General features: G+C 66.7%; 55 protein-coding genes and 1 tRNA gene (1 of these 56 cut by a window edge). 31 read left to right on the top strand and 25 right to left on the bottom strand.

Annotation, left to right across the window (positions count from 1 at the left end; genetic code table 11):
- Positions 1-159: the 5' end (the start) of an MHYT domain-containing protein gene (locus QPK32_RS19635; RefSeq protein ID WP_290414486.1), read on the bottom strand. Its footprint begins 3210 nt before the window's first position; the window shows 159 of its 3369 coding nt (coding positions 1-159); the start codon lies at positions 157-159; the stop codon falls past the left edge of the window.
- 462 nt (positions 160-621) lie between these two features.
- Between QPK32_RS19635 and QPK32_RS19630 the strand changes: the two genes are divergently transcribed.
- Positions 622-1383 carry an ABC transporter substrate-binding protein gene (locus QPK32_RS19630; RefSeq protein WP_290414485.1) on the top strand — a complete coding sequence of 254 codons (762 nt, stop codon included), beginning with the start codon at positions 622-624 and terminating at the stop codon, positions 1381-1383.
- A 52-nt stretch (positions 1384-1435) separates the two neighbouring features.
- Positions 1436-1798 carry a VOC family protein gene (locus tag QPK32_RS19625; RefSeq protein WP_290414484.1) on the top strand — a complete coding sequence of 121 codons (363 nt, stop codon included), beginning with the start codon at positions 1436-1438 and terminating at the stop codon, positions 1796-1798.
- A 49-nt stretch (positions 1799-1847) separates the two neighbouring features.
- On the opposite strand, the gene QPK32_RS19620 is transcribed toward QPK32_RS19625, so the two are convergent.
- Positions 1848-1932, bottom strand: a tRNA-Leu gene (locus QPK32_RS19620).
- A 133-nt stretch (positions 1933-2065) separates the two neighbouring features.
- On the opposite strand from QPK32_RS19620, the gene QPK32_RS19615 reads away from it, so the two are divergent.
- Positions 2066-4033: an APC family permease gene (locus QPK32_RS19615; RefSeq protein WP_290414548.1), complete on the top strand. Its 1968-nt coding sequence runs from the start codon at positions 2066-2068 to the stop codon at positions 4031-4033.
- Positions 4034-4042: 9 nt separating this feature from the next.
- Here the strand turns inward: QPK32_RS19615 and QPK32_RS19610 are convergent, their stop codons facing one another.
- Positions 4043-4507 (bottom strand): hypothetical protein, encoded by a 465-nt coding sequence (locus QPK32_RS19610; protein WP_290414483.1) that lies wholly within the window; start codon positions 4505-4507, stop codon positions 4043-4045.
- Between the two features lie 287 nt (positions 4508-4794).
- Between QPK32_RS19610 and QPK32_RS19605 the strand changes: the two genes are divergently transcribed.
- The gene (locus QPK32_RS19605) at positions 4795-5397 is read left to right on the top strand and encodes an FxDxF family PEP-CTERM protein (protein ID WP_290414482.1); all 603 of its coding nucleotides are present in this window, start codon (positions 4795-4797) and stop codon (positions 5395-5397) included.
- Between the two features lie 56 nt (positions 5398-5453).
- On the opposite strand, the gene QPK32_RS19600 is transcribed toward QPK32_RS19605, so the two are convergent.
- The 6 genes from QPK32_RS19600 to hutC form a co-directional block, all read right to left on the bottom strand.
- The gene (locus QPK32_RS19600; RefSeq protein ID WP_290414481.1) at positions 5454-7208 is read right to left on the bottom strand and encodes a glycosyltransferase family 39 protein; all 1755 of its coding nucleotides are present in this window, start codon (positions 7206-7208) and stop codon (positions 5454-5456) included.
- A 112-nt stretch (positions 7209-7320) separates the two neighbouring features.
- On the bottom strand, positions 7321-7590 hold the full coding sequence (locus QPK32_RS19595) for a type B 50S ribosomal protein L31 (RefSeq protein WP_290414480.1): 270 nt from the start codon (positions 7588-7590) through the stop codon (positions 7321-7323).
- Between the two features lie 207 nt (positions 7591-7797).
- Positions 7798-8070, bottom strand: a complete 273-nt coding sequence (locus QPK32_RS19590) for a hypothetical protein (RefSeq protein ID WP_290414479.1) — start codon at positions 8068-8070, stop codon at positions 7798-7800.
- Positions 8071-8206: 136 nt separating this feature from the next.
- Positions 8207-9469 (bottom strand): transcription termination factor Rho, encoded by a 1263-nt coding sequence (gene rho, locus QPK32_RS19585; RefSeq protein ID WP_290414478.1) that lies wholly within the window; start codon positions 9467-9469, stop codon positions 8207-8209.
- A 144-nt stretch (positions 9470-9613) separates the two neighbouring features.
- Positions 9614-9940 (bottom strand): thioredoxin TrxA, encoded by a 327-nt coding sequence (trxA, locus tag QPK32_RS19580; RefSeq protein ID WP_290414477.1) that lies wholly within the window; start codon positions 9938-9940, stop codon positions 9614-9616.
- Between the two features lie 347 nt (positions 9941-10287).
- On the bottom strand, positions 10288-11034 hold the full coding sequence (gene hutC / locus QPK32_RS19575) for a histidine utilization repressor (RefSeq protein WP_290414476.1): 747 nt from the start codon (positions 11032-11034) through the stop codon (positions 10288-10290).
- Positions 11035-11223: 189 nt separating this feature from the next.
- Here hutC and ada point away from each other — a divergent pair, with 189 nt between their 5' ends.
- Positions 11224-12297, top strand: coding sequence for a bifunctional DNA-binding transcriptional regulator/O6-methylguanine-DNA methyltransferase Ada (gene ada, locus QPK32_RS19570; protein WP_290414475.1), 1074 nt, complete (start codon positions 11224-11226; stop codon positions 12295-12297).
- Positions 12298-12347: 50 nt separating this feature from the next.
- Here the strand turns inward: ada and QPK32_RS19565 are convergent, their stop codons facing one another.
- Positions 12348-13103, bottom strand: coding sequence for a transposase (locus tag QPK32_RS19565; RefSeq protein WP_290414474.1), 756 nt, complete (start codon positions 13101-13103; stop codon positions 12348-12350).
- A 114-nt stretch (positions 13104-13217) separates the two neighbouring features.
- On the opposite strand from QPK32_RS19565, the gene QPK32_RS19560 reads away from it, so the two are divergent.
- The 8 genes from QPK32_RS19560 (at position 13218) to QPK32_RS19525 (ending at position 24352) form a co-directional block, all read left to right on the top strand.
- Positions 13218-14912: an amidohydrolase gene (locus QPK32_RS19560; RefSeq protein ID WP_290414473.1), complete on the top strand. Its 1695-nt coding sequence runs from the start codon at positions 13218-13220 to the stop codon at positions 14910-14912.
- An 86-nt stretch (positions 14913-14998) separates the two neighbouring features.
- A complete protein-coding gene (hutU, locus tag QPK32_RS19555; protein WP_290414472.1) occupies positions 14999-16714 on the top strand; it encodes a urocanate hydratase in 1716 nt (571 codons plus the stop codon).
- A 52-nt stretch (positions 16715-16766) separates the two neighbouring features.
- Positions 16767-18329, top strand: a complete 1563-nt coding sequence (gene hutH / locus QPK32_RS19550; RefSeq protein WP_290414471.1) for a histidine ammonia-lyase — start codon at positions 16767-16769, stop codon at positions 18327-18329.
- Between the two features lie 44 nt (positions 18330-18373).
- Positions 18374-19162, top strand: a complete 789-nt coding sequence (gene hutG / locus QPK32_RS19545) for an N-formylglutamate deformylase (protein WP_290414470.1) — start codon at positions 18374-18376, stop codon at positions 19160-19162.
- Positions 19159-20544 (top strand): formimidoylglutamate deiminase, encoded by a 1386-nt coding sequence (locus QPK32_RS19540; protein WP_290414469.1) that lies wholly within the window; start codon positions 19159-19161, stop codon positions 20542-20544. Before hutG ends, QPK32_RS19540 begins: the two co-directional genes overlap by 4 nt.
- Before the next feature lie 48 nt (positions 20545-20592).
- Entirely contained in the window at positions 20593-21210 is a 618-nt protein-coding gene (locus QPK32_RS19535; RefSeq protein WP_290414468.1) for a HutD family protein, read from the top strand.
- Positions 21203-22426 (top strand): imidazolonepropionase, encoded by a 1224-nt coding sequence (hutI, locus tag QPK32_RS19530; RefSeq protein WP_290414467.1) that lies wholly within the window; start codon positions 21203-21205, stop codon positions 22424-22426. Before QPK32_RS19535 ends, hutI begins: the two co-directional genes overlap by 8 nt.
- A gap of 351 nt (positions 22427-22777) precedes the next feature.
- Complete coding sequence (locus QPK32_RS19525; RefSeq protein ID WP_290414466.1) at positions 22778-24352, top strand: glycine betaine ABC transporter substrate-binding protein; 1575 nt, start codon at positions 22778-22780, stop codon at positions 24350-24352.
- Positions 24353-24421: 69 nt separating this feature from the next.
- Here the strand turns inward: QPK32_RS19525 and QPK32_RS19520 are convergent, their stop codons facing one another.
- The 6 genes from QPK32_RS19520 to QPK32_RS19495 all read right to left on the bottom strand — a co-directional run bounded on the left by QPK32_RS19520 (position 24422) and on the right by QPK32_RS19495 (position 28416).
- The gene (locus QPK32_RS19520; protein WP_290414465.1) at positions 24422-24625 is read right to left on the bottom strand and encodes a hypothetical protein; all 204 of its coding nucleotides are present in this window, start codon (positions 24623-24625) and stop codon (positions 24422-24424) included.
- Between the two features lie 281 nt (positions 24626-24906).
- Entirely contained in the window at positions 24907-25398 is a 492-nt protein-coding gene (locus QPK32_RS19515) for a GNAT family N-acetyltransferase (protein WP_290414464.1), read from the bottom strand.
- Positions 25395-26333: a DMT family transporter gene (locus QPK32_RS19510; protein WP_290414463.1), complete on the bottom strand. Its 939-nt coding sequence runs from the start codon at positions 26331-26333 to the stop codon at positions 25395-25397. The genes QPK32_RS19515 and QPK32_RS19510 overlap by 4 nt, the downstream gene beginning before the upstream one ends.
- Before the next feature lie 76 nt (positions 26334-26409).
- On the bottom strand, positions 26410-26868 hold the full coding sequence (locus QPK32_RS19505; protein WP_290414462.1) for a hypothetical protein: 459 nt from the start codon (positions 26866-26868) through the stop codon (positions 26410-26412).
- A 91-nt stretch (positions 26869-26959) separates the two neighbouring features.
- Positions 26960-27397, bottom strand: coding sequence for a DUF962 domain-containing protein (locus tag QPK32_RS19500; protein ID WP_290414461.1), 438 nt, complete (start codon positions 27395-27397; stop codon positions 26960-26962).
- 68 nt (positions 27398-27465) lie between these two features.
- Complete coding sequence (locus QPK32_RS19495) at positions 27466-28416, bottom strand: LysR family transcriptional regulator (protein WP_290414460.1); 951 nt, start codon at positions 28414-28416, stop codon at positions 27466-27468.
- A 191-nt stretch (positions 28417-28607) separates the two neighbouring features.
- On the opposite strand from QPK32_RS19495, the gene QPK32_RS19490 reads away from it, so the two are divergent.
- The 7 genes from QPK32_RS19490 to QPK32_RS19460 all read left to right on the top strand — a co-directional run bounded on the left by QPK32_RS19490 (position 28608) and on the right by QPK32_RS19460 (position 37382).
- Entirely contained in the window at positions 28608-28844 is a 237-nt protein-coding gene (locus tag QPK32_RS19490; RefSeq protein WP_290414459.1) for a hypothetical protein, read from the top strand.
- Positions 28841-29716: an alpha/beta hydrolase gene (locus QPK32_RS19485; RefSeq protein ID WP_290414458.1), complete on the top strand. Its 876-nt coding sequence runs from the start codon at positions 28841-28843 to the stop codon at positions 29714-29716. The genes QPK32_RS19490 and QPK32_RS19485 overlap by 4 nt, the downstream gene beginning before the upstream one ends.
- Positions 29717-29886: 170 nt before the next feature.
- The gene (locus QPK32_RS19480; protein WP_290414457.1) at positions 29887-31110 is read left to right on the top strand and encodes an efflux RND transporter periplasmic adaptor subunit; all 1224 of its coding nucleotides are present in this window, start codon (positions 29887-29889) and stop codon (positions 31108-31110) included.
- A 48-nt stretch (positions 31111-31158) separates the two neighbouring features.
- Positions 31159-34374, top strand: a complete 3216-nt coding sequence (locus QPK32_RS19475) for an efflux RND transporter permease subunit (RefSeq protein ID WP_290414456.1) — start codon at positions 31159-31161, stop codon at positions 34372-34374.
- A gap of 1 nt (position 34375) precedes the next feature.
- Positions 34376-35872: an efflux transporter outer membrane subunit gene (locus QPK32_RS19470; protein WP_290414455.1), complete on the top strand. Its 1497-nt coding sequence runs from the start codon at positions 34376-34378 to the stop codon at positions 35870-35872.
- A gap of 192 nt (positions 35873-36064) precedes the next feature.
- Entirely contained in the window at positions 36065-36556 is a 492-nt protein-coding gene (locus QPK32_RS19465) for a DNA-deoxyinosine glycosylase (protein WP_290414454.1), read from the top strand.
- A 298-nt stretch (positions 36557-36854) separates the two neighbouring features.
- On the top strand, positions 36855-37382 hold the full coding sequence (locus QPK32_RS19460; protein ID WP_290414453.1) for a hypothetical protein: 528 nt from the start codon (positions 36855-36857) through the stop codon (positions 37380-37382).
- Between the two features lie 30 nt (positions 37383-37412).
- Here QPK32_RS19460 and QPK32_RS19455 read toward each other — a convergent pair whose 3' ends face one another.
- The gene (locus tag QPK32_RS19455; protein ID WP_290414452.1) at positions 37413-37706 is read right to left on the bottom strand and encodes a type II toxin-antitoxin system RelE/ParE family toxin; all 294 of its coding nucleotides are present in this window, start codon (positions 37704-37706) and stop codon (positions 37413-37415) included.
- Complete coding sequence (locus tag QPK32_RS19450) at positions 37694-37981, bottom strand: CopG family ribbon-helix-helix protein (protein ID WP_290414451.1); 288 nt, start codon at positions 37979-37981, stop codon at positions 37694-37696. The genes QPK32_RS19455 and QPK32_RS19450 overlap by 13 nt, the downstream gene beginning before the upstream one ends.
- Positions 37982-38413: 432 nt before the next feature.
- Here QPK32_RS19450 and infA (QPK32_RS19445) point away from each other — a divergent pair, with 432 nt between their 5' ends.
- Complete coding sequence (gene infA, locus QPK32_RS19445; RefSeq protein WP_290414450.1) at positions 38414-38677, top strand: translation initiation factor IF-1; 264 nt, start codon at positions 38414-38416, stop codon at positions 38675-38677.
- Here the strand turns inward: infA (QPK32_RS19445) and QPK32_RS19440 are convergent.
- Positions 38674-39231 carry a cysteine hydrolase family protein gene (locus tag QPK32_RS19440; protein ID WP_290414449.1) on the bottom strand — a complete coding sequence of 186 codons (558 nt, stop codon included), beginning with the start codon at positions 39229-39231 and terminating at the stop codon, positions 38674-38676. The two genes, infA (QPK32_RS19445) and QPK32_RS19440, sit on opposite strands and share 4 nt — an antisense overlap.
- Positions 39232-39517: 286 nt before the next feature.
- On the opposite strand from QPK32_RS19440, the gene infA (QPK32_RS19435) reads away from it, so the two are divergent.
- Positions 39518-39778 carry a translation initiation factor IF-1 gene (gene infA / locus QPK32_RS19435; RefSeq protein WP_290414448.1) on the top strand — a complete coding sequence of 87 codons (261 nt, stop codon included), beginning with the start codon at positions 39518-39520 and terminating at the stop codon, positions 39776-39778.
- 75 nt (positions 39779-39853) lie between these two features.
- Here infA (QPK32_RS19435) and QPK32_RS19430 read toward each other — a convergent pair whose 3' ends face one another.
- Together QPK32_RS19430 and QPK32_RS19425 are read right to left on the bottom strand one after the other, a co-directional pair.
- Positions 39854-41023, bottom strand: a complete 1170-nt coding sequence (locus QPK32_RS19430; RefSeq protein WP_290414447.1) for a tetratricopeptide repeat protein — start codon at positions 41021-41023, stop codon at positions 39854-39856.
- 66 nt (positions 41024-41089) lie between these two features.
- Positions 41090-41953, bottom strand: a complete 864-nt coding sequence (locus tag QPK32_RS19425) for an HDOD domain-containing protein (RefSeq protein ID WP_290414446.1) — start codon at positions 41951-41953, stop codon at positions 41090-41092.
- A gap of 150 nt (positions 41954-42103) precedes the next feature.
- Here QPK32_RS19425 and QPK32_RS19420 point away from each other — a divergent pair, with 150 nt between their 5' ends.
- Positions 42104-42673 carry a DNA-3-methyladenine glycosylase gene (locus QPK32_RS19420; RefSeq protein ID WP_290414445.1) on the top strand — a complete coding sequence of 190 codons (570 nt, stop codon included), beginning with the start codon at positions 42104-42106 and terminating at the stop codon, positions 42671-42673.
- A gap of 147 nt (positions 42674-42820) precedes the next feature.
- Here QPK32_RS19420 and QPK32_RS19415 read toward each other — a convergent pair whose 3' ends face one another.
- Together QPK32_RS19415 and QPK32_RS19410 are read right to left on the bottom strand one after the other, a co-directional pair.
- Positions 42821-44518, bottom strand: a complete 1698-nt coding sequence (locus tag QPK32_RS19415) for a methyl-accepting chemotaxis protein (RefSeq protein WP_290414444.1) — start codon at positions 44516-44518, stop codon at positions 42821-42823.
- Positions 44519-44568: 50 nt separating this feature from the next.
- Positions 44569-45018 carry a cache domain-containing protein gene (locus QPK32_RS19410; RefSeq protein WP_290414443.1) on the bottom strand — a complete coding sequence of 150 codons (450 nt, stop codon included), beginning with the start codon at positions 45016-45018 and terminating at the stop codon, positions 44569-44571.
- A 348-nt stretch (positions 45019-45366) separates the two neighbouring features.
- Between QPK32_RS19410 and QPK32_RS19405 the strand changes: the two genes are divergently transcribed.
- The 3 genes from QPK32_RS19405 to QPK32_RS19395 are packed head-to-tail and all read left to right on the top strand — an operon-like array spanning position 45367 to position 48830.
- Complete coding sequence (locus QPK32_RS19405; protein WP_308632616.1) at positions 45367-46689, top strand: lysine 2,3-aminomutase; 1323 nt, start codon at positions 45367-45369, stop codon at positions 46687-46689.
- A gap of 13 nt (positions 46690-46702) precedes the next feature.
- Complete coding sequence (locus QPK32_RS19400) at positions 46703-48010, top strand: MFS transporter (RefSeq protein WP_290414441.1); 1308 nt, start codon at positions 46703-46705, stop codon at positions 48008-48010.
- The gene (locus QPK32_RS19395; protein WP_290414440.1) at positions 47979-48830 is read left to right on the top strand and encodes a fumarylacetoacetate hydrolase family protein; all 852 of its coding nucleotides are present in this window, start codon (positions 47979-47981) and stop codon (positions 48828-48830) included. The genes QPK32_RS19400 and QPK32_RS19395 overlap by 32 nt, the downstream gene beginning before the upstream one ends.
- A 126-nt stretch (positions 48831-48956) precedes the next feature.
- On the opposite strand, the gene QPK32_RS19390 is transcribed toward QPK32_RS19395, so the two are convergent.
- Complete coding sequence (locus QPK32_RS19390; RefSeq protein ID WP_290414439.1) at positions 48957-50291, bottom strand: aspartate aminotransferase family protein; 1335 nt, start codon at positions 50289-50291, stop codon at positions 48957-48959.
- 138 nt (positions 50292-50429) lie between these two features.
- Here QPK32_RS19390 and QPK32_RS19385 point away from each other — a divergent pair, with 138 nt between their 5' ends.
- The 4 genes from QPK32_RS19385 (at position 50430) to QPK32_RS19370 (ending at position 53468) form a co-directional block, all read left to right on the top strand.
- Positions 50430-50984 carry a carboxymuconolactone decarboxylase family protein gene (locus QPK32_RS19385; protein ID WP_290414438.1) on the top strand — a complete coding sequence of 185 codons (555 nt, stop codon included), beginning with the start codon at positions 50430-50432 and terminating at the stop codon, positions 50982-50984.
- A 116-nt stretch (positions 50985-51100) separates the two neighbouring features.
- A complete protein-coding gene (locus tag QPK32_RS19380) occupies positions 51101-51664 on the top strand; it encodes a transcriptional regulator (RefSeq protein ID WP_290414437.1) in 564 nt (187 codons plus the stop codon).
- Between the two features lie 20 nt (positions 51665-51684).
- Positions 51685-52731 carry a sensor histidine kinase gene (locus QPK32_RS19375; protein WP_290414436.1) on the top strand — a complete coding sequence of 349 codons (1047 nt, stop codon included), beginning with the start codon at positions 51685-51687 and terminating at the stop codon, positions 52729-52731.
- Positions 52728-53468: a LytTR family DNA-binding domain-containing protein gene (locus tag QPK32_RS19370; protein ID WP_290414435.1), complete on the top strand. Its 741-nt coding sequence runs from the start codon at positions 52728-52730 to the stop codon at positions 53466-53468. Before QPK32_RS19375 ends, QPK32_RS19370 begins: the two co-directional genes overlap by 4 nt.
- A gap of 12 nt (positions 53469-53480) precedes the next feature.
- On the opposite strand, the gene QPK32_RS19365 is transcribed toward QPK32_RS19370, so the two are convergent.
- Positions 53481-54599 (bottom strand): NADH:flavin oxidoreductase, encoded by a 1119-nt coding sequence (locus QPK32_RS19365; RefSeq protein ID WP_290414434.1) that lies wholly within the window; start codon positions 54597-54599, stop codon positions 53481-53483.
- A gap of 109 nt (positions 54600-54708) precedes the next feature.
- Between QPK32_RS19365 and QPK32_RS19360 the strand changes: the two genes are divergently transcribed.
- Positions 54709-55089, top strand: coding sequence for a helix-turn-helix domain-containing protein (locus QPK32_RS19360; RefSeq protein WP_290414433.1), 381 nt, complete (start codon positions 54709-54711; stop codon positions 55087-55089).
- The last annotated feature ends 43 nt before the right edge of the window (positions 55090-55132 follow it).

Here is a 55132-nt window from a genome sequence, read left to right as displayed (position 1 = left end):
CCAGCGCTGGCCGCGGTTGGCGACGGCCTGGCCGGCGACCAGCAACCCCATCCAGGAAGCGAAGATGGCCACCAGTACCGACAGCACGACCAGCGCCGGCGTATAGACGCCATAACTGAGCAGCGAAGGGTCGGACGGCAAAGTGAACAGGGACGGCATATTAAATCGGAAAAATCAGTAATTTCTACAGTGAATCGAGAACGCGCAAGTATGTCACTTTCGCTGTGGAAAGTCTTGTTGCACAGCGCGCGCTCGGCTTCAGGAACGTGAAATTGTCGCGCGCATGCCACCAATATCATCAAAAAGTTTCCAGACCGTTATGCCCTCCCAGGGGGAGAAATGTCAAGTGCAGGCAAAATCGGCGCTCAGATTCGGCGTATGGATGCGCATGAAATGTTGAACGGCCGGGTCGATAAAACCGAATCGATGAGGGCATCATAAAACGAAAAAATCAGTAATGCCAAGAGGAAACTTTTTCAGCTAATACGATTGTGTTGCCTTTCGGCATCATCAATGTCGAGGCGCCGCCCGATGCAGGCCATTGTCGCCGGCTCGGCCTTGCTGGTATGCTGCATCCAGGCAAGCCCACCGATAGCTGCCCTCAAGACAAGGACGCCGTACATGCGATCGACGATTCTTGCTGCGTGCCTGGCCGCGGCCTGCATGCAGGTGCAGGCCCAGATGCCGTCGCGCCTCTACCTGACCACGGAGGCGCGGCCGACGTATGGCGGTCAGGCGGCCGCGCCACCGGCCGGCGTCGCCACCGACACCATCCGCGCGGTAATGGCGCGCGCGGGCATCGTCTATTCCCTCGATCCGCTACCGTGGAAGCGCGCCTACAACACGGCGCTGGAGCGCCCCGACGCCTGCGTCTACGCGACCAGCCGCATCCCCGAACGCGAACGGCAGTTCAAATGGGTCGGCCCGATCAGCCAGATCGACTGGGTGCTGATGGCGCGCGCCGACCGCGGCCTGCAGCTGCGCAGCCTGGACGACGCGCGCGCCCTGCGCATCGGCACCTACAACGGCGACGTCCGCGACCAGTACCTGCGCGTGCGCGGCTTCGACGTCGACCCGGTCACGGACGACCCGGCCAATCCGCGCAAGCTGATGCTGAACCGCATCGACCTGTGGGCCACCAGTATCCAGCGCGGCGCGGCGACGGTGAAACGCCTGGGCTATGCCGGCAAGATCGTGCCCGTCCTCACCTTCAACCGCACCAGCCTCTACCTCGCCTGCAACCGCGCCGTGCCCGACGCCCTGGTGGCGCGCATGAACGAGGCGCTGGCGTCGATGGAGCGCGACGGCAGCCGGCGGGCGATCCTGGACAAGCATGCGCAGGCGCGGCTGGAGGAAGGACAGGCCGGCGTTGCCGGTCGTTGATTCTTTTGCAAAACCGGCATATCGTCGAGCTCCTTCCTTCGCAAAGGCTGCCATGACGACCCGATTCCTCGGCGTATCGCCCTTGATCCCCGCACGCGACGTGGAGAAGGCGATCGCCTTCTACCGCGACAGCATCGGCTTCGAGCTGGACTACCGCGACGCCGACCCGGCGCAATTCGCGATCGTCGCGCGCGATGCCGCCCGCCTGCACCTGTTCGCCAGCCAGGACAAGCACCTGGCCGACTGGACCAGCCTGCGCATCACGGTCGACGGCATCGACGCCTTATACGAACGTTGCCGGCAGGCGCGATGCGTGCATCCGAACGGCGAGCTGGGCGAGCGGCCCTGGGGCACGCGGGAGTTTTCGATCGTCGATCCGTCGGGGGTGTGCGTCGCGTTCGTGCAGGGGGCGTGACGGCGGCGAGGATGGGAATACGGCAGGGTGGGGATGAGCGGCTTGCGAATGGTGCCTCCGGCCGGAATCGAACCGGCACGCCTTTCGGCGCTTGATTTTGAGTCAAGTGCGTCTACCAATTCCGCCACAGAGGCGCAAGCGCAGGCGCGCATCTTAGCATACGTCATGCCAAACTGACCAGTGTACGCACGGATGTTCTGCGCCGTGCGGAAGGCGGGCGTATGATCGGGCTACTCCGACAAGGCCGCCTCCGCAGCGGCAGGCATGATGAAGAATAAGAAAATTCGCGAAATCATCCTCGGCAAGCCCCTTGATCCCATGCAGAGCGACACGCGCCATTCGATGGCGCTGGTGGCCTTCCTCGCCTGGGTCGGGCTCGGTGCGGACGGCTTGTCCTCGTCTGCCTACGGTCCGGAAGAGACCTTCCGCGCGCTGGGCACGCATACCCACCTCGGCCTGTACATGGCCATCGCCACCGCGGTGACGGTGTTCGTCATCGCGCTCGCCTACAACCAGGTGATCGAACTGTTCCCGACCGGGGGCGGGGGCTACCGCGTGGCGAGCCGGCTAGTCGGGCCCTATCTCGGGCTGGTGTCCGGCTGCGCGCTGATCCTCGACTACGTGCTGACCATCGCGATCTCGATCGCGTCCGGCGTGGACGCCCTCGCGTCCTTCCTGCCGCTCGGCTTCCAGCCCTATAAATTGTGGGCCGAGGCGTTCTTCATCGGCCTGTTGATCGTGATGAACCTGCGCGGGCTGAAGGAGGCGATCCAGATCCTGCTGCCGATCTTCCTCGGCTTCGTCGCCACCCACCTGGTGCTGATCGTGTACGGCATCGTCGCGCATGCGTCGCACCTGCCGCAGCTGGTGCCGCAGACCGTCGGCGAGACGCGCGAGCTGGCCGGCAGCATCGGCTGGGCCGGCGTGGCGGGCATGCTGATGCTGGCGTATTCGCAGGGCGGGGGCACCTATACGGGCCTCGAGGCGGTGTCGAACAACGTCAACCTGCTGGCCGAGCCGCGCGTCCGCACGGGCAAGATGACGATGTTCTACATGGCGCTGTCGCTGGCGATCACGGCCGGCGGCATCATCCTGCTGTACCTGCTGTGGGAGGTGCAGCCGGTCGACGGCGAAACGCTGAATGCCTCGACCTTCCGCCGCATCATCGCCAGCATGGGACTCGGCGGCGACGTAGTGAACCACGTGCTGCTGGCCACGGTGCTGGCGTTCGAGGCCGGGCTGCTGTTCGTGGCAGCGAACACGGGGTTCCTGGGCGGGCCGTCGGTGCTGTCGAACATGGCGGCCGATTCCTGGGTGCCGCACCAGTTCCGCTACCTGTCGACGCGCCTGGTCACGCAGAACGGCATCCTCGTGATGGGCGTCGCCGCGCTGGCGATCCTGTTCTGGACCGGCGGGCAGGTGACGCTGCTGGTCGTGCTGTATTCGATCTCGGTCTTCCTCACCTTCGCCATCTCGCTGTTCGGCCTGTGCCTGTACTGGTGGCGCCACAGGAAAGAGTCGGACAACGTGCGCTGGGTGCGGCGCTTCCTGCTGTCGCTGGCCGGCTTCGTGATCTGCGCGGCGATCCTGGCCGTGCTGCTGGTCGAGCGCTTCACGCACGGCGGCTGGGCGGCCGCCGCCATCATCGCGGCCATCGCGGCTTTGTGCATCTATATCCGCAACCATTACCGCGAGACCCGGCGCGCCATCGCCGCCGTCGACGCAGTGTTCGCTCACCAACCTTTCGGACCGGTGAAGGAGGCGGCCGAGCCGGATCCGAATGCCCAGACCGCCGTCTTTATCGTCGGTAATTCGCGCGGTGGGGGCCTGCATGCGTTGCTGTGGGTGCTGCGCATGTTCCCTGGTCACTTCAAGAATTTCCTGTTCGTGAATGCGCGCACCGTGGATGCCCATGCCTACGGCGGCGAGGGCACGATGGAGCGCATGCGCGCGGACGCGGCCGAGACGCTGGAGTACTTCGTGGATTTCTGCCAGAGCCACGGCATGGCGTCGGCCTCGTATATCGGCTTCGGGACGGATGCGGTGGAAGAGGTGACGCGGATGTGCGAGCAGATCAGCAGCGAGTACGCGAATGCGATCTTCTTCACCAGCAAGCTCATCTTCGTGTCCGACAACTGGTTCACGAGCCTGCTGCACAACCAGGCGGCGCTGGCGATACAGCGGCGGCTGCACCTGGAAGGACTGCAGATGGTGATCCTGCCGATGAAAGTCTGAGGGCCGCGCTCAGCAGGCCAGGCGCTTGCGCAGTGCCCGCAGGACCGGCACGGGGCCGGTGACTTCCAGCGCATGGTCGAGGACGGTCACGGCGACTTCCCGTTGCGGCAAGCGGGCCCAGCGGCGCGCGCGGCTGCGGTAGCGCACGGAGCCCGGGCTGCGCTCGGCCGGCACGTAGCCCAGCTTCTCCATCGTCTCGTCCAGCGTGACGACCAGGTGGCAGGCATGAAAGCGCGTGCTCACTTCCAGCCGCCCCGGCAGTTCTTCCAGCAGCGGCAGCACGCCGCCGGCCAGCACCGGCAGCACGATATAGCCGAGCGGCGTGGCCGGTTCGACGAGGTGGAACACGATGGCCAGCCCCGACAGGCCCAGCGCCAGCACCAGGGCCAGCGGCGCCAGGCGCTGGGCGCGGACGGAAGGGCGCGCGGGACGTTGACGGACCGGTTCGATGTCGGAAAACGTGACGCTTTTCATGCTGGCTCCTCGGCTGGACGGCCCTGGCACGGACCGCATATGCCATTGTGAAGAGGCGGGCCCGGCAGCATTTGATTTTCCTCAAGCGGCATTTTTCCAAAATGAACTGTTTTTAATTGGAAAAGTTTTAGCAAGAAAATTCTTGTTGCTGAGGAATTGGATGAGATTTGTGCGCAATCTAACAGTTGACTAGATGTGCGGAACTTAAGCTTTCATTAAGAATCGGTAAAAGAGTTCAGACACCGGTTCCCGACAGCGAGTCCCGATCCCTTATCTACGGAACTATCATGAAACTGAAAACTCTCGTCCTGAGCGCCATGCTGGCAGGCGCAGCCTTCGTGACGCAAGCCGCGTCCGCGCAGCAAATCCAACCGACCGGCCCGCTGGCAACCGTCAGCGATGGCGCCGGCGGCTTCAATGCCTTTTTCGGCGACACCTTCACCGCCGCGCAAGCGGGCAGCACCTTTACCGACATCTTCACCTTCAACGTCGCCACGCCGTTCGACGCGGCCGGTTCCGTCACCTCGTCCTACCTGAACACGCCGCTGACCAAGGACCTCCTGATCACGGGCCTGAACCTGTACCGCTACGATCCGGCCACCAACGCGATCATCGGCAGCGCCATTTCCGGCATCAACAACACGGGCTTCGGCGACAACCCGACCGATTCCTGGTCGCTGGAAGCGTTCGGCCTGCAGAGCGGTTCCTATGCGCTGCGCATCGACGGCCAGGTGGTGGGCGCCGGCGGCGGCACGTTCGCGGGCGACTTCAATATCTCCCCGGTGCCGGAACCGGCGACCTGGGGCATGCTGCTGGCCGGCCTGGGCATCGTCGGCGCCACGATGGCACGCCGCGCGCCCGCCATGCGCAAGTCGCAGGCCAAGGCCTGACACGCCGCGCGCAGGCATGAAAAAAGCCGCCAGCAGGCGGCTTCCTGTTCTTGCGTTCAGCGTACGCGGCGGTACAGGCGGAAGCGTTCGTCGCGGTCGGACGGTCGGCGGCCTTCCCACAGCAGCGTCCAGTCGCGCGCCCGGAACGGCACGACCGCCCCGCCACGCACCGGCGCGCCGTTCTGGATCGGCGCGTGCTGCGTCGGGTTCTTGATGCTGTCCTGCAGCAGCATGTAGCTGCAGCTGGCCGTGGCGACCGGCGCGAAGGGCAGGTGGCCGAAGTAGGCGAAGGAGGCGCGCTGGGCCGAGCCGACATTGGTGTCGATGCAGTCGGCATCGGCCGGCAGGCGCGCCGCGATCTGCTGGGCCACGCTGGCATAGCTGCGCGCATAGTTCAGGTCCGGCAGGAACAGCGTCATCAGCAGTACCCATAGCAAAATCAGGCCGCCCGAGGACAGCACGACGGCGCGCCACAGTACCGAGGGCTGGCGCGACAGGCGCCAGTGCACGAGGAAGATCCAGCCGGCGGTGGCGATGGCGGCGACGGTGACGGCCACGATGCCGACTTCCGGCTTGAAGCCCGGCACCAGCTTGAGGGCATTCTTGGCGAGTTGGGCCGGCCAGCCGGTCAGCTTGGCGATCCAGAACAGCCAGATCAGGCCGCCCAGCAGGGTCAGCACCATCACCGAGAACCAGTCGATCGCATTGATCGCGCCGCGTTTCATCGTCGGCAGGCCGAACGCGGCCATCAGCGCCATCGGCGGCAACAGCTTGAGCAGGTCGCCGCTTTCCGGCACCGGGTCGCACAGGATCAAGAGGGCCAGCACGCCGACGAAGCAGGTCGGCAGGATGATGTGCAGCAGGCCGCGCTGGCGGCGCCAGGCCCAGGCGGCCCAGGCGGCGAACGGCCAGGCCGGCCAGAAATACCAGATGCCGACGCGGAAGAAGGCCTTCAGCGACAGCCAGCCCGGGATGCTCAGCTGGCTCGCGTTCCAGGCCAGCCAATCGGCCACCGGGTCCATGCCGTAGGGCCGGACGATGGCCGCGGGCACCACCCAGATCATCGGCACCAGCACGCCCACGCAAGCGGTCTGGCCGAGGTGGCGCAGCGTCGGCGCCGAGGCCATTTTCAACATGCGCGTGCACAGGTACAGCGCCGCGATCAGCACCAGCGGCGGCGCGAAGCCGCGCGTGATTGCCAGCGCGCCGAGCGCCAGGCCGACCAGCAGCGCGTTACGGGTGTTCATTTCCTCGATCAGGCGCACCGAGCGGAACAGGAACCACGACAGCAGCGCGCCCTGCAGGGTCACGGCCAGCGTCTCGTGGCTGTGCAGCAGCAGGCCCAGGCTGCCCAGGTAGATCAGGACGGCCGTATCGGCCAGCGTGCGGCCGTAGTCGGCCGGTTCGGGCTGGCCGCCGAACGCCAGGCGCAGCGGCTGCGCTTCGGCGCGCCGGCCCAGGTGGAAGGCGGTATGCCACAGCGACACGGTGCCGAGCACGAAGATGCCGATGGTCGACATGCGCGCCCCCATCACGTCGCCGACCAGCCAGCCGAACAGCTTGATGCACAGCGCGCCCAGCCAGAACGCCAGCGGGCCTTCGTCCGTAATCGGCAGTCCCGCCACGTTCGGCAGCAGCCAGTCCTGGAAGCCGCCGTGGGCCATGGTCCACATGATCCCGAAACTGGCGGCGTCGTCCTTCCAGGGGTCGCGCCCGATCAGGCCCGGCAAAATATAGAGCAGGCCCAATGCGTACAAGGCCCAGCGGGGCAAGGCGAGGGTGGCGGCGGCAGGAAGGCGGACTGGTTTCATCGATAACTGATCCAGTAGTTAGTGTTGCTGAGTACTCAGGAATGAGTCGCGTAGTATAGCGGCAAAAAAAAAGGAAGCCCGGTGGGCTTCCTTGGCGATCGCGGAGCGCGAATTAGCCGTTGGCGACGGAGGTCTTCGAACCAACCGAGCCGAATTTCTGGCGGAACTTCTCGACGCGACCGGCGGTGTCGACGATCTTGTGCTTGCCGGTGAAGAACGGGTGCGATTCAGCCGAGACTTCGATCTTGACCAGCGGGTATTCTTTACCTTCGTAGTTGATGGTCTCGCGCGTAGCGATGGTCGAGCGGGTGATGAACTTGAAGTCGCACGACAGGTCGTGGAAGACGACTTCGCGGTAATCCGGATGGGTATCAGCTTTCATGATTTGCCTTGAGTTGGTTTGGTAGCCAAACGGCACTTCGTCGGTCGACCTGCTTCTTGACCCGATTGCCGATCACTTGCCAGGGGTGGATACGGAACCGGAGATTATAAGCCAGCCAGGGCCGGGTGGCAACTACAGCAGCCGGCACGGCCCTTCTGGTAGGGCGCATCCCTGGCCTTGACGGCTTTGCCGGCCGTTCCAGGCGATTCAGGCGGGGTGCAGGCGGGCCAGCATGGTCAGGATCATGCCGCCGAAGCCGATGACCATCGTGATGGCCGTGGCTGCCATCCACTTGCTCAGGCGCGCGGATTCGCCGTGGATATCGGTCTTGAGCTCTGCCTTCAGTTCCGCCAGGTCGGCTTTGTCGGGCAACATGGTGAGCAGGGTGTCGAAGCGGGTTTCGAGGACCGTCAGGCGCCGGTCGAGCTGCAGGCTGCCGTTGCGTTGGGCTGGCGTGTCGTGCACGTCGTCGCTGGTCATCGTCGTCTCCTTGGTTGTCTGGCACCCGATTGTCCGGGCCGGTCTTCCCCAAGGCTTGATCTGAACGAATCGTAGCGCATAAAAAAGAAAAGGGCGAGGTCGACTCGCCCTTTCCATTCGATGCCAACGGCTGGGATCAGCCGCCGCGACGCATCAGGTCGAAGAATTCGACGTTGTTCTTGGTCGCGCGCATCTTGTCGAGGATGAACTCCATCGCCTCGATCTCGTCCATCGAGTACAGCAGCTTGCGCAGGATCCAGATCTTCTGCAGCTGGTCCGGCTTGATCAGCAGTTCCTCGCGGCGGGTACCCGACTTGTTCAGGTTGATCGCCGGGTAGACGCGCTTCTCGGCCAGGCGGCGCTCCAGGTGCACTTCCATATTGCCGGTGCCCTTGAATTCCTCGTAGATCACGTCGTCCATGCGCGAGCCGGTCTCGATCAGGGCGGTGGCGACGATAGTCAGCGAGCCGCCTTCCTCGACGTTACGGGCGGCGCCGAAGAAACGCTTCGGACGCTGCAGCGCGTTGGCGTCGACACCGCCGGTCAGCACCTTGCCCGAGGCCGGGATCACGGTGTTGTAGGCGCGTGCCAGGCGGGTGATCGAGTCCAGCAGGATCACGACGTCCTTCTTCATCTCGACCAGGCGCTTGGCCTTTTCCAGCACCATCTCGGCGACCTGCACGTGGCGGGTGGCCGGTTCGTCGAAGGTCGAGGCGACCACTTCGCCGCGTACCGAGCGCTGCATCTCGGTCACTTCCTCGGGACGTTCGTCGATCAGCAGGACGATCAGGGTGACGTCCGGGTGATTCGCGGTGATCGCGTGGGCGATGTGCTGCAGCATGACCGACTTGCCGGACTTCGGCGAGGCCACCAGCAGGCCGCGCTGGCCCTTGCCGATCGGCGAGATCAGGTCGACGATGCGGCCGGTGATGTTTTCCGCGCCGTTCATGTCGCGCTCCAGGCGCAGCGGGACCGAGGGATGCAACGGCGTCAGGTTTTCGAACAGGATGCGGTGCTTCGAGGCTTCCGGCGATTCGCCGTTCACCTTGTCTACCTTGACCAGCGCGAAATAGCGTTCGCCATCCTTGGGCGTACGCACTTCGCCTTCGATCGAGTCACCCGTATGCAGGTTGAAGCGGCGGATCTGGGACGGCGAGATATAGATGTCGTCCGTCGAGGCCATGTAGCTCGCATCCGGCGAACGCAGGAAACCGAACCCGTCCGGCAACACCTCGAGCGCGCCGTCGCCGAAAATCTGTTCGCCTTGTTTCGCGCGCTTCTTGAGGATCGCGAACATCAGTTCTTGTTTGCGCAGGCGGGCTGCGTTGTCGATATCCAGGCTGATCGCCATCTCCAGAAGGGCGGAGACGTGCATTGCCTTCAGTTCAGATAAGTGCATGTGTCGGGTGTCCCGTGACGGGAAAGTAAAGGTAGGGGAGGGAACTGCGTGGGTTAATCAAAGGATGGGATCGGGTCGATCGCCGCTCCGTTCCGTAAACAGGCGGCAGTGCGGGCGCGCTGCCGCCACCTTGGGACTAGTGTATCAGATGTTGCTATCGATGAAAGCCGTCAGCTGGCCTTTTGCCAGGGCGCCGACTTTCTGTGCCGCTGCCTGGCCGTTCTTGAACAGGATCAGGGTCGGGATGCCGCGGATGCCGAACTGGGCCGGAACCGCCTGGTTCGCGTCCACGTCCATCTTGGCGATCTGGATCTTGCCGCCGTATTCCTTTGCAACTTCTTCCAGGATCGGGGCGATCATCTTGCAGGGGCCGCACCACTCGGCCCAGAAGTCGACCAGCACGGGCAAGTCGGACTTCAGAACGTCGGTTTCGAAAGATGCATCGCTGATGTGTTTGATGTTTTCGCTCATGTTTTCCTCAATGTGAGGTAGGTCAATTAACGCCTGAGAGGATATCGGAATCTTGAAAACCTATCAGCCGATCCCGTACTTGTCAGACTGGTCTGCACCACAATGGTGGAGGCACTGTGTGCGACATTCAATAGTGGAAGAGCTGCAAGAGGATGTCAGGCGGGGATTAATCGGAATAATAACCGATTTTTTCGCAACGTGTTCGTGAGCTTTGTACAAAAGCTAAACCTGATTGCAGCCTTTGTAAAAGTGCCGGGCGGCGCATTGACCATGCTCATTATCCGGCAAATCCATGTCGTATGGACGGTCCACGGCGAATTTATTTCGCGCCGTGGTCCGAACGACATTCATACGCTGCCGGTGAACTTGTACAGGTGGCCGGGATGCCACATCGTCACCACCGACGCCACCCGCCCCTGCGACGTGGTGCGGCGCTTGAGCACCAGGCACGAGGTGCCGGCGCCGATGCCCAGCATCTCGGCGACGTCGCGCGGGGCCGGCAGCGCCTCGATGCTGTAGGTGGCGCCCTGCAGCGGCGCGGCGACCATCAGGTGCTCGTTCGGGGTGGTGCGGGAAAAATCCTGCTCCAGGTAGGCCGGGGCGCAGGCCGGGTTGACCCAGCGGTCCTCGACCTGGATCGGCTCGCCGTTCTCGGCATGCACGATCAGCGAATGGAACAGGACCGTGCCGGGATCGAGCGCGAACTGCTGCGCCAGCGCCTCGCTCGCCGGACTGCTTTCAAGCAGCAGCGGCCGGCTCGCATGCACATGGCCGCGGGCGCGCACCTCGTCGGCGATGTTGCGGATCTCCAGCGTGGCCTGGTATTTTTGCGGCGCCACATAGGTGCCCGATCCCTGGCGCCGCGTCAGCACCTGTTCCGCCGTCAGCTCGCGCACGGCGCGGTTGACCGTCATGCGCGACACCCCGAACTGGCGTACCAGGGCCTGCTCGGACGGCACCAGGTCGCCTTCCTTCCAGCGGCCGGCGGCGATCTCGCCGACCAGGTAATCCTTGATGCGCTGGAAAATGGGCGTGCCATCCTGCGCGCTGTACTGTTCCAACCTGCTCTCCAATCCGGTTCGTGCCCGGTCCATGCCCGGTTCGTGCCCGCTTCATACTCGTTTCATGCGCCGCCGCGGCGCCGTATCCGGAACGGATTGTCCGGCAGCGCCAATTCGAAAGCAAGAGCCGGGATGACGCACCCCATGAAGATCGCTACGATGGCGCCACGGATTCGCAACCGATCTATGCATACACATACATATACGCTCGAGAGGGATGCCATGGACCAGCCAGACTACGCCAGCGACGACGCCCGCTGGGACGCCGTGCAGCGGCGCGAACCGGCGGCCGACGGCCGGTTCTATTATTCGGTGCGCAGCACCGGCGTGTACTGCCGTCCCTCGTGCGCCTCGCGCGGCGCACGGCGCGCCAACGTCGCCTTCCACGCCAGCTGCGCGGAAGCGGAGGCGGCCGGCTTCCGTCCCTGCCTGCGCTGCAAGCCGGACCAGCCGCCGCTGGCCCAGCGCCAGGCCGCCGCGGTGGCGCAGGCCTGCCGCCTGATCGAGGCCGCCGCCGACGTCGCCGACAAACTGCCGGACCTCGATACGCTGGCGCGCGCCTGCGGCATGAGCCGCTTCCACTTCCACCGCGTATTCAAGGCCCATACCGGCATCACGCCGAAAGCCTATGCCGCCGCGCGCCGCGCCGAACGCGTGCGCCAGGCGCTGGCGCAGGGCGCGCCCGTCACCGACGCGTTCTATGCGGCAGGCTGGCAGTCCAGCGCGCCGTTCTATGCGGCGGCGGGACAGCAGCTGGGCATGGCGCCGGGGCGCTATCGCAAGGGCGGGGAAGGCGAGACCATCGCCTATGCGCTGGGCGCCTGTTCGCTGGGGACCGTGCTGGTGGCGTCGACCGCGACAGGCATTTGCGCAATCCTGATCGGCGACGATGAAGCGGCGCTGGTCGAGGATGTGCGCGGACGTTTCCCGAACGCCGCGTTGGCGCCCGCCTCGCCCGATTTCGCGCACACGCTGGCCCGGGTCATCGCCTTCGTCGACGCGCCGCGCGCCGTGTTCGACCTGCCGCTGGATGTGCGCGGCACCGTGTTCCAGCAGCGCGTGTGGGACGCGCTGCGCCGCATCCCGCCCGGCGAGACGATCAGCTATACCGAGCTGGCCGCGCGCGTGGGACAGCCGTCCGCCGTCCGCGCCGTCGCCGGCGCCTGCGCCGCCAATCCCGCGGCAATCGCCATCCCCTGCCACCGCGTGCTGCGCAACGACGGCGCGATCTCGGGCTACCGGTGGGGCGTGGAACGCAAGCGGGCATTGCTGGACCGCGAGCTTGAGAAAAGCTAAACCGGGGTCAGAGCCGGGGTCAGAGCCCGATTTTTGGAAATAGCATCTGACTAATTTTTTCTGTCTGCAGGCAGTGCAGTTGCAAGTTGCACTTTGTCCGACTCAGTATTTTCTGCAGCTGCTACGCCCAGTGGCCGACTACTGTTGCTGGCGTAGCGAATTTCTTCCAGCATATCCTGGGAAAGATCAATTCCGAAAAAACTTCGGTAGGCAGCTTGGCGGGTGGATTGATCGCTTCCCAAATTGGTGTAAAGCGTATGCGGCTTAAGGAGCAGGCTGTCGGTACCCAGTGCATTTGTTCGATAGCTCGACCAGTTATAGTCCGCAGGACAGTTAGTCATTCCAGCGCGTACGGGATTAAGTTCAATATACCGATGGCACGCCATCAGATAGCGCGTATCCAGTATCAAGCAGGAGCGAAAGCGCCCCTCCCACAATGTTCCGGTGCGACGATGGCGACGATTGAAGTACTGCACGTACCGCTGACCAAGACGCTGCATCAGATTGCTGGGGCCTTCCCCGTCTCCAGGCGTCAGCAGTAGATGGACGTGATTGGTCATCAGCACATATGCATGAATGGCACAGTCGCTGTCATGTGCGCATTCGCGCAATATGTCGAGATAAACCAAATAGTCAGACGTGTGTGCAAAGCACGGTACTCGGTTATTGCCGCGCTGGATGATATGCAAGGGTACATCGGGGATGATAGTGCGAATCGGGCGTGGCATGGCATGTTGATGGCGAATAGGCAGAGTCAGCAACCTATAGCGTTTCGCCATTTCCTCATCGATGAAGCTCAATCTCATGGGCTATTTTCAAAAATCGGGCTCTGACCCCGGCTCTGACCCCGGTTTGATGTGGATTGACCGGCGTGTAAATTTCGCTACACTCGTCGTTTGCCCTCATTAACGGAGACCCCGATGCGCTTGCGCCAGCTTTCCCTGCACTGTTCCCTGTTCGTCCTCGCGTCCTGCGGCGCGATCGCGGCGGCGAATGCCGATACCGTGATCGACAATGCCAACGGCTACACGCTCAATGCGAAGGGCGACGTCGTCCAGTTCGCGTCGCTGGCGTTCGACGACAAGGGCCGCATCGTCGCGGTCGGGACGGCGCGGGCGGTGGCGGCGAAGGCGCCCAAGGCGAAGCACGTCGACATGCAGGGACGCACCGTGCTGCCGGGCCTCATCGATGCGCACGGCCACGTGTTCGGCCTGGGCGAGATGCTGACCCGGCTCGACCTCTCCGCCACCACCTCGCTGCCGCAAGCGCTGAAGGCGATCGGCGACTACGACAAGGCGAATGCGCGCGGCGATGCGAAGGCCTGGCTGCGCGGGCGCGGCTGGAACCAGGAAAACTGGAAGCTGGGCCGCTTCCCGACGGCCAAGGAACTCGACGGTGTCGTGAGCAATCGCCCCGTGTGGCTCGAGCGCGTCGACGGCCACGCCGGCTGGGCCAACAGCCGCGCGCTGGCGCTGGCCGGCATCACGGACAAGACGCCGGATCCGGTCGGCGGCAAGATCGTGCGCGATGCGAACGGCGTCGCCACCGGCGTGCTGGTCGACGCGGCCCAGGACCTCATGAAGAAAGTGCTGCCGCAGCCGACCGAGCAGGATGGCCGCGCCATGCTCGACAAGGCGTTGCAGAAGATGGCCAGCGTGGGCCTCACGAGCGCCCACGACGCCGGCATCACCGTCGCCCAGGACAAGCTGTACCGCGACTACGCCGACCACGGCAAGCTCACCGCCCGCATCTACGCGATGATCGGCGGCACCGGCCCCGATTTCGACCAGCTGTCGAAGAACGGCCCGCTCGAGACCTACGGCCACGACATGTACGCGCTGCGCGCCGTGAAGCTGTATTCGGACGGCGCGCTGGGCAGCCGCGGCGCCGCGCTGCTGGCGCCGTACAGCGACGATCCGCACTCGCACGGCCTGCTGTTCAACACCAACGAGCAGATCGACGCGATGATCGGCAAGGCGATGAAGAAGGGCTACCAGGTCAACGTGCACGCGATCGGCGATGCCGGCAACCGCCAGATCCTGGATACCTTCGCCAAGGAGATCCCGGCCAACCATGGCGCGAATCATGGTGAAGATCTGCGCCACCGCATCGAGCACGCCCAGATCGTGACCTTGGACGACATCCCGCGCTTCAAGACGATCGGCATCGTGCCCTCGATGCAGCCGACCCACGCGACCTCGGACAAGAACATGGCCGAGCAGCGCGTCGGATCCGAGCGCATCAAGGGCGCCTACGCCTGGCGCACCTTCCTGGCCCAGGGCTCGCGCATCGCCTGCGGTTCCGATTTCCCGGTCGAGGCGCCGAACCCGTTCTTCGGCATCCACGCCGCCGTCACGCGCCAGGACGCGGGCGGACAGCCGATCGCGGGCTGGTATCCGGAACAGGAGATGTCGCTGAAGGAAGCGTTCCGCTGCTTCACGCTGGACGCCGCCTGGGCCGGCCACCAGGAAAAGAACCTGGGCACGCTGGAAGCGGGCAAGTACGCCGACTTCATCGTCATCGACCGCGACCTCTTCAAGATGTCGCCCTACGATATCTACAAGACCGGCGTGCTGGAAACCTGGGTCGCCGGCCGCCAGGTGTATAAAAAATAAGCGCAAACAAGACGTCAAAATGGATTGACGTGGTTGTATAGACAACCTAGACTGCTCTTCGACCGTCAACCGTCGAGGAGCAGACCATGGTCCAGTCCACCCCGCATCCGCACGAAGCCGATCCGCGCTTCGATCCCGCCCGCGTCATCACCGCCCCGCGCGGCAGCCAGCTCGCCTGCAAGAGCTGGCTGACCGAGGCGGCCTACCGCATGTTGCAGAACAACCTGGATGCCGAGGTGGCGGAAAACCCGCAGCGCCTCGTCGTCTACGGCGGCATCGGCCGCGCCGCGCGCGACTGGGCCAGCTTCGACCAGATCCTGGCCTCGTTGAAGGAACTGAACGACGACCAGACCCTGCTGATCCAGTCCGGCAAGCCGGTCGGCGTGTTCCAGACGCACCCGGACGCGCCGCGCGTGCTGCTGGCGAACTCGAACCTCGTGCCCAAGTGGGCGAACTGGGAACACTTCAACGAGCTCGATCGCAAGGGCTTGTTCATGTACGGCCAGATGACGGCCGGCAGCTGGATCTATATCGGCACCCAGGGCATCGTGCAGGGCACCTACGAGACCTTCGCCGAGGCGGGGCGCCAGCACTTCGGCGGCGACATGGCGGGACGCTGGATCCTCACGGCGGGCCTGGGCGGCATGGGCGGCGCGCAGCCGCTGGCGGCCAGCTTCGCCGGCGCCGTCTCGCTCACCGTCGAGTGCCGCCAGGCCAGCATCGACTTCCGCCTGCGCACGCGCTACCTCGACAAGCAGGCACGGGACATCGACGAGGCGCTGGCCATGATCGCGCAGCACAAGGAACGCCGGGAAGCCGTCTCCATCGGCCTGCTGGGCAACGCGGCCGACGTGCTGCCGGAACTGGTGCGCCGGGCAAAGCAGGGCGGGCTGGTGCCGGACCTCGTCACCGACCAGACCTCGGCCCACGACCTGATCCACGGCTACCTGCCGCGCGGCTGGGCGCTCGAACGATGGGAAGACGCCCAGCGCGACCCGGCCCTCCACGCGGAACTGAAGGAGGCCGCGGCGGCATCGTGCGCCGCGCACGTGCAGGCGATCCTCGACTTCAAGGCGATGGGCGCGCAGGCGGTCGACTACGGCAACAATATCCGCCAGGTGGCGCTGGACGCGGGCGTGCAGGATGCCTTCGCCTTCCCCGGCTTCGTGCCGGCCTATATCCGCCCGCAGTTCTGCGAGGGCAGGGGGCCGTTCCGCTGGGTGGCGCTGTCCGGCGACCCCGAGGACATCTACAAGACCGACGCCAAGATCAAGGAGCTGTTTCCCCAGCATGCGCGGGTGCACCGCTGGCTCGACATGGCGCGCGAGCGCATCGCCTTCCAGGGCCTGCCGGCGCGCATCTGCTGGCTGGGCCTGGGCGAGCGCCACGTGGCGGGCCTCGCGTTCAACGAGATGGTGCGCAGCGGAGAACTGAAGGCACCCATCGTGATCGGCCGCGACCACCTCGACACGGGCTCCGTCGCCAGCCCCAACCGCGAGACCGAGGCGATGCGCGACGGTACCGACGCCGTGTCCGACTGGCCCCTGCTGAACGCCATGCTGAACACGGCCGGGGGCGCCACCTGGGTGTCGCTGCACCACGGCGGCGGCGTCGGCATGGGATACTCGCAGCATGCGGGCGTCGTCATCGTCGCCGACGGCAGCGAGGCGGCGGATAAACGCCTGGCGCGCGTGCTCGTCAACGACTGCGCATCCGGCGTGATGCGCCATGCCGATGCCGGCTATGAATTGGCGATCGAGACGGCCAAGCGCTTCGGCCTCACCCTCCCCATGATCAAGTAATCCAAGCAATCCAAGTCATCCAAGCAATAGCGCCCAGCCAGACGAGAAGCACATGAACCACCCAGAACACCACCTGACCCTCGACCCCGGCGCACTGGCGCTGGCCGACCTGCGCGCCGCCTGGACGGCGCACGGCAAGCTCGCGCTGGCGTCCCATGCGCGGGCCGCCATCGAGGCGTCCGCCGCGGCCGTGCAGGCCATCGTCGCCAAGGGCGACCCGGCCTACGGCATCAACACGGGCTTCGGCCTGCTGGCCAAGCGCCACATCCCGCCCGAGCAGCTGGAGCAGCTGCAGCAGAACCTGATCCTGTCGCACGCCGTCGGCACGGGCGAGCTGCTGGCGGACGAGGTCGTGCGCCTGGTCCTGCTCACCAAGATCGGCAGCCTGGCGCGCGGCTATTCCGGCGTGCGTCCCGTGATCGTCGATACGCTGGTGGCGCTGTACAACGCGGGCATCATGCCGGCGATCCCGTCCCAGGGTTCGGTCGGCGCCTCGGGCGACCTGGCGCCGCTGGCGCACATGACGCTGGCGATCCTGGGCGTGGGCCAGGTGCGCATGCGCGGCACGCTGATGGATGCGCGCGCGGCGCTGGCGGCGGCCGGCATCGAACCGGTGACGCTGGCGGCCAAGGAGGGCCTGGCGCTGATCAACGGCACGCAAGTGTCGACGGCGCTGGCGTTGCACGGCCTGTTCCTGGCCGAGCGCCTGCTGGAGGCGGCCATGGTGTCGGGCGCCCTGTCGCTGGACGCGGCGCGCGGCAGCGACGCCCCGTTCGATGCGCGCGTGCACGCCGTGCGCGGCCAGCCGGGCCAGATCGCGGCGGCGCGGATCTACCGCGAACTGGTGGCGGGCAGCGCGATCCGCGCCTCGCACCTGGTCGGCGACGAACGCGTGCAGGACCCCTACAGCCTGCGCTGCCAGCCGCAGGTGATGGGCGCCGTGATGGACTTGATCAGCCAGGCCGGACGCACGCTGCTGGTGGAATCGAACGCCGTCACCGACAATCCCCTCATCTTCGTGGGCGACGACGGCCAGGCGCGCGCCGAGGTGGTCTCGGGCGGCAACTTCCACGCCGAGCCGGTGGCGTTCGCCGCGGACACGCTGGCGCTGGCCATCGCCGAGATCGGCGCGCTGGCCGAGCGCCGCATCGCCCTGCTGATCGACGCGACCCTGTCCGGCCTGCCGCCCTTCCTGGTGCGCGAGCCGGGCGTGAATTCCGGCTTCATGATCGCCCACGTGACGGCGGCGGCGCTGGCCTCGGAGAACAAGTCGCTGGCGCATCCGGCCAGCGTCGACAGCCTGCCGACGTCCGCGAACCAGGAAGACCACGTCAGCATGGCGACCTTCGCGGCGCGCCGTCTCGGCCAGATGGCGCACAATACCGGCGTCATCGTCGGCATCGAGCTGCTGGCCGCGGCCCAGGGGATCGAATTCCACCGTCCGCTCACCAGCTCCGCGCACCTGGAGCACGTGCACGCGCGGCTGCGCGCGCGCGTGCCGGCCTTCGATGCCGACCGTTTCTTTGCGCCGGACATCGAGGCGGCGCGCGCGATGGTGATGGACGGCGAATTGTCGGCCGCCTGCAAGGATTTGTTCGCCGTCCTGCATCCCTGACGCCACGAGATCCACCAATAGATCCACCAACAGGAGGACCCGCGATGGATTACAGCTTCAAGGCGGGCAAGGTCCCGCTGCTCGTGTCGATGCCGCACGTGGGCACCGACATCCCGGACGACGTCGCGGCGCGCCTGGCCCCGTGCGCCCTGGCGCGCGCCGACACGGACTGGCACCTGGCCGCGCTGTACGCCTTTGCCGAGGAGATGGGCGCGTCGATGCTGGCGGCGCGCTGGTCGCGCTACCTGATCGACCTGAACCGCCCGCCGGAAAACACCAACCTGTATCCGGGCCAGGACACGACGGGCCTGTGCCCCGTTGACACGTTCGGCAAGGAACGCCTGTACCGCGCGGGGATGGAGCCGGACGACGCGGAGGTGGCGCAGCGCCTGGCGCGCTACTGGCGCCCCTACCACGAACAGCTGCGCGCCGAACTGGACCGCCTGCTGGCGCTGCACGGCAGGGTGATCCTGTGGGATGCGCATTCGATCGCGTCCCGGGTGCCGCGCTTCTTCGAGGGCCGCCTGCCCGACCTGAACTTCGGCACCGCGGACGGCAAGTCCTGCTCGCTGCAGCTGGAAGGCGCGATGATCCAGGCCGCGAACGCCCAGGACCGTTTCTCCTTCGTCTTCAACGGCCGCTTCAAGGGGGGCCACATCACGCGCCGCTACGGCGATCCGGCCGCCGGCGTGCACGCGATCCAGCTCGAGATGTGCCAGTGCCTGTACATGGACGAGGCACCCCCGTTCGACTACCGGCCCGAGGTCGCGGCGCAGGTGCAGCCGCTGCTGCGGCAATTGCTGGGCACGGCGCTGGAGTGGGTGCGGCGATGACGGTGCCCACGAGCGCACTGTTCGCCCGCCATGCGCTGCTGCCCGAGGGCTGGCGGCGCGACGTGCTGCTGGCATGGGATGCCGGCGGCGACCTGGTGCGGGTGGCGCCGGATGCGCAGGCGCCCGCCGGCGTGCCGCAGGCGGCGTATGTCGTGCCGGGCATGGTCAACCTGCATTCGCACGCCTTCCAGCGCGCGCTGGGCGGGCTGACGGAGCGGGCCGCGCAGGGCACGGTGGAGGGGCCGGATAGTTTCTGGACCTGGCGCGAGCTGATGTACCGCTTCGCCGGCCGTATCAGGCCCGAGCAGGCCGAGGCGATCGCCGCGCAGCTGCACGTCGAGTGCCTGCGCCACGGCTATACGGCGATCTGCGAATTCCACTACCTGCACCGCGATGCCGGCGGGGCCCCCTATGCCCAGGCGGCGGAGATGGCGCTGCGCATCGCGCGGGCCGCCCAGGCTTCCGGCATCGGCCTGACGCTGCTGCCCGTGCTGTACGCGCATGCGGGCTTCGGCGACGCGCCCTTGAAGCCGGAACAGCGGCGCTTTCGCAGCGACCCGGAGCACGTGCTGCGCATCGTGGAGGCGCTGGAACCGTTGCGCGGTCCGCAGCTCGAGGTGGGCGCCGCGCCCCATTCGCTGCGCGCCGCGTCCATTGCCCAGATCCGCGCGCTGGTACAGGGACTGCCGCCGGATCGCCCCCTGCACATCCACGTGGCCGAGCAGCAGGCCGAAGTGGCGCAGTGCCTGGATGCGACGGGGCGGCGCCCCGTCGACTACCTGATGGAGCAAGTAGACGTCGATGCGCGCTGGTGCCTCGTGCATGCGACGCACATGACGGCGGATGAAACGGCCGGCCTCGCGGCCAGCGGCGCCGTTGCCGGCGTGTGTCCGACCACGGAAGCCAACCTGGGTGACGGGCTGTTTCCGCTGGAAGCCTACCTGTCCGCCGGCGGACGGTTCGGCATCGGCAGCGACAGCCACGTGTCGCAGAGCCCGGTCGAGGAATTGCGCTGGCTCGAATACGGCCAGCGCCTGCAGCGGCAGCGCCGCAACATCGCCGTCGGCGCCGAGCAGCGCGACGTCGCCGCCTTCCTGTGGCAGGGCGCGCTGGCCGGCGGCGCCCGGGCGGCGGGACGGCCCGTCGGCAGTCTCGTCCCCGGCCGGCGCGCCGACCTGCTGGTGCTGGACGAGGACCACGTCGACCTGGCGGGTGCCGGGGCGGACGACGTGCTGGGCCGCTTCCTGTTCTGCGGCAACGACAACCTCGTGCGCGATGTGCTCGCCGGCGGCCGCTGGGTGGTGCGCGGCGGCCGCCACGCGGACCAGGACGGCATCGCGCGGCGCTATATTGCTGCCGTACGTGAACTGCGCGGCGCCTGAACAGGTTATGCTTACGACAGCTTTGACCTGAGCGGGGAGGAAACGACCATGACGATGCTGATTCCGTTCGCCGGCCTGGCGCCGGTCTCGTGGAAGAACGGCGGCGGCAGCACGACCGAAATCGCCGTGTTCCCGCAGGATGCCGGTTTCGACGCCTTCGACTGGCGCGTGAGCCTGGCCACGGTCGCCGCCGACGGACCGTTCTCCGCCTTTCCCGGCGTCGAGCGCACGCTGGTGCTGGTCGACGGCCACGGCATGACGCTGGACATCGACGGCGAGCCGACCATGCTGTCGAAGGCCGACCCGGTCGCCGCGTTCGACGGCGAGTCGCGCGTCGAGGCCAAGCTCAGCCGCGGCCCCAGCACGGACTTCAACGTGATGACGCGCCTGGACCGCTGCTGGCACCGCTTCGGCCGGCGCGTGCTGGACGGCGATTCCACCTTCGTCGCGCGCGCCGACGTCACCGTGCTGTTCCTGGCCGAGGGGGAGGGCCTGGAGCTGTGCAGCGACGACCAGCGCATCAATCTGGTGCGCTACGACGCCGTGCTACTGGACCAGGACACCACCTGGAAGCTGCAGGCCGACCAGGGCACGATCTTCATCGCGGACATCCATTACTACGACGACGAGGACGATCTCGCCGAGGACGACGGCCTGTATGACTGAGACGGCCGACCTGCTGTTCGCGAACGCCCGCCTGGCCACGATGGCGGACGGCGGCTACGGCATCGTCGAGGACGGCGCGCTGGCCGTGCGCGATGGGCGCATCGCCTGGCTGGGGCCGCGCGCGCAGGCGCCGCGGGCGGAGCGCGTGCACGATTGCGGCGGCATGTGGATCACGCCGGGCCTGGTCGACTGCCATACCCACATCGTCCATGCCGGCAACCGCAGCGGCGAGTGGGAGGCGCGCCTGAACGGCGCCAGCTACGAGGACATCGCGCGCCAGGGCGGCGGCATCATGTCCACCGTGCGCGCCACGCGTGCCGCCTCCGAAGAGGAGCTGCTGCGCCAGAGCGCGCTGCGCATCGCGGCCCTGCTGGCCGAGGGCGTGACGACGCTGGAGATCAAGTCCGGCTATGGCCTGGACCTGGCGTCGGAAGCGGCGATGCTGCGCACGGCGCGGCGCGTGGCCGCCACCATGCCGGTACAGGTGCACACGACCTTCCTCGGCGCCCATGCGCTGCCGCCGGAGCATGCAGGCCGCGCCGACGACTACATCGACGACCTGTGTGCGCACATGCTGCCGGCGCTGGCGGGGGAAGGGCTGGTCGACGCCGTCGACGCCTTCTGCGAACGCATCGGCTTCACGCAGGCCCAGACGGCGCGCGTGTTCGACGCGGCGCGGCGCCTGGGCCTGCCCGTGAAGCTGCATGCGGAGCAGTTGTCGGACCAGGGCGGGGCGGCGCTGGTGGCGCGTTACGGCGGCCTGTCGGCAGACCACCTGGAATGGCTGTCCCCGGACGGCATCGCCGCGATGGCGCAGGCCGGCACCGTAGCCGTGCTGCTGCCCGGCGCCTACTACTTCCTGCGCGAGACGCGCATGCCGCCGCTGGACGCCTTGCGCGCCGCCGGGGTGCCGCTCGCCGTCGCCACCGACTGCAATCCGGGCACCTCGCCCCTGACGTCCTTGCTGCTCGCCATGAACATGGCCTGCACGCTGTGGCGCCTGACGCCGCTGGAGGCGCTGCGCGGGGCGACCGTCAACGGCGCCCGCGCGCTGGGACGGGGCGACGTCGGCACGCTGGACATCGGCAAGCGCGCCGACCTGGCCATCTGGGACATCGCGCGTCCGGCCGACCTGGCGTATGCGCTGGGCGCGAATCCGTGCCGGGCCGTCGTCAACGCGGGCGTGCCGCGGGCACCGCGGGTCGAGCTGCCGTAACAGGAACGCCGGCCCGCGTCCCGATACGTCGTCCCCGCGCAGGCGCACTGGTGTCCGGAATATTATTCGTGACAAAAGCATCGTCATTCCCGCGAAGGCGGGAATCCATGCTGAGCAACCGAATTCCGTATGTTGAAGACGAGGGGGCTTATTAAGTGAACGACTTCGGGACCTCAGCATGGGTTCCCGCCTTCGCGGGAACGACGGGTTTATCTATGGCGCATCTTATTGCAGAGCGTAGCGATTATCCCGGACAGCAGTGCGCGCAGGCGGGGACGCAATTCCGTCGCGCAGCCACGACGCCCAATCGGTTATCCTCCAGCTCATCCGCTTATCGTTCGACGACACCCCATGCCGAGGATCTTCCTGCTGCTGCTCGCCTGCGCCCATCTCCTGTTGCCCGCCCTTGCGCACGCCGAAGAACCCCTGCGCGTCGGCTCCAAGCGCTTCACCGAGTCCTACATCCTCGGCGAGATCCTGACCCAGGCGGCGGCGAAGGCCGGTCCGGCCGAGCACAAGCAGGGCCTGGGCAACACGGCCATCGTGCTGAGCGCGCTGCGCTCCGGCGCCATCGACGTCTATCCGGAATACCTGGGGACCATCGGCCTGGAAATCCTCAAGGATCCGCAAGCGGGCACGCTGGAGCAGATGCGCGCCGGACTGCGTGCGCTGGGCCTGGGCGTGGCGGTGCCGCTCGGTTTCTCCAACGGCTATGCGCTGGCGACGCGCGGCGACGCCGGCATCGAGCGCCTGTCGCAGCTGGCGGCGCGGCCGGACTGGAAGATCGGCCTGTCGCACGAGTTCCTCGGCCGCGGCGACGGCTGGCCCGGCCTCGCGCGGCGCTACGGCCTGCCGCAGCAGCCGCGCGGCCTGGACCACGGCATCGCCTACGAGGCGCTGCTGCGGCATCAGGTCGACGCCATCGACATCTATTCGACCGACGCCAAGATCCATCAATACGGCCTGCGCGTGCTGGCCGACGACAAGGATTACTTCCCGCGCTACGACGCGGTGCTGCTGTACCGCCTCGACCTGCCGCAGCGCCTGCCGAAGGCCTGGCAGGCGTTGACAGCCCTCGAGGGCACGATCGCGGCGGACGACATGATCGCCATGAATGCCGAGGCCGAACTGGACAAGAAGCATTTCGCGGCGATCGCCCGCGCATGGCTAAGTTGTAGGGTGGACGGCTCCGCCGTCCACGCGTCCGGCGCACGCGTGCATTGCGCCACGAACGCCGCCACGGCCATGCCGACGTTGCCCGGACGCGTTGACGGCACGGCCGTCCACCCTGCCGTTGATGGCCTGTGGACCAAAACCTTCGGCAACGGCTTCGGTCCGCTCGCGCGCCAGCACCTGCTGCTGGTGGCGCTGGCCGTGCTGCTCGGCTGCGCCGCCGGCATCCCGCTGGGCATCGTGGCGGCCCTGGTGCCGCGCCTGCGCCAGGCGGTGCTGGCCCTGGCCGGCGTGCTGCAGACCGTTCCCTCGCTGGCCTTGCTGGCGATGCTGATCCCGCTGCTGGGCCGCATCGGCACCGTGCCCGCGCTGGTGGCCCTGTGCGCCTATGCGCTGCTGCCTATCGTGCGCAATACCTGCACGGGCCTGTTGCAGGTGCCGAAAGGGTTGCGCACGGCGGCGCTGGCGCTGGGCATGACGCGCGCCCAGGCGCTGCGGCACGTGGAGCTGCCGCTGGCCGCGCCGGTGATCCTGGCCGGCATCAAGACGGCGGCCGTGATGAGCGTCGGCACGGCCACCATCGCCGCCTTCATCGGCGCCGGCGGCTTCGGCGAACGCATCACCACGGGCCTGGCGCTGAACGACAACGACATGATGCTGGCGGGGGCGATTCCGGCGGCATTGCTGGCATTGCTGACCCAGGCGGGCTTCGAAGCCGTCGAACGCCTGCTGGCGCGCCGCCGCGGCGCCTGAAGCGCCTGCCGCACCCGAAACGCCTTCGGCACCTTCGGCACCTTCAGCACCCGAGGCGCCGCCGGGCGCCTACAGCGACTGCAGCTTGGAACGCGTCGTGGAGATTGCCCGGTGCAGCAGGCGCTCCGCATGGAAGTCGTTTTCGCGCTGGACGGCGATGGCCTGCAGGCCGCGTGTGTAGGTGTCGATGCGCGAGCGCAGCCAGCTGCGGTAAGCCCATAGGTAGGCCCATCGGAAGATCGGTCCGGCGAATGGAATGGCGCTGGGTTTCATGGTTTCCTCCCTTGAGCCAATATTGTCTTTCACGCAAATTCCTTGCATTTGTGTTCACGCAATCGGGCGGGGGCCCCAAGATCGCAGCTTTCTGTTACCGAAGTAAGCATTTGTAAGGAATCCGCACGGCACGGAAACGGAGGCATATATTGAACCCCGTTGGATTCAAGTCTCCCCTCCCCATTCGACAATGGGTTCACCCACGGTGCTATTGCTAGCCCGTGGGTTTTTTCTTTCTGGACAGGTGTATATGCGTGCCTGTTATGCGCTTAGTTACGCGCTTATTGTCCGGCCAGTGCTTCGAGCGGTGCGCCGGTGACGCGGCAGATGCGCCAGTCCGGCAGGATCTCGGCACCCATCGACTTGTAGAACTCGATGGCCGGGGTATTCCAGTCGAGCACCGACCATTCGAAGCGGCCGCACTGGCGCTCCACGGCCAGGCGCGCCAGGTGGCGCAGCATGCGGCTGCCGTAGCCCTTGCCGCGGTGCGCCTGGCGCACGTACAGGTCTTCCAGGTACAGTCCCTTCTTCGTCAGGAAGGTCGAGAAGTTGTGGAAGAACAGGGCGAAGCACACGACCTCGCCGTCGGCCTCGCCGATGATGGCTTCGCAGGCCGGACGCGCGCCGAACAGGCCCTCGTGCAGCAGGGCTTCGGTGGCCACGACCATGTGCTCGAGCTTTTCGAACACGGCCAGCTCGACGATCATCGCATGGATGTGCGCGACGTCGGCAGGGGTGGCGGGGCGGATGGCGAAGGTCGTTTCTACGGTCATGGCGTTTCGATGGGATTGTTCAGTTGGATGGATGGCGCGGGCTTGGCGGCCGGGCCGCGCATGGCCCAGGCGACGCTGCCCAGGCACACGGCCATGCCCAGCCATTCGACGAGGCCGGGACGATAGCCTTCGAGCTTGATCGACAGCAGGACCGACAGCACGGGCGTGATCACGCCGATGTACACGGCCTTGCTCGAACCGATGCGGTTGATCAGCGTGAAATAGCAGATGAAGGCGACGACCGAGCCGAAGATCGACAGGTGCAGCAGGCCGAACACATAGCTGGGCGCGCGCGGGATGATGAATTCCTGGCCTGTCGCCAGGCACCAGATGGCCACCATGCTGGCGCCCCAGAACATCGACCAGCCCGTCGTCAGCAACAGGTTGCTCGACTGCTCGCGCACCTTGGCGACGACGACGGAACCGGCCGAGCTGGCGACCGAGGCGCCGATGCCCAGCATCAGCCCCAGCAGGAAGTGGCCCTGGCCGCCGCCCTTGATATCGTGCAGCGCATTGCCGATCGCATGCCAGAACAGCAGCAGCACGCCGGCCATCGCGGCCACGCCGGCGCCCCAGGTGCGCAGCGGAATCGGGGTGCCGAAGGCGATGCGCGCGCAGATCGGCGTCCAGAACACCATCAGGGCGAACAGCACGGCCACCAGGGCCGAGACCACGTACTGTTCGGCGTTGTAGGTGCAGACGTAGGACAGGCCGAAGGTGAAGAAACCCTGCAGCAGCGTCCAGCGCTGCACGCGCCAGGGCAGCCGCAGCTTGTCGCCGCGCAGCAGGCACCAGGCGAACAGCGTCATCGACGCCAGCGCAAACCGATAGACGACCGATACCGCGGGCGGGACTTCGCCCAGTTGCAAGGTAATGGCCCAGAAGGTGGAGCCCCAGATGAGCGAGGCGATGGTGAACAGGACGTAGGAGGGCATCGCGGAAGTATAGTGCTTTCGCGATATTGCCGGAACATTAGCTATATGAAAGTGTCCATCTTACGACGCGGTCCCGTCAGTGCGTGACCCTGGTCGTGTAGCCATTGCTCAGCAGGCGTACCCGTTCCCCCGGCCGGAACATCTCGTCGGCCAGCTGCGTCACCGAGCGCAATTCGCCGCTGTCGAGCCGCACCGTGATCTCGAAGCCGGGCTTGTTGTTGGCCTGGTTTTCGATCCGGTTGCCGATGAGGCCGCCGGCCACGGCGCCGATGATGCCCATCGCCGCCTCGCCGCGGCCGCTGCCGGCCATCGAGCCGCCCAGCCCGCCCAGCGCAGCGCCGGACATGGTCCCGACGCCCGTCTCCGGGTTGGCGATGGTGACGTTGCGCACCGATTCGACGGTACCCGTGCGTACCGTCTGCTCGTTCATGGTCTGGCCGCTGGTGTACACATTGCCCGACGTGGGCGGGCCGGCGCAGGCGCCCAGCAGGGCGCAGGCGGCGAGCGTGGCGGGAATGGCGAGATTGGGGTTCATGACCGTCTCCAGCGTAGGGCAGTGGCGATGCGCCCAGCATACGCTTCCAGTGCGCGCATGGCGCACATCAGGATGCCTCAATAGGCCAGCCTCAGTAGGCCAGATTGAAGCGGCGGTACAGGAAGCCGAGCACGAACAGCGGCCCGATCAGCAGGAAGCGCAGGTCGTCCAGGAACGACGGTTTCTTGCCCTCGATCTGGTGGCCGATGAACTGGCCGATCCAGGCCACGACGAAGACGGCGATCGACAGGGGCAGCACGGCCAGCGGCGGTAGCAGGGCCAGTACGCCCAGCATGGCCAGCGCCAGCGCCAGCATGCCCAGTGCGAACGGGCGCGACAGCCGCAGGTAATACCACAGCGCCGCCGCGCAGGCGGCGACGGCCGCGAGCGGATGGATGCTCCACAGGATGCCCAGCAGCGTGAACACGATCACGGGCACGCACACGAAGTGGATGCGTTCGTTGGTCGGGTTGCGGTGGCTGTCGGCATAGCGCTCGAGCAGCACGTCGATGGTGCGCGGCGGGGTCATGCTCGTCTCCTGGTTGTGCGGGCTGCGATGCGGGCTCTGGCGGCCCATGCGGTCGATTCTACCGGCCTTCAGGCCACGGCCGCAACGGGCAGCGGCGGCCGCTGCGCGGTGCCGCCGTTCATGTAGGGATTGGCGGCGAACAGCTCGGCGATCCATTCGACGAACACGCGCACCTTGGCCGACAGGTGGCGGTTCTGCGGATACACGACGTGGACCGGCAGCGAGTCGCTCAGCCAGTCCGGCAGCACCTGCACCATGCGTCCGTTTTCCACGTGGCGCTTGACCAGGTAGTCCGTCATCTGGATGACGCCCAGGCCCGCCAGCCCCGCTTCCACGTAGGCATTCGACTCGTTGAGCGCGATCACGCCGCGCATCGGCACCACGATGCGCTCGTCGCCGCGGTTGAAATCCCAGTCGAACGTCTTGCCCGTCTTGGACGAAAAGTAATTCACGCAGCGGTGCCGTTCGAGGTCGCGCGGATGCTGGGGCACGCCGTAGCGCGCCAGGTAGGACGGCGCCGCCGCCGTGAAGAAATTGATGGCGCCGACGCGGCGCGCGATCAGGCTCTCGTCGGCGAGCGTGCCGCCGCGCACGGCACAATCGACGCCTTCCTCGACCAGGTCGATGATGCGGTCGGAGCTGCCCAGTTCCAGCATGATGTCCGGATAGCGTTCGAAGAAGGCGGGCAGGGCCGGCACGATGATCTCGCTCGACAGCCCGGTCGGCACGTCCACGCGCAGGCGGCCGCTGGGCGAGAGCCGGGTGCGCGACAGCGATTCCTCGGCGTCGCGCACGTCGGACAGGATGCGCAGGCAGCGCTCGTAATAGGCGGCGCCGTCGGTGGTCACCGTCACCGAGCGCGTAGTCCGGTGCAGCAGCTTGGCCGACAGCGATGCTTCCAGCGACTGCACGAGCGTCGAGACGGTGGCCTTGGGCATCTGCAGCATTTCGGCGGCGCGGGTAAAACTGCCGGCGTCGACCACCTGCACGAAGACTTCCATGGCTTGTAGCTTGTTCATGAGCAACCTTTCGGCCTCATGCGGGGCGCATAAAGCCTGGAAATACATTGATTGTTCAGAACTCTGAACAATCAATTCGAAATTGAGCTATTTATTAGATTGTAGATGAAGTCTATAGTGTCGGAACTGTAGTGACAAAATTTGATAGCACGACAGCCAACAGCAGATGTGAAGGAACACGGGAGAACGTCATGAAACGTCAATGGAATGCAGTCGCAGCAACGCTCGGGCTCGTGCTCGGTGTCGCGGCCATGGCTGGCATGCTGCTGACCGACGAGTTCGCGCATGCGGCCGGCGCCGAGGCGCGCGGCTATGACGCCCTGTTCCACGTGGTGGCATCGGAACCGCGCGTGGTGGGAGACTTGCCCACCACGGCGGGCCCGGCCAGGCTGCTGGCTGCAAACGACGCATGCGAGGTGAAGCGATGAGCGCCGTCCGCAAGGATGCCGGCCAGGACGCCGGCCATGTGCTGGCCGTACGCGACCTCGACGTCGCCGGTGCCGAAAGCGCGCTGGCTGCGCGCCTGTACAAGGCCAGCAGCGACGGCAAGCGCGACATCCTGATCGTGTTCTTCCACGGCGGCGGCTTCGTCGACGGCGACCTGGAATGTTCCGACGAGTTCCTGCGCCATTTGACAGGGGCGAGCGGCTATCCGGTGGTGTTATCCTCCACCTATACCCTGGCGACGGTGAAACCCTTCCCGGCAGCGGTGGAGGATGCGCATGCCGTGCTGCTGTGGGCGAAGAAGAACAAGACCAAGCTGGGCTGGACCGGCAAGCGCATGCTGGTGGCCGGCATCGAGGCCGGCGCCAACCTCGCCGCCGTGTGCGCGCTGATGGCGCGCGACCGCGGCGCCCCCAAGCTGGCCGGCCAGATCCTCATCATGCCGATGCTCGATCCCGGCCTGTCGACCGGCTCGATGCGCGAGATGCCGACCTGCGTGGACCAGGCCAAGGCGGTCGACGAATGCGCCGCCGCCTACCGCGGCTACCTGCCGCATGCCGCGGACCGCAGCCATCCGTATGCGTCGCCGCTGCAATCGAGCCGTTTGAAGAACCTGCCCCCGGCCCTGATCCTGTCGGCCGAGGACGACCCGCTGCGCGACGAAGCCGAGGCCTACGGCAACAAGTTGATGCAGTCCGGCGTGACCGTCACGATGCGACGCATGGGACCGGCACGCCTGCGCGACCCGGATGGGCGTACCCAATGTGCCTGCAAGGTGCCTGCGCTCGAAGCGATCGCGAGCTTCGTTGCCGGCCTCGAGCAGGAAGAGCAGGCGTTTGCCGCCGGCGGCTGTTGAGCCGGCTGCCAAACCCGTAGTACTTCGCTTCATCGCAATCCTCAACCCCCAGTAGCACGTGCCCACAGAGGCACGGGAGACCCGTCTTTTCCGAACAAAAGCCAGGAAAGGACGGCGCTCGTCTCAATATTAATAAATTATTAACATTCGTCACATCGGAGGGCAACACCATGAAAACCATCCACCAACTGCAGACCGCGGCACGCCCGCTGGTCCTGGCACTTGGCGCCGCCGGCATCGCGGCCCTGATTGCCGGCTGCTCGGACGCGACCGGCAAGGCCGAAGCCGCCGCCGCCGCTCCCGCCGGTCCGCCGGTCTCGGCCGCCGTCGTGCTGGAAAAGCCCGTCGCCGACACCCAGGAATTCTCGGGCCGCCTGGAAGCCATCGACCGCGTCGAGATCCGTCCGCGCGTTTCCGGCTTCATCACGGCCGTCAACTTCAAGCCGGGCGCCGAGGTGAAAAAGGGCGACGTGCTGTTCGTGATCGACCAGCGTCCCTACCAGGCCGAGTACGACCGCGCCGAAGCGGCCGCCAAGTCGGCCCGCGCCAAGGCCGAACTGGCCAAGATCGAACTGAACCGCGCCGAGCGCCTGCTGGGCGACAAGGCGATCGCCCAGCGCGAGTACGACGAGCGCGCCGCCGGCCTGAAGGAACTGGACGCCACCGCCCGCGCCGCCGAGGCGCAGGCCGATGCCGCGCGACTGAACCTGACCTACACCCGCGTGACCTCGCCGATCGACGGCCGCGTGTCGAAGGCCGAGATCACCCTGGGCAACCTGGTCGACGCGTCGGCCGTGCTGACCTCCGTCGTGTCGCTGGACCGCATCTACGCCAGCTTCGACGGCGACGAGGAAACCTATCTGCGCGTGAGCGGCGAAGCGCATGCGGGCAAGCCGGTCGGCGTGCAGGTGGGCCTGGTCAACGAGGAAGGCTTCCCGCACGAGGGCAAGCTGGAATTCGTCGACAACCAGCTCGATTCGCGTACCGGCAGCGTGCGCATGCGCGCCACCTTCGACAACAAGGACCGCAGCATGGCGCCCGGCCTGTTCGCCCGCGTGCAGATCGGCGGCGGCGTCCAGAAGAACACCCTCCTGATCAGCGACCGCGCCGTCGGTACCGACCAGAGCCGCAAGTTCGTGTTCGTCGTCGACAAGGAAGGCAAGGCCGAGTACCGCGCCGTCACCCTCGGTCCCGTCGTCGATGGCCTGCGCGTCGTGCGCACGGGCCTGAAGCCGGGCGAGAAGATCGTCGTCAACGGCCTGCAGCGCGTGCGTCCGGGTGCGCCGATCACCGCCAACGTGGTACCGATGGTGGCCAGCACTTCCGGCAATCCTGCGCCCGCCAAGGACAGCGCCAAGGACGGCGCCAAGCTGGCCATGGCCGAGTCCAAGTAAGTCCGACCAGGACGTGCAGGGAACCAAGCTTCGTAAGGAACAAGAACAATGAATATCTCACGCTTTTTCGTCGACAAGCCGATCTTCGCGGCCGTGCTGTCGGTCATCGTCTTCGTGGCGGGCCTGATCTCGATCTTCGCGCTGCCGATCTCGGAATACCCCGAGGTCGTGCCGCCGTCGGTTGTCGTGCGCGCCCAGTACCCCGGCGCCAACCCGAAGGTCATCGCGGAGACGGTGGCGACGCCGATCGAACAGGAGATCATCGGCGTCGAGGGCATGCTGTACATGACCTCGCAGAACACCTCCGACGGCGCGCTGCAGCTGACCGTGACCTTCAAGATCGGCACCGACGTCGACAAGGCCGAGACGCAGGTGCAGAACCGCGTCCAGCGCGCCTTGCCGCGCCTGCCGGACGAGGTGCGCCAGATCGGCGTCACCACCGTCAAGAGCTCGCCGAACATCACGATGGTGGTGCACTTGAATTCGCCGGACGGCCGCTATGACGACCTCTACCTGCGCAACTACGCGACGCTGAACGTCAAGGACCAGCTGGCGCGCATCGACGGCATGGGCGACGTCCAGGTCTTCGGTTCGGGCGACTACTCCATGCGCGTCTGGCTCGATCCGCAGAAGGTCGCCGCGCGCAACCTGACCGCGAGCGACGTCGTCAACGCCATCCGCGAGCAGAACGTGCAGGTCGCTGCCGGCGTCGTCGGCCAGGGCCCGTCCAAGAACGCGGACTTCCAGCTGACCGTGAACACGCAGGGCCGCCTGGCCAGCGTCGAGGAATTCGGCAACATCGTCGTCAAGACCAATGCCGACGGCGCCACCACGCTGCTGAAGGACGTCGCGCGCCTCGAAATGGGCTCGAACTCCTATGCGCTGCGTTCGCTGCTGGACAACAAGTCCGCCGTCGCGCTGCCGCTGTTCCAGTCGCCGACCGCCAATGCGCTGCAGCTGTCGACCGACGTGCGCGCCAAGATGGAAGAACTGTCGAAGGACTTCCCGCAGGGCATGACCTACAGCATCGTGTATGACCCGACCCAGTTCGTGCGCGAGTCGATCAACTCCGTCATCCACACGCTGTTCGAAGCCATCGTGCTGGTCGCGATCGTCGTGATCGTGTTCCTGCAGACCTGGCGCGCCTCCGTCATCCCGCTGCTGGCCGTGCCGGTTTCCGTGGTGGGTACCTTCGCCGTGATGCTCGCCTTCGGCTTCTCGATCAACACGCTGTCGCTGTTCGGCCTCGTGCTGGCCATCGGCATCGTGGTCGACGACGCCATCGTGGTCGTCGAGAACGTCGAGCGCAACATCGAGAACGGCCTGAACTCGCACGATGCGACCGTGCAGGCGATGAAGGAAGTGTCCGGCCCGATCATCGCGATCGCCCTGGTGCTGTGCGCCGTGTTCGTGCCCATCGCCTTCGTGTCCGGCCTGACGGGCCAGTTCTACCGCCAGTTCGCGCTGACCATCGCCATCTCGACCGTGATCTCGGCATTCAGCTCGCTGACGCTGGCCCCGGCCCTGTCGGCCGTGCTGCTGCAACCGCACGGCGCCAAGAAGGATGCGCTGACCCGTGGCATGGACTTCGTGTTTGGCCGCTTCTTCAAGGCGTTCAACCGCTTCTTCAACCGCTCCGCGCACAAGTACGAAGGCGGCGTGCAGGGCGTCCTGAAGCGCAAGAGCGCATCGCTCGCCGTGTACGTGCTGCTGGGTATCGCCGGCGTGTTCATGTTCAAGGCGGTGCCGCCGGGCTTCGTGCCGGCGCAGGACAAGGCCTACCTGATCGGCTTCGCCCAGCTGCCGGATGCGGCCTCGCTGGACCGTACCGATGAAGTGATCCGCAAGATGTCCGACGTCGCCAAGCAGATCCCTGGCGTGGAATCGTCGGTCGCGTTCCCGGGCCTGTCGATCAACGGCTTCACCAATGCGCCGAACGCCGGCATCGTGTTCACCACCCTGAAGCCATTCGACGAGCGCACCGGCAAGGACCAGAGCGCCGACGCCATCGCCGCCGAGATCAACAAGCGCATGGGCGCCATCGAGGATGCGTTCGTGATGGTGCTGCCGCCCCCGCCAGTCAACGGCCTGGGCACCACCGGCGGCTTCAAGATGATGATCGAGGACCGCGGCAACCTGGGCTACGATGAACTGAACAAGGCGGTGCAGGCCTTCATGGCCAAGGCCTCCACCGACAAGCGCCTGCAGGGCGTGTTCTCGGGCTACCAGATCAACGTGCCGCAGCTGTTCGCCGATGTCGACCGCGTGAAGGCCAAGCAGCTGGGCGTGCCGCTGTCCGAGATCAACCAGACCTTGCAGATCAACCTCGGCTCGCTGTACGTGAACGACTTCAACCAGTTCGGCCGTACCTACCAGGTGCGCGTGCAGGCCGATGCGCCGTTCCGTTCGCAGCGCGAACAGATCGCCCAGCTGAAGGTCCGCAACGACAAGGGCGAGATGATCCCGCTGTCCTCGCTCATGAAGATCAAGGACACCTATGGCCCGGACCGCGTCCAGCGCTACAACAACTACGTCGCCGCCGAGATGAACGGCGGCCCGGCCCCGGGCGTCTCGTCGGGCCAGGCCCAGGCCGCGATGGAAGAGATCGCGCGTGAAGTGCTGCCGAAGGGTATCGCCTACGAGTGGACCGACCTGACGTACCAGGACATCCTGGCCGGCAACACGATGATCTACGTGTTCCCGCTGTGCGTGCTGCTCGTGTTCCTGGTGCTGGCTGCCCAGTACGAAAGCTGGACCCTGCCGCTGGCCGTGATCCTGATCGTGCCGATGTCGATCCTGTGCGCGCTGATCGGCGTGAAGGTGACCGGCGGCGACAACAACGTGTTCACCCAGATCGCGCTGTTCGTGCTGGTGGGCCTGGCGTCGAAGAACGCGATCCTGATCGTCGAATTCGCCGTCGAGCTGGAACACCATGGCCGCACCATCGTGCAGGCCGCGCTGGAAGCCTGCCGCCTGCGTCTGCGTCCGATCCTGATGACGTCGATCGCGTTCATCATGGGCGTCGTGCCCTTGGTGTTCTCGCACGGCGCCGGCGCCGAGATGCGCCACGCCATGGGCGTCGCCGTGTTCGCCGGCATGCTGGGCGTGACCTTCTTCGGCCTGTTCCTGACGCCGGTGTTCTACGTCCTGCTGCGCACGCTGGCCAAGCGATTCGAAAAACCGAAGCATGCTCCCGCCCATGCGACGACCCCGGCCGCGGCCGGCATCCCGGGCGACGACATGCCGGCACTGGAAGGACACTGATATGAAGACGATGATTGCAAGAGGCGTGACCCCGCTGTTGGCAGCACTGCTGCTGACGGCGTGCGCAGCGCCCAAGTTCGAACAGCCGCAGGTGGCGACACCGGCGGCCTTCAAGGAAAGCCCGGCCGTCGCTACGGAGGCCGTCGCCACGGCGGCCGACGGCACCACCTGGAAGGTCGGCCAGCCGGCCGAAAGCCAGCCGCGCGGCGAATGGTGGCGCGCCTTCCATGACGCGTCGCTCGATGCGCTGGTCGCCGAAGCCACGGCCAACAACCAGAGCCTGACGGTGGCCGCCGCCCGCGTGAAGCAGGCCCGCGCCATCGCCGGCATCGCCGAAGCGGACCGCATCCCCCAAGTGGGCGTGAACGTCGGCGCCCAGCGCGAACGCCTGTCGCCGCTGGAAGCACAGCTGCCGCGCGGCACCGCAATCGCGCCGGACAATGTGTACGCGGCCCGCCTGTCGGCCAGCTACGAAGTCGATCTGTTCGGCCGCGTCTCGTCCAACGTGGCGGCCGCGCGCGGCGACGCCGGCGCGGTGGAAGCGACCTACCGCTCCGTGCTGCTGTCGCTGCAGGCAGACGTCGCGCAGACCTATTTCCGCCTGCGCGAGCTGGATGCGGAAATCGCGACCGTGAACCAGACGGTGAAGCTGCGCGAGGAAAGCGTGCGCATCACGAGCCGCCGCTTCGAGCTGGGCGACATCGGCGAATTCGACCTGTCGCGCGCCAAGACCGAACTGTCGACGGCACGCGCCGAGGCGATCGGCCTGCAGCGCGACCGCGCCAACGCCGAGCACGCGCTGGCCGTCCTGCTGGGCAAGCCGGCGGCCGCGTTCAGCGCGCCGACCGCACCGCTGGAAGACGCGGCCGCGCTGCCGACGATTCCGGCCGGCCTGCCGTCCGCGCTGCTGGAGCGCCGTCCCGACATCGCCAGCGCCCAGCGCACGATGGAAGCGGCCAACGCCCGCATCGGCGTCGCCCGTTCCGCCATGTTCCCGGCGCTGAACATCAGCGCCGCGGGCGGCGGCGTCGGCACCAGCATGGCCGAGGTGTTCAAGTGGAGCAGCCGCTCCTGGCTGCTGGGCGCCGCCCTGTCGATGCCCCTGATCGACGGCGGCCGCAACCGCAACAACGTCGTGCGCAGCGAGGCGGCGCTGGAAGAAGCGGTCGGCTCCTACCGCCAGAGCGTGCTGACGGCGTTCGCCGAAGTCGAGGACAACCTGGCCGGCCTGCGCATCCTGGCAGGGCAGAGCGCCGAGATCGAGGCGGCGGTCGTCTCGGCACGCCGCTCGGCCGACCTGGCGCAGAAGCTGTACGACGCGGGCCGCGGCAGCTACCTGGAACTGCTGGACGCCCAGCGCAACCAGGCGACCGTGGAACGCAATGCGGTCCAGCTGCGCGGCGAGCGCGCCATCACGACGGTGGCGCTGATCCGCGCGCTGGGCGGCGGCTGGGATGCCGCGTCCAGGGCCGACGACACGGCCCAGGCGCGCAACTGAATGGGATGACCTGGACGAAGTCCCTGGCCTTACTGATCTAACCGGTAATGCCCTTTGCGGCGGTATGCGAGAGCGTACCGCCGCTTTTTTTGTCGCAGACGCGTGATATAGCCGCTCACCTGAAGCCGTCGTTCCTGCGAAGGCAGGAACCCAAGTTAGCGTGCAGGCCCACACCAAGGCTACAATCGCGACATGGAATCGCCTCTCCTTACCGGCCTCGCCCCCGTCATCGCCTCCGACACCCGCATCCTGATCTTGGGCAGCTTCCCCGGCGCCGCCTCACTGGCCGCCCAGCAGTACTACGCGCATCCGCGCAACCAGTTCTGGAAGCTCGTCGGCGCCCTGGTCGGCGAAGACCTGTACGCGCTACCCTACGACGAACGCCTGCCGCGCCTGCTTGCGCACCGCTTCGGCCTGTGGGACGTGCTGGCCGCCTGCGAGCGCGAAGGCAGCCTCGATTCCGCCATCAGGAAGCCCGCCGCCAACGATTTCGAGCGGCTGCACCGGCTTTGCCCGGAATTGGAGACGGTCGGATTCAATGGCCAGGCATCGGGAAAATTCGCGCCGCAGTTCGCGGAGCACGGCTACCGCACGGTGGTGCTGCCGTCGAGTTCTCCGGCGCACATGGCGATGACGTTCGAGCAGAAGCTCGGCGTCTGGCGGCGCCTTGTCGAAGGGGACTGAGCATCTACAAAGATCGGTTCATTGGCCGGGTGCATTGAAGAGATGCTTGCATATCAGTTCAATGTCGCTAAGCTCATTGATGGCTCGGCAGAACACTGAGAAAGTCATGGCTACTCGAGACGAGTTTTCTTCTAATGTGATGATTGTGCTACGCGAACGCGTAGGCGGATTTTGTTCGAATCCGAATTGCAGATGTACTACAACAGGTCCGAATGACGCAGTGTTGAAGTCTACTCGTGTGGGAGTGTGCGCTCATATTTGCGCAGCATCTCCTCGTGGCCCGCGTTACGACGCAACGATGACGCAAGCCGAGCGTACTTCGCCATCCAATGGAATTTGGCTCTGCGCAACTTGCGCCAGGCGCATTGATGTTGATAGTCATAAATTCCCTCAAGAATTACTATATGAGTGGAAGAGACAGGCAGAAGAAGAGGCTGATCGGAATTTGGGCAAGCCAAGATCAATGTGCTCGGACAATTGTGCAGAGGAGCCGGCACTTCCATTTGTTTGTCCGCATTGTCATACCGGTTTTGCGTTGGAACAAACCATCTGCCGAGGCTGCCACGGACAAATCGTGGCGGGAGCGACGCAAGACGAGCGAAAAGCGGCTGCAATGACCGGCGCCATGCTCGTCATATTGCCGCTGCTTTTCATCTATGGAAAATTCGATGTCAAGTTATTCCATATGGACGGGGATTTCTTGAATAACATACCTTTGTATTTTCTTGCGATCTCAGGTTTTTTTTCAGCATACCAAGCGGTAGCGTTCATGGAAAAATATAGACGAAAGAATAATCCGCGCGTGTTTGTTCGCACCTTTGTCTAACTGACGTTGAGGCAATGAGTCTTGCTGGGGCTATCCGTGGAAACCTGCTTCACGTTGGTGGCGCAAGGCGAGAACAAGAACGGCATCGCTGGCGATTTCGTAACTATAGAGCGCGACGTAACCGGTTCTTCCCTGTGAGATGACGAGCTCTCGCATGTCATGCTCGGCCAGGCGGCCGATCAGCGGATGCCGGTCGAGTATGGATATTGCCTCGTCGATGAGGTCGAGCGCTTCGCGTTGTGCATCAAGGCCTTCGGCCGAAAGAAAATCACTGATCCGTTCCAGGTCGGCCAGGGCTCGGCTCGAGTAACTTATTCGCGCCATGGCTTTTTGGCGGGCCTGCTGGCTTGGCCATCTTGCAGCCGCTGCCGCAAATAGGCACGCACATCATCGGCGTCATGGCCCAGCCCCTCCTGCAGCATCTCGGCTTTGGCCTCACGTGCCTGCGCAACGAAGCTCGAACGCTGTTCGACCGCATGGGCCGCCTGCCGGATTGCGTCGACCATGAATGCGTGAGGACTAACGCCCAGCTCCTGGGCAGCAGAGGCGGCACGCTGTTTCAGGTCATCGGGAAGTTTGAGTGAGGTAGTCGTCATCATCGGCTCGCATTGTCGGGTGCTACCAAGGTAGCACCTTTGTGTGTGGACTTCAAGCGATGAGGCATTGGCCGTGCTGTTGTCGATACGCTATCGACGGAAGGTTGCTGGTCCGCCATACGGGGAAGCGTGTTACACTGCACGGTCGCCCAGGCTGCCGCAGCCCGGCGAACTCCTGCGCGGTGCAGTGCGCGTCACGTGACGGCCCCTGCCGGCCAACCGGCGCACAGCGCCATCCGACACGCCCATCGCAATCCGGCGTCCCATTGAAACGAAGCCCGCGGCAAGCGCGCTTTTTCCGACCTTGTCCCGTCCTCCGAGCGAGGGGATGCGGCCATCACTACCGTCCCACGCGGCGTCGCGGATCCATGATTCGCGGCCGGTCCGCATTCGCAGGCACCGCGGTTGCCTGCCCATGTCTCATACGGAGTCCAGATGTCAAAAGAAGAACTGATCGAAATGAACGGCGTCGTTGCCGAAGTGCTGCCGGATTCGCGTTTTCGCGTCGATTGCGAGAACGGCCACAAGCTGATCGCCTACACGTCCGGCAAGATGCGCAAGAACCACATCCGCATCCTGGCCGGCGACCAGGTCAGCCTGGAACTGTCGCCCTATGACCTGAGCAAGGGCCGCATCACCTTCCGCCATATCGAAAAGCGCGGCGCGTCGGCGCCGCGTACCGGCTTCCGCCGCCGTTAATCCTGAAGGGCGGCCAGCGCGCCCGCGGTATCGACCACGCGGGCATATTCGCCGTCGAGGTTCGCCAGCGCCATCAGGTGCACGTCCTGTGCGCTGCGCAGCGTGCCGCCGTAGTCGTGCTTGTCGAACGCGAACGTCGCGTCGCTGACCACCTGCACGGCAAAGCCCAGCTGTCCCGCCGTGCGCGCGCTGGCTTCCACCGAATTGTTGGTGCTGACGCCGACGAGCACGAGGCGCGCGATGCCGCGCACGCGCAGCCAGCGCTCCAGGCCCGACTGGACGAAGCAGTCCGGCACGTTCTTCTCGACGACGTGCGCATCGCCTGAAGGCTTGAAGCGTTCCTGGAATTCGACGCCTTGCTGGCCCGGCCAGAACGGCGAGCCGGGCGTGCGCGAGATGTGGCGCACGTGGACCACGAGCGCGCCGGCCTGGCGCCAGGCGGCCAGCAGCGCGGCGATGCGTTCCTCGGCATCCGGATTGTTGCGCGGGAGGAGGGGATCGGCCATCCCTTTTTGCATGTCGATGACGATGAGGGCCGGCGGGAGCGAAGACATGATGGCGAAAGCACTGTAGAAACGTCAAGAATAGCGCGCTTTGCGCAGGTAGTGGCAGAAAGTGGCCGGAAATTCCGATTCCCCCCTTTTTTTCTGCGGCAACGTCCCCATATCGGATGCATCCCCAAGTTCACGGCCCCTGCCATCACCGGTGTGCCGTCCTCTTTCCCCGACCTTCGACGATAGCCCGGCACGGCGCCAGGCCCTGGCCGCGGCATTCGCATCGGCATCGGCATCGGTACTGCGGAAAGGCTTGGTCCGTCACGCACATGAAAGGACACGCACCATGAAAGAAGAGCTGATCGAAATGACCGGCAAGGTCACCGAAGTACTGCCGGAAATGCGCTTCCGTGTCGACCTCGAGAATGGCCATCAACTGATCGCCTACACGTCCGGCCGCATGAAGAAGAACCATATCCGCATCATCGCGGGCGACCGCGTCAAGCTGGAGATGTCGCCGTACGACCTCAACAAGGGACGCATCGTGTTCCGCCACCTCGAGACGCGCGGCGCACCGTCGCCGTCCGCACGTCCGCGCCGCCGCTGATCACCCGTCACGGCATCCGAACGGCCGCGCCCTTCGCAGCATGTCTGCGAGCGGCGCGGCCGTTTTGTTGTCGGCTCAGTGGAGGTTCAATCCGTTCGCACCCTGGCGCCGCAGGTGCGCCAGCTTGGCCGAGTAGACGTCGCGCATGTCGCCGCGGGCGCTGTGCTCGACGGCCAGCACCAGATGCTCGCGCGCCTGCCTGGCATCACCCAGGCGTAGCAGCGCCACGGCCAGCCAGAAGTGGAACTCGTCCGAATACGGCGCCCGCTTCAGCTCGCGTTCGAAGAGCTGGCGCGCCTTGTCGTTGTCGCCTTCCTTCAGCGCGGCCAGGCCCTGGTCGAAGTAGTGGAACGGCGGCACCGGCTCGATGCGCGCCACGCGCCGTTCGATGTCGCGCGCTTCCGCCATGCGGCCTTGCTGCGCCAGCAGGGGCGCCAGGTTCTGCAGCAGGGCCAGGTTTTCGGGCGCGCGGGCCAGGGCGGCGCGCCAGGCGCGTTCCGCCATCGCGAGGTCGCCGTGGCGCTGGTAGACCACGCCCAGCGTGTTGTAGGCGGTGATGTCGCGCGGGTTGGCCGCCACCGCCGCGCGCGCCCACCAGTAGGCGTCGTCGATGCGGTCCTGTACCAGCGTCTCCACGGCGCGGTTGTTGAGGAACAGGGCGGCGATCTCGCCTTCGTCCAGTTCGCGCACGCGCAGGTGGGCGGCCTGCGGCGGCGGCAGGAAATCGACCACCAGCTGGTGCAGCGCGTCGGCGTCGTAGCGGCCCGGGACGGCGCGCCGGCCGAGCGCGATGTTGACGTGGGACGAGAGCAGGTACAGGCCGCCCTCGCGGGTCCAGGTGCCTTCCGCCGTCACGCTGCGGAACTGCACGTCCATGCCGAGCTCCCGGGCAAACGCCGCCGTCATGATCACCAGCGACAGGCAGTTGCCGGCGCGCGCCGCATAGGTGCCGGCCGCGGTGCGCGTGGTGCGCGCATCGTATTCCAGTTTCAGGTCGCTCTTGCTGTACAGGGCGTCGAGCAGTCCCTGTTTCGGTCCCTTCTCGCGCAGGTGGGCGGCGAAGGCGGGGCTGTGCAGGTAGGCGCGCATCGCGGGGCTCAGTGCGAACAGGTCGGCGGTGCCCACGGGCTCGGAAGGCGGCGCGAAGGCGGCGTCGGCGAACAGCGGGGCGGGGGAGGGCGGCGGGGCGACGCTGGCGCAAGCGGCCAGCAGCAGGCACAAGGCCAGGGACAGCAGGCGTTTCATGTCTCCCCCGTAGGCGGATACTTGTTATGGAATCAGTATCTGCCGGTCGGAAGGGAGAGTAAATACTTATTCGTCGTGGAAGGCTTCGAGCAGCTCGTCGAGCAATTCGGCGGTTTCCTCGTCGGACAGGCCGAGGTAGGCGCAGGCGCGGGCGCCGCCCTTGTTCCATTCGAGCGATTCGGTATGGCCCTGGTACTTGCAGATGGCATTTTCGGCCAGCAGCGACAGCGCCACCATCGAGCGCACCACGGGCGCGCTGCTGGCGTCGTCCAGCACCGTGTAGTCGTGATGGTGCAGGATGGCCCAGGCGACGTCGCCGGACAGGCCCCAGTTGCGCGCCAGCAGGGTGCCGATCGCCGCGTGGCTGGTGCTGTGGCGCTCCTCTTCCAGCGCCGTGAACGGGCGCTCCGCTTCGAGCGAGGCGGCGGCGTAGGTCGCGCCGTAGTCGGCGAAGCGGTCCATCAGCAGCGGCACGCCGGTGTCGCAGAACAGGCCGAAGGTATGGGCCACGTCCGGCTCGCCGATGCGCAGGCGGCGTGACAGGAACACCATCGCCTCGGCGCGGCGGCTCGACAGGTCCCAGAAGCTGGCCAGCGCCGCGCTGTTGGCGGGAATCGCCTGGCGCGCCAGCAGGCCCGTCATCATGGCGGCGACCTGGTTAATGCCGAGGAACAGGATCGCCTGCTCGATCGACTTGGCCCTGCGGCCGCCGAAGACGGCCGAGTTGGCGAGCTTGAGCAGGGCGCCGGACATGCCGACGTCGCTGGCGACGATGCGGCCGATGGCTTCCGGGCTCGGGTCGGACGAGGCGAGTTCGCGCTGCAGGTCGGCCAGCAGGCTGGGACGCGGCGGAATGCGGATCGACTTGATCAGGGCGTCGACGGGATCCTCGGCGGCGCTCGGACGCGCCAGTGCGGCTGCTGTAGTCATGGCTGGAGGGGTGTTGCGATGATGCCGCAAAGAAATATCTACAAGGTCGACACTCTACACCAGGTGCGCGGAAGTTGCAGCAAGGTATTGCCTTTATGTAGCAAATTCGACAGTGCGACCGTTCGTTTTTTGCCGTTATAAAATCGATACATGTCATTATCTACACTCATCGGTATCGATTTTTCCGCGCCTTCCCACGTGGTGGCGCGCCAGTTGATCGGCGTGACGGTGCTGGTCGACGGTGTCGGCGGCAGGATCGTGGAAACGGAAGCGTATGACGGCGAGGATCCGGCGTCGCACAGCTACACGGGGCGGACCGACCGGAATTTCGCGATGTTCGGTCCGCCGGCGCACGCCTATGTGTACCGCTCCTACGGCATCCACTGGTGCCTGAATTTCGTCTGCCGCGAAGAGGGGCATGGCGCCGGCGTCCTGATCCGCGCGCTGGAGCCCGTGGCGGGACTGGACGCGATGCGCGCGCGGCGCGGCACCGTGGACGAATGGCTGCTGTGCTCGGGGCCGGGAAAACTGTGCCAGGCGCTGGGCGTGACGCGCGCGCTCAACGGCCATGCGCTGGACAGCGCGCCGTTCGCGCTGGCGCCGGCCGAAGGGGACATCGAGGTGGTGGCCGGACCGCGCATCGGCATCTCGAAGGCGGTCGACGTGCCGTGGCGCTTCGGCCTGGCCGGCTCGCGCTGGGTGAGCAAGCCGTTCCGTTGATGCCGTCGTTCCCGCGAAGGCGGGAATCCATGCTGAATGTCCGAAGTCTCGGCCTCTACAAAGACCGAGGCATTTTTAATATACGGAATCCGGTTGCTCGGTATGGGTTCCCGCCTGCGCGGGAACGACGGCGCTCTTTTCGCGAATCTAGCCGTTGACGACCCGGCGTGGACGCTCGGCCTTGCGCGGCTGGTGTTCCAGCGCCGGCCGCGCGCGCATCGGGCTGCCGGCGGCGCGGCGGTCCGTGGCGACGGTGGGGGCGGATGCGGATGCGTCCTCTTCCCGTACGATGGCTTCCACGCCCTCGATCTGGAACACCGAGACGGCGTGGGCGAGGTTGAGCGTCTGCTCGTGCAGGCTGGTCGCCGCCGCCGCGGCCTGCTCGACCAGGGCCGCGTTCTGCTGCGTCATGTCGTCCATGTGGCCGACGGCGAGGTTCACCTCGGCGATGCCCTGGGCCTGTTCGTCGCTGGCCGCGCTGATGCGCTTGATGATGTCGTTCACCTGCTGCACCGAGGCGACCACGCTGCCCATGCTGGCGCCGGCCTCGTCGACCGAGGCGCTGCCGTTGTCGATGATGGCGACCGAATCGGCGATCAGTGCCTTGATCTCCCTGGCCGCCGAGGCCGAGCGCTGGGCCAGCGTGCGCACCTCGCTGGCGACGACGGCGAAACCGCGCCCCTGTTCCCCGGCGCGTGCTGCTTCCACCGCCGCGTTCAGGGCCAGCAGGTTGGTCTGGAACGAGATGCCGTCGATGACGCCGATGATCTCGACGATCTTGCGCGAGCTGGCGCGGATCGATTCCATCGTCGCCACCGCGCGGTCGACGGCCTGGCCGCCGCTGCCGGCCAGGCGCGCCGCCTCGGCCGACAGTTCGGTGGCCAGGCGCGCATTGTCCGCATTGCCCTTCACGGCGTGGGTCAGCGTCTCCATCGCGCTGGCGGTCTGCTGCAGCGAGCCGGCCTGCATCTCGGTGCGCGTGGACAGGTCCAGGTTGCCGCTGGCGATTTCCTTCGACGCCGTGTCGATCGAGCGCACCGCATCGAGCACGCTGCGCAGCGTGCGGTTCAGGTTCGAGATGGTCTGGTCGAGGGCGCGCGAGGTGTCCGCGATCTCGTCGCTGCCGGCATTGTTGGCGCTCGTACCGAGCCGTCCCTCGGCCAGCTCGCGCACGACGCCGGAGATCGCGCCGATGTCGCGCAGCATGGCGCGCCGCACCAGCATCGTCACGGCCAGCGACAATCCGATCGACAGGACCACGAGGCCGGCCATCGTCGTGCCCAGCGTGTGGAACTCGGCGCGCGCAGCGGCATAGGCCTGCTCGCTGAGGGTCTTTTCCAGCGCGGCCAGGTGGGCCAGCTGGCCGTTCAGGACGCCGAATTCCTTCTCCGCCTTCTGCATCGAGTTGGTCGCGATCGACTGGTCGACCTGGGCCATCTCGATGGTTTCCCGCACGCCCTTGCGGTAGGCGGCCAGCGCCGCCAGCGATGCCTCGACCGGCGCGCGCTCGGCGCCTTCGGCGACGCGCCCCAGGTCGTCGAGCCTGGCCTTGATGGCGGCGTGGCGCGCGCCGATGTCGGCGGCCAGGGCATCCAGCCGGTTCTTGGCGAAGCTGCCGCTGACCCAGGCCAGCAGCTGGTAGGCGTTGGCGTGGACATACTTGGCGTCGCCGGCCACGTCGGCCACGTCCTTCAGGCGCGCGGCGCGCACCTGCACCATGTTTTCCAGCGATGCGTTCTGGCGCACCATCCCGTAGTAGGCGGCGCCGGACAGCATCAACAGCAGCGCCAGCACCAGGCTCGGGGCCAGCAGCAGCTTCGGACCGATTCGCAGTTTGTTCAGCATTCTTTGCTCCCGCTAGAAAAATGGCGCGGCCGTTCCCGCATCGCTGCGCATCACTTCTTGTACAAGCCCGCTTCCAGCACGACGCCGTCGACGAGCAGGATGTAGGTGGTCTTCGGTTCGATCTTGCCGGTGGTCGGGTTCTTGTACTGGTAGTCGACCCAGCCCTTGCCCTTGGCCGCGGCCAGCTCGATGATCTCGCGACGGTACTTCTTGCCGTTCGCATCGGGCACGTCGGTCAGGTCCTTGCCGACGATCGAGGGGTTGTAGGGGTGGGCCAGCACGATGCCGGTCTTGACGTCGCGCATGTCGACATACAGCGAGCCTTGGACGAAATCCGGATCCTTGGCATTGATGCGTTTCATCATCTCATCCTTGCCTTTGGCCTTGATCAGGCTGGCGCCGCGTTCGGCCATCGCGATCGCGTCCTTCTCGGTCGGTTCGTTTGCCAGCGCCGGGGCGCAGAGCAGGCACAGAGCGGCAGTGGTGGCGAGCAGTTTCATGGGAATTCCTTTCGTGGGCTGGGATGTTTCCTAATTGCATTTCGTACTCTACGTCGCGCTGTCCAGCCCGCTGTTGCGATCGCGCAATTACCCCAAGATGTGCGCGCGCAAGGACAAGGCTGATCTTGCGCATGACGTTCGCTGACGTGCAAACGCGATTGATTAGTGGCAACTCCTCATGGAAACCTGCTGACTACTATTAGTTCCCGCAGGAAATAGATTCTTTATGTCAATCCACCTTCCACGCAACCTAACCGTCTGGAGACTCCCGTGAGTACCGAAGCGACGCCAGCGAAGTTCAAGCCCTACACCCGCCAGTCGATCGTGAATGCCCGCCAATGGCAGTGGATGAGCCCCGAGTTGCAGGAAGCCGTACAAGTGGTGTCCCATGTGCTGCCGTTCCGTACCAATGAATATGTGATGGAACAGCTGATCGACTGGAGCAGGATCCCGGACGATCCGATCTACCGCCTGACCTTCCCGCACCGCGACATGCTGCAGGCGCGCGAGTACGAGCAGCTGCGCGACCTGGTGCTGTTCAAGAAGGACGAGGCCGCGACCGCGAAGCTGGTGCGCGACATCCGCATGCGCATGAACCCGCATCCGGCCGGCCAGATGACGCACAACGTCCCGCGCGTGAACGACGCGCCGCTCAAGGGCCTGCAGCACAAGTACAAGGAAACCGTGCTGTTCTTCCCGAGCTCGGGCCAGACCTGCCATGCCTACTGCACCTTCTGCTTCCGCTGGCCGCAGTTCGTCGGCATGGACGAGATGAAGTTCGATGCGCGCGAATGCACGGAACTGGTGTCCTACCTGGCCGCGCATCCGGACGTGACCGACGTCCTGATCACGGGCGGCGATCCGCTGATCATGAATACGCGCTCGCTGGCCGAATTCATCGAGCCGCTGCTGGGTCCCGGGCTGGCGCACATCCAGAACATCCGCATCGGCACCAAGTCGGTCGCGTATTGGCCGCAGCGCTTCGTGTCCGACAAGGATGCGGACGATCTGCTGCGCCTGTTCGAAAAGGTCGTCGCGTCCGGCAAGAACCTGGCGCTGATGGGGCACTACAACCATGCCGTCGAGCTGCGCCATCCGGTGGCCCAGCAGGCGGTCAAGCGCATCGTCGGCACCGGCGCCACGCTGCGCATGCAGGGTCCCCTGATCCGCCACATCAACGAGGATCCCGCCAGCTGGGCCGAGCTGTGGACGACGGGGGTGCGGCTGGGCGCGATCCCGTACTACATGTTCGTCGAGCGCGACACCGGCCCGCGCGACTATTTCGCGCTGCCGCTGGCGCGCGCCCACGAGATCTTCCAGTCCGCCTACAGCATGGTCTCGGGCCTGTCGCGCACCGTGCGCGGACCGTCGATGAGCGCCTTCCCCGGCAAGGTCGTGATCGACGGCGTCGTCACCATCAACGGCGAGAAGCTGTTCGCGCTGCAGTTCCTGCAGGCCCGCAATCCCGCCTGGGTGCGCAAGCCGTTCTTCGCCAAGTACGACCCGGATGCCACCTGGCTCGACCACCTGGTGCCGGCGTTCGGACGCAAGGAGTTCTTCTTCGAAGGCGACGATGCCGGCCATGGCCCGGCCGGACGCGTGGTGCCGATCCTGCCGGCGCCGCGCCATCACGACCGCCGCGCCAGCGACAGCCAGCCCGATGCCGCCTGAGCCGAGCGTCCCCATGGACGGCGACCGCGCCCAGGCGCGCATGAAAGGCGCGACGGTATTCTTCTACGTGTTCCTGCCGTTCGCGCTGGGCCACTACCTGTCCTCGCTGCTGCGCAACGTGAATGCGGTGCTGGCCCCGCATCTCATGGGCGAGCTGGCGCTGGGTCCGGGCGAACTGGGGGTGCTCACCAGCGCCTTCTTCTTCGCCTTCGCACTGGCCCAGCTGCCGGTGGGGATCGCGCTGGACCGCTACGGGCCGCGCCGCGTGCAACTCGTGCTGATGCTGCTGGCGGCATCGGGCGCGCTGCTGTTCGCGCGCGGCACCAGCTACGGCCAGCTGGTGCTGGCGCGCGCCGTGATCGGCGCCGGCCTGGGCGGCTGCTTCATGTCGGCCGTGAAGGCGATCTCCACGTGGATCCCGCCCGCGCGCCTGCCGACGGTCCAGGGCTACCTGATCGCGGCGGGCGGCCTGGGCGCCGCGTCGGCCACCGTGCCAGTGCGCATGCTGCTCGAGCATACGGACTGGCGCAGCATGTTCGTGCTGATGGCGCTGCTGACGGCCGGCTCGGGCATGCTGATCTGGCTCGTCACGCCGCGCGCCGCGCCGCCGGGCGTGACCTCGCCGGCGGTACCGGCGCTGGACTCGCTGCTCGACGTGGTGCGCGCGCCGGCCTTCCGCACCACGATCGCGCTGGTGCTCGTGCCGCATGCGGTGTTCTTCGGCATCCAGGGCCTGTGGATCGGGCGCTGGCTGTCCGACGTGGCGCGCTTTCCGGACGGCGCCGTCGCCTACCTGCTGTACATGGGCATGGCCTCCGTGATCTTCGGCGCGATCGCGGTGGGCATGATCACCGAGTGGGCGGCGAAGCGCGGCATCGCGGCGCTGGACGTGGCGGCCGCCGGCATCGTCCTGTTCGTGCTGGTGCAGGCGGCGATCGTGTGCAACTGGGCGCCCAGCCTGCAGGTGCTGTCGGTGCTGTTCACGCTGGTGGGCACCATCACCGGCATCGAGTATGCGATCGTCGCGCAAAGCCTGCCGCGCGAGCTGACCGGAAGGGCGGCCACCTGCCTGAACATGTTGATCTTCGTCGGTGCGTTCCTGGCGCAGGCGGGCTTCGGCCAGGTGGTCGGCCTGTGGCCGGCCAGCGCCGCCGGCCACTATCCGGCGCTGGCATACCGCGTCGCGTTCGGCGCGCTGGTGGCGGTGCAGCTGCCCGGGCTGGTCTGGTACTTCCTTCGGCGGCGTCCGGTAAAATGCGGGATCGCTATGCTCACCCAGAAGGAAGACTATGAGATTGGTTCGCTACGGTCGCCCCGGTAAGGAAAAACCGGGCCTGTTCGACGAGGAAGGCCGCTTGCGCGACCTGTCCGGCATCATCGACGACATCGGCGGCGAGGTGCTGTCGGAAAAATCGCTGCGCAAGCTGGCCAAGGTCGACTGGAAGACGCTGCCGCTGGTCCGCGGCAATCCGCGCTTCGGCGTGCCGGTCAAGGGCGTCGGCAAGTTCATCGGCATCGGCATGAACTACGCCGACCACGCCGCCGAGACGGGCGCGCCGATTCCCAAGGAACCGATCCTGTTCATGAAGGCGACCAGCAGCCTGTCCGGCCCCGACGATCCGATCCAGCTGCCCAAGGGTTCGAAGAAGACCGACTGGGAAGTCGAGCTGGGCGTCGTCATCGGCACCCGCGCGCAATACGTGAGCGAAGCCGATGCGCTGAAATACGTGGCCGGCTACTGCGTGGTGAACGACGTGTCCGAGCGCGCCTTCCAGTTCGAGATGGGCTCGCAGTGGGACAAGGGCAAAGGCTGTGACACCTTCGGCCCGGTCGGCCCGTTCCTGGTGACCAAGGACGAGATCTTCGACGTCCAGGACCTCGACCTGTACTTGGAACTGAACGGCAAGCGCATGCAGACCGGGAACACGTCGAACATGATCTTCTCGGTCGCGCAGATCGTCAGCTACCTGTCGCGCTTCATGACGCTGGAGCCGGGCGACATCATCACCACCGGCACGCCGCCGGGCGTGGGCCTGGGCCGCAGCCCGCAGCGCTTCCTCAAGAAGGGCGACACGCTGCGTCTCGGTATCGCGGGCCTGGGCGAGCAGCAGCAGGAAGTGGTGGCGTTTCCGAAGGCGTAATTCCGACACGCCGCTTCAAGACCGTCGTCCCCGCGCAGGCGGGGACCCAATTTGCAGGCATACTCGCAACGCTTCGAACTTGGATCCCCGCCTTCGCGGGGACGACGTCGTTCAGCGCGAGCGTCTTTATAGCGCGACCGATTTCAACGCACTATCCACCGACTCCCTCAACCTCCCCACGATCTCCGCCAGCTCCGCCTCGCTCGCGATGAACGGCGGCGCCAGCAGCACGTGATCGCCGCGCCTGCCGTCGATCGTCCCGCCCATCGGATAGACCAGCAGCCCGTTCTGCATCGCCTGGTCCTTGATCGCCGCGTGCAGCCGGACGGCCGGATCGAACGGCTCCTTGCTCGCGCGATCGCGCACCAGCTCCAGCGCCAGGAACAGCCCGCGCCCGCGGATGTCGCCCACGTACGGATGCTCCTCGAACGCTTCGTCCAGCATGCGCCGCAGGGAGGCGCCGCGCTTGCGCACCTGGGCCAGCAGGTCGTCGCGTTCGATCACCTGCTGCACGGCCAGCGCCGCGGCGGCGGCCACCGGATGGCCGACATAGGTATGCCCGTGCAGGAAGGCGCCGCTGCCGGCGCGCAGGCATTCGACGATGGCGCCATTGACCAGCACCGCGCCGATCGGCTGGTAGCCCGCGCCGAGGCCCTTGGCGATGGTGACGAGGTCGGGCGCCACGCCGTCCTGCTCGATCGCGTACATGGTGCCGGTGCGGCCCATGCCGCACATGACTTCGTCGGCGATGAACAGGATGCCGTACTTGTCGCACAGTGCGCGCACGCCGCGGAAGTAGCCGGGCGTGGGCGGGATCGCGCCGCCGGTCGCGCCCACCACGGGTTCGGCGACGAAGCCGATCACGCGTTGCGGGCCGGCCTGCAGGATCGCCGCTTCCAGTTCGTCCAGCAGCATGGCCGTGTAGCCGTCGAGCGTCTGGCCGTGTTCCCGCCCGCGGTAGGCATAGCAGGCCGACACGCGCGCCACGTCGGCCAGCAGCGGCGCGAACGGCGCGCGGCGCCATTCGTTGCCGCCGACGGCCAGCGCGCCCAGCGTGTTGCCGTGGTAGCTCTGGCGCCGCGCGATGAACAGCGAGCGCTGGCCCTGTCCGGATTCGACGAAGTACTGGCGCGCCAGCTTCAGCGCCGTCTCCACGGCTTCCGAACCGCCCGAGACGAGGTAGACGCCGCCGATGCCCGCAGGCGCGTTCGCGACGAGGCGCTCGGCCAGCTCCTCGGCGACGTCGGTGGTGAAGAAGGCCGTGTGCGCATAGGCGCAGCGGTCGATCTGGCGGTGCAGGGCGGCGATCACGTCCGGATGGCCGTGCCCCAGCGAGGACACGGCCGCGCCGCCGCTGGCATCGAGGTAGCTGCGGCCGTGCGTATCGCGCAAGACGATGCCTTCGCCGCCGGCCGCACGGGGCGGCGTGTGGCGCAGGCTGCGGTGGAGGATGCGGCTCATGGCGGTCTCCCGATCAAAGTGGACGTTTGAGTTGACGCTTGACAATAAGCTCGAACCGTCCGGTTTCCTTTGATTTTTGCCGCAGGGCATGCGAGTATTTTTCGCCCCGACAACATTTAGACAGCCATCTACCTTGCCATGAGCGACCGCCTCCGCCCGATCCCGCCGGAAGACTGGACCGACGACCAGCGCGCCGCCGCCCAGGAGATCGTCAACGGGCCGCGCGGCGGCCTGTACGGTCCCTTCGTCCCGCTGCTGCGCAGTCCCGAGCTGATGGGCCATGCCCAGCGGCTGGGCGAGTACCTGCGCTACCGCAGCGCCATCGGCGTGCGCCTGTCCGAACTGGCGATCCTCGTCACGGCGCGCGAATGGAACCAGCAGGTCGAATGGGCGATCCACGCGCCGATCGCGCGCCAGGTCGGCATTCCCCAGGACGTCATCGACGCCATCGCGCGGCGCGAGCGGCCGCAGGCGATGCTGGTGGACGAGGCAGTCGTGGTCGACTTCTGCACGGAGCTGCACCGCACCAGGCAAGTGTCGGACCGCGTCTATGCCGATGCGCTGGCGCTGTTCGGCGAGCAGGGCGTGGTCGACCTGATGGGCGTGAACGGCTACTACACCTTCCTGGCGATGGTGATGAACACGGCGCGCACGGAGACGCCGCAGACCGGGGTGGCGCCGCTGCCGGACTAGCTCGTCGGCGCCGCGCCGCGCTCGTCGGCGTCCGGCCGGCGTTCGTCGCGTGGCGCCCAGGACGGCGTCCCGGCGCGCGATAGTACGGGTACCGCAACCCGATGAATGGAGACGATATGAAACCGCAGTACGTCCTGGCCGCCGCCATCGCGGCAACGTCCGTGATGGCCCTGGCCGCGGCACCGGAACCGCTGCCGGCGCAATGGGGCATTACGGGCAAGAACCCGGAGAAATTCATTGCCGGCATCGACCAGTCCGACGGCTTCCGCGGCGCCAAGTTCTTGCGCAACAAGACGGACGACGCCAAGGCCTGGGCCGCGCTGTACCAGCAGATCTCGGCGCAGGACTACCTCGGCCAGCGCATCCGCTTCCGGGCCCGCGTGCGTACCGCGGACATCGGCAACTGGGCCGGCCTGTGGATGCGCGTCGACGGCGCCACCCGCGGCAGCCTGGCGTTCTACAACAGCCATGACAAGCCGATCAAGGGAACGACCGACTGGCAGGAACGCAGCGTCGTGCTGGACGTGCCGACGGACGCGGCGTCGATCATCTTCGGCGTCATCGGCGACGGCACGGGCAGCGTGTGGATCGACCAGCTGTCGTTCGAGAAGGTCGGCCAGGACGTGCCGGTCGACAGCCTCGGCCCGCGCCGTCCGTTGCCGAGCGCGCCGACCCTGTGAACGCGTCGGCGGCATTCGGCATGCCTCCCGGCGCCGGCCCGGCCGTGCGCCGGCTGTACGGCTGCTCCCCGCGCCAGGCAGTGGCGAGCCTGGCGCTGCTGCTGCTGTTCGTCGCCGGCGCCGTCTTCCTGCACCGTCTTGCGCTGATCGCCTTGTTCGCGGCGATCCTGCTGCCGGCGTTGACAGCTTGCCTGGCACTGCTCGCGTTGGCGCGCCTGGCCGGGCCGAAGCTCGGCTGGCTGCACGCCTGGATCGCGCTGGCCGCCGCGACGGCGGCGGGGACGGCCGCGGCGCTGCCCCTGTACCGGACCTGGACGGCAGCGCTCGACCTGCAGCAGCTTCCCGACCTGCAGCTCGTCGCCTGCGCCTTCGGCATCGGCACGGCGATGCTCGGCCTGCCGCTGTGGCACAGCCATACGCAGGCGCGCGCCGCCCAGATCGCGGACCTGCGCCAGGCCGCCCAGGCGGCGGAACTGAAGGCGCTGCAGGCGCAGATCGAGCCGCACTTCCTGTACAACACGCTGGCCAACACGCGCTACCTCGCGCGCACCGAACCGGAACGCGCCGTGCAGATGCTCGAGCACCTGATCGCCTGGCTGCACGGCGCGCTGCCCGACATGCGCAGCCAGGCGTCGACGCTGGGCCGCGAGTTCGAGCTGGCCGGCCACTACCTGGCCCTGATGGCGATCCGCTTCGGTGCGCGCCTGAGCTACCGCCTCGATTGCCCGCCCGCGCTGGCCGGCTGCGCGATGCCGCCGCTGCTGCTCATGACGCTGGTGGAGAACGCCGTGCGCCATGGACTGGAGCCGACGCCGGGGCCGGTGCGCATCGCGCTCGACGCGCGCCGACAGGACGGCATGCTGCGCATCGCCGTCGCCGACGACGGCGCCGGATTGACGGGCGCGCCGCCGGCGCCGGGCGGCGGCGTCGGCCTGCATAACCTGCGCCAGCGCCTGCAGGCGCTGTACGGACCGGACGCGCGCTTCAGCCTCGCGCGCACCGATGCGGGCATGACCGAGGCGGTGCTCGTGCTGCCGCTGGACCGGGAGATGGAGATGGCGGCATGAGCGCGGCGCGCATCCTCGTCGCCGACGACGAACCGCTGCTGCGCGCCGAACTGGTCGACGCGCTGGCGCGCCTGTGGCCGGAAGCGGCCATCACCGAGGCCGGCGACGGCATCGAGGCGCTGCGCCTGGCGCGCGCGACGGCATTCGACGTGGCCTTCCTGGACATCCGCATGCCGGGCCTGGACGGCCTGGAGCTGGCGCGCGTGTTCGGTGCGCGCACCCATGTGGTGTTCGTGACGGCGTACGGCGAACATGCGCTGGCCGCCTTCGACGAAGGCGCCGTCGACTACGTGTTGAAACCGATCGGCATGGAACGCCTGGCGCGGGCGCTGGAGCGGGCGCGCAACCGCCTGGCGGCGCGCGACATGGCGGCCGATGTGCCGCCGCTGTCCGTGCCGGCGACGGTGAAGCCGGCGCCGGCATGGCTGCAGGCGACGGTCGGCACGACCATCCACTTCATCGACCTGGCCGACGTCGTCTACTTCTGCGCGGACGCCAAGTACACGCGCGTGGTGACGGACAAGCTGGAGGCGCACATCCGCCTGAGCCTGAAGGAGCTGGGCGAGACGCTCGACCCGAACGCGTTCTGGCAGGTCCACCGCGGCTACACGGTGGCCGTGCGACGCATCGCCAGCGCTGCGCGCGCCGAGGACGGCGCGCTTTGGCTGCACCTGCGCGGCCATCCGGCGCGGCTGCCGGTCAGCCAGCGCTTCCAGCACCTGTTCCGCGGGATGTAGCGAGGAGCGGACTCAGTCCAACGTCGCCATCGCGCTCGCCTCGAACGGCTTCAGCCCGTCGCGGTCGCCGGCCTTGATCTTGCTGGCCCACTGGGCATCGGACAGCAGGGCGCGGCCGACGGCGATCAGGTCGAATTCGTCGCGCTCCATGCGCGCCAGCAGCTTGTCCAGGCTGGCCGGGGCCGCGCCCTTGCCGCCGAAGCTGGCCAGGAACTCGCCGTCCAGGCCGACGGAGCCCACGCTGATGGTGGCGGCGCCGGTCAGCTTCTTGGCCCAGCCGGCGAAGTTCAGGCCATCCTCGCCGTCGATCTCCGGGAACTCGGCTTCCCAGAAGCGGCGCTGCGAGCAGTGCAGCACGTCGGCGCCCGCCTCGACCAGCGGCAGCAGCCATTGCGTCATCTCGTCCGGCGTCGCGGCCAGGCGCGCCTTGTAGTCCTGCTGCTTCCACTGGCTCACGCGCAAGATGATCGGGTAGTCGGGGCCCACGGCGGCGCGCATCGCCTTCAGCACCTCGGCGGCAAAGCGGCTGCGCTCGCCGATGGTGGCGCCGCCCCAGCGGTCGTTGCGTTCGTTGGTGCCGCGCCAGAAGAACTGGTCGATCAGGTAGCCGTGGGCGCCGTGGATCTCGAAGGTGTCGAAGCCGAGCTTTTTCGCATCCGCGGCGGCGCCGGCGAACGCGGCGATGGTGTCGGCGATGTCCTCGTCGCTCATCGCCTTGCCGCGCGGCGTGCCGGGGGCCGCCAGGCCGGACGGGCCTTCCGGCGTGGCGTCCGGCGTCCAGTCGGACACGCCGCTGGCGACTGCGCCCACGTGCCAGAGCTGCGGGCCCATCTTGCCGCCGGCGCCGTGCACGGCGTCGATCACGCGTTTCCAGCCGTCCAGGGCGGCGCCGTGGAAGTCGGGGATGCGCGGCAGGTTCTTCGATGCCGGGCGGGCGATGGTGGTGCCTTCCGAGAGGATCAGGCCGACGTCGGCGGCGGCGCGGCGGCGGTAGTACTCGGCGATGGCGGCATCGGGCACGCCGTTCGGCGCGAAGTTGCGCGTCATCGGGGCCATCACGATGCGGTTCTTCAGTTCCAGATTCTTGATGCGGCGCGGCTGGAACAGCACGTCGGTGGGGGAAGTCGTCATGGGCAGGCTCCTGTTGAGATGTCCTGGTATGGTATCTCGGATATACTTGGTGTCAAGAAGGCACTTTGCGGCGACCAGGTAGGATCGCGGAAACCTAGGAGGGAACGGGATGGACAGGGACGTGGGGGACGTGGGCAGCTGCAGCGAAGGACGCGCGCTGCTGGACCAGCTGCTCGACAAGTGGACGATGCTGGTATTGAAGGCGCTGTGGGACGGGCCGCTGCGCTTCAACGCGCTCAAGCACCGCCTGGACGGCGTGACGCAGAAGACGCTGACGCAATGCCTGCGCCGGCTGGAGCGCAACGGCATGGTGGAGCGCCGCGTGATTCCCGTGTCGCCGGTGGCGGTCGAGTACGAGATCACGGCGCTGGGACGCAGCCTGGGCAAGCTGTTCGTGTCGGTGTATATGTGGACGCAGGCGCACCGCGCCGATATCGTCGAGGCGCGGGCGGCGTATGACGAGCGCAATGCGCAGCAGGAAGCCGCGTAATGCGTCGCCCCTGCGCAGGTGAACTGACCCAGGTTTGTTAGAC

It is taken from the genome of Massilia sp. YIM B02763 (genome assembly GCF_030412015.1).
Taxonomy (GTDB): Bacteria; Pseudomonadota; Gammaproteobacteria; order Burkholderiales; family Burkholderiaceae_D; genus Telluria.
This window is presented reverse-complemented; position numbering and strand designations above follow the sequence as displayed.

Coding starts and splice junctions, on each gene's coding strand:
- QPK32_RS19630 (WP_290414485.1), top strand. CDS start 622: ATGCGATCGACGATTCTTGCTGCGTGCCTGGCCGCGGCCTGCATGCAG.
- QPK32_RS19625 (WP_290414484.1), top strand. CDS start 1,436: ATGACGACCCGATTCCTCGGCGTATCGCCCTTGATCCCCGCACGCGAC.
- QPK32_RS19615 (WP_290414548.1), top strand. CDS start 2,066: ATGAAGAATAAGAAAATTCGCGAAATCATCCTCGGCAAGCCCCTTGAT.
- QPK32_RS19610 (WP_290414483.1), bottom strand. CDS start 4,507: ATGAAAAGCGTCACGTTTTCCGACATCGAACCGGTCCGTCAACGTCCC.
- QPK32_RS19605 (WP_290414482.1), top strand. CDS start 4,795: ATGAAACTGAAAACTCTCGTCCTGAGCGCCATGCTGGCAGGCGCAGCC.
- QPK32_RS19600 (WP_290414481.1), bottom strand. CDS start 7,208: ATGAAACCAGTCCGCCTTCCTGCCGCCGCCACCCTCGCCTTGCCCCGC.
- QPK32_RS19595 (WP_290414480.1), bottom strand. CDS start 7,590: ATGAAAGCTGATACCCATCCGGATTACCGCGAAGTCGTCTTCCACGAC.
- QPK32_RS19590 (WP_290414479.1), bottom strand. CDS start 8,070: ATGACCAGCGACGACGTGCACGACACGCCAGCCCAACGCAACGGCAGC.
- rho (WP_290414478.1), bottom strand. CDS start 9,469: ATGCACTTATCTGAACTGAAGGCAATGCACGTCTCCGCCCTTCTGGAG.
- trxA (WP_290414477.1), bottom strand. CDS start 9,940: ATGAGCGAAAACATCAAACACATCAGCGATGCATCTTTCGAAACCGAC.
- hutC (WP_290414476.1), bottom strand. CDS start 11,034: ATGGACCGGGCACGAACCGGATTGGAGAGCAGGTTGGAACAGTACAGC.
- ada (WP_290414475.1), top strand. CDS start 11,224: ATGGACCAGCCAGACTACGCCAGCGACGACGCCCGCTGGGACGCCGTG.
- QPK32_RS19565 (WP_290414474.1), bottom strand. CDS start 13,103: ATGAGATTGAGCTTCATCGATGAGGAAATGGCGAAACGCTATAGGTTG.
- QPK32_RS19560 (WP_290414473.1), top strand. CDS start 13,218: ATGCGCTTGCGCCAGCTTTCCCTGCACTGTTCCCTGTTCGTCCTCGCG.
- hutU (WP_290414472.1), top strand. CDS start 14,999: ATGGTCCAGTCCACCCCGCATCCGCACGAAGCCGATCCGCGCTTCGAT.
- hutH (WP_290414471.1), top strand. CDS start 16,767: ATGAACCACCCAGAACACCACCTGACCCTCGACCCCGGCGCACTGGCG.
- hutG (WP_290414470.1), top strand. CDS start 18,374: ATGGATTACAGCTTCAAGGCGGGCAAGGTCCCGCTGCTCGTGTCGATG.
- QPK32_RS19540 (WP_290414469.1), top strand. CDS start 19,159: ATGACGGTGCCCACGAGCGCACTGTTCGCCCGCCATGCGCTGCTGCCC.
- QPK32_RS19535 (WP_290414468.1), top strand. CDS start 20,593: ATGACGATGCTGATTCCGTTCGCCGGCCTGGCGCCGGTCTCGTGGAAG.
- hutI (WP_290414467.1), top strand. CDS start 21,203: ATGACTGAGACGGCCGACCTGCTGTTCGCGAACGCCCGCCTGGCCACG.
- QPK32_RS19525 (WP_290414466.1), top strand. CDS start 22,778: ATGCCGAGGATCTTCCTGCTGCTGCTCGCCTGCGCCCATCTCCTGTTG.
- QPK32_RS19520 (WP_290414465.1), bottom strand. CDS start 24,625: ATGAAACCCAGCGCCATTCCATTCGCCGGACCGATCTTCCGATGGGCC.
- QPK32_RS19515 (WP_290414464.1), bottom strand. CDS start 25,398: ATGACCGTAGAAACGACCTTCGCCATCCGCCCCGCCACCCCTGCCGAC.
- QPK32_RS19510 (WP_290414463.1), bottom strand. CDS start 26,333: ATGCCCTCCTACGTCCTGTTCACCATCGCCTCGCTCATCTGGGGCTCC.
- QPK32_RS19505 (WP_290414462.1), bottom strand. CDS start 26,868: ATGAACCCCAATCTCGCCATTCCCGCCACGCTCGCCGCCTGCGCCCTG.
- QPK32_RS19500 (WP_290414461.1), bottom strand. CDS start 27,397: ATGACCCCGCCGCGCACCATCGACGTGCTGCTCGAGCGCTATGCCGAC.
- QPK32_RS19495 (WP_290414460.1), bottom strand. CDS start 28,416: ATGAACAAGCTACAAGCCATGGAAGTCTTCGTGCAGGTGGTCGACGCC.
- QPK32_RS19490 (WP_290414459.1), top strand. CDS start 28,608: ATGAAACGTCAATGGAATGCAGTCGCAGCAACGCTCGGGCTCGTGCTC.
- QPK32_RS19485 (WP_290414458.1), top strand. CDS start 28,841: ATGAGCGCCGTCCGCAAGGATGCCGGCCAGGACGCCGGCCATGTGCTG.
- QPK32_RS19480 (WP_290414457.1), top strand. CDS start 29,887: ATGAAAACCATCCACCAACTGCAGACCGCGGCACGCCCGCTGGTCCTG.
- QPK32_RS19475 (WP_290414456.1), top strand. CDS start 31,159: ATGAATATCTCACGCTTTTTCGTCGACAAGCCGATCTTCGCGGCCGTG.
- QPK32_RS19470 (WP_290414455.1), top strand. CDS start 34,376: ATGAAGACGATGATTGCAAGAGGCGTGACCCCGCTGTTGGCAGCACTG.
- QPK32_RS19465 (WP_290414454.1), top strand. CDS start 36,065: ATGGAATCGCCTCTCCTTACCGGCCTCGCCCCCGTCATCGCCTCCGAC.
- QPK32_RS19460 (WP_290414453.1), top strand. CDS start 36,855: ATGACGCAAGCCGAGCGTACTTCGCCATCCAATGGAATTTGGCTCTGC.
- QPK32_RS19455 (WP_290414452.1), bottom strand. CDS start 37,706: ATGGCGCGAATAAGTTACTCGAGCCGAGCCCTGGCCGACCTGGAACGG.
- QPK32_RS19450 (WP_290414451.1), bottom strand. CDS start 37,981: ATGATGACGACTACCTCACTCAAACTTCCCGATGACCTGAAACAGCGT.
- infA (WP_290414450.1), top strand. CDS start 38,414: ATGTCAAAAGAAGAACTGATCGAAATGAACGGCGTCGTTGCCGAAGTG.
- QPK32_RS19440 (WP_290414449.1), bottom strand. CDS start 39,231: ATGTCTTCGCTCCCGCCGGCCCTCATCGTCATCGACATGCAAAAAGGG.
- infA (WP_290414448.1), top strand. CDS start 39,518: ATGAAAGAAGAGCTGATCGAAATGACCGGCAAGGTCACCGAAGTACTG.
- QPK32_RS19430 (WP_290414447.1), bottom strand. CDS start 41,023: ATGAAACGCCTGCTGTCCCTGGCCTTGTGCCTGCTGCTGGCCGCTTGC.
- QPK32_RS19425 (WP_290414446.1), bottom strand. CDS start 41,953: ATGACTACAGCAGCCGCACTGGCGCGTCCGAGCGCCGCCGAGGATCCC.
- QPK32_RS19420 (WP_290414445.1), top strand. CDS start 42,104: ATGTCATTATCTACACTCATCGGTATCGATTTTTCCGCGCCTTCCCAC.
- QPK32_RS19415 (WP_290414444.1), bottom strand. CDS start 44,518: ATGCTGAACAAACTGCGAATCGGTCCGAAGCTGCTGCTGGCCCCGAGC.
- QPK32_RS19410 (WP_290414443.1), bottom strand. CDS start 45,018: ATGAAACTGCTCGCCACCACTGCCGCTCTGTGCCTGCTCTGCGCCCCG.
- QPK32_RS19405 (WP_308632616.1), top strand. CDS start 45,367: ATGAGCCCCGAGTTGCAGGAAGCCGTACAAGTGGTGTCCCATGTGCTG.
- QPK32_RS19400 (WP_290414441.1), top strand. CDS start 46,703: ATGGACGGCGACCGCGCCCAGGCGCGCATGAAAGGCGCGACGGTATTC.
- QPK32_RS19395 (WP_290414440.1), top strand. CDS start 47,979: ATGAGATTGGTTCGCTACGGTCGCCCCGGTAAGGAAAAACCGGGCCTG.
- QPK32_RS19390 (WP_290414439.1), bottom strand. CDS start 50,291: ATGAGCCGCATCCTCCACCGCAGCCTGCGCCACACGCCGCCCCGTGCG.
- QPK32_RS19385 (WP_290414438.1), top strand. CDS start 50,430: ATGAGCGACCGCCTCCGCCCGATCCCGCCGGAAGACTGGACCGACGAC.
- QPK32_RS19380 (WP_290414437.1), top strand. CDS start 51,101: ATGAAACCGCAGTACGTCCTGGCCGCCGCCATCGCGGCAACGTCCGTG.
- QPK32_RS19375 (WP_290414436.1), top strand. CDS start 51,685: ATGCCTCCCGGCGCCGGCCCGGCCGTGCGCCGGCTGTACGGCTGCTCC.
- QPK32_RS19370 (WP_290414435.1), top strand. CDS start 52,728: ATGAGCGCGGCGCGCATCCTCGTCGCCGACGACGAACCGCTGCTGCGC.
- QPK32_RS19365 (WP_290414434.1), bottom strand. CDS start 54,599: ATGACGACTTCCCCCACCGACGTGCTGTTCCAGCCGCGCCGCATCAAG.
- QPK32_RS19360 (WP_290414433.1), top strand. CDS start 54,709: ATGGACAGGGACGTGGGGGACGTGGGCAGCTGCAGCGAAGGACGCGCG.